Raw genomic sequence first — 57,671 nt, 5'->3', positions numbered from 1 at the left:
GTCGAGGACCTCGCGCTGAACCTGTACCCCGGCGCGGCAGGGCGGCTGCGCATCGACCTCGAGGCCAACCGCCACCGCTACCGCGCCGACGAACTCGACGCCCATCTGCGCCGGTTCCTGCGTTTCCTCACCGCTTTCGCCTCCGCCGACCCGGCGACCCCGGTCAGCGCGCTGCCGCTGCTCACCGATGCCGAGACCGCACAGCTGGTCCCGTGGCGCGGCGCCGAGCCGGTCACGCCGTCGACCCTGGCCGCCCTGATCGAGACCGCGGTCGCCACCAATCCGGACGGTGTCGCGATCGTCCACGGCGACCGGCGCTGGACCTACCGCGAGTTCGACGCCGAGACCACCCGGCTGGCCCGTGCGCTGCTGGCCGCGGGCGCCGGGCCCGAGACCCTGGTCGCGATGGCGGTGGAGCGCTCGGCCGAGTCGGTCGCGGCGGTCTGGGCGATCACCAAGGCCGGTGCCGGGTTCGTCCCGATCGACCCGAACTATCCGCCGGAGCGCATCGCCCACATCCTCGGCGACTGCGGTGCCGCCCTCGGCGTCACCACCGGCGCGCACCGCGCCTCGCTGCCCGACACGATCCAGTGGCTGCCGCTCGACGAACCCGCGACCACCGCGGGCCACCGCGCCGATCCGGTCACCGATGCCGACCGGCCCGCCGCGCTGCGCGTCGACCACCCGGCCTACCTCATCTACACCAGCGGCTCCACCGGACTGCCCAAGGGCGTGCTGGTGACCCACGGCGGTCTCGCCAACCTCGCCGCCGAACGCCGTGACCGCTACGACCTGGGCCCGTACGCGCGCACCCTGCACCACGCCTCCCCCGGTTTCGACATGGCCGTCGGCGAGATCCTGTGCGGGCTGGCCGGGGCGGCGACCCTGGTCGTCGCGTCCCGCTATGTGATGGCGGGGCCCGACCTGTCGGATCTGATGCGCCGCGAGCGTGTCACCAACGCGATCATCACCCCGGCCGTGCTGGCCACCCTCGACCCGGCCGCGCTGCCGGATCTGGCGGTGCTCGGTGTCGGCGGCGAGGCCATCCGCGCCGACCTGGTCGACGCGTGGTCGCCGAACCGGTTGATGCGCAACGGGTACGGACCCACCGAGGCCACCGACATCGCCACCATCGCCGAACTCACCCCGGGCACGCCGGTCACCATCGGCGCCCCGCTGCGCGGTTTCCACGCCGTGGTGCTCGATGCCGCGCTGCGTCCGGTGCCGCCCGGCGCGATCGGCGAGCTCTACGTCGGCGGCCCCGCCCTGGCGCGTGGCTACCACCGCAGGCACGCGCTCACCGCGGCGCGCTTCGTCGCCGACCCGTTCGGTCCTGCGGGTGGGCGCCTGTACCGCACCGGCGATCTGGTGACGCTCACCGCGGGCCCGGACCCCGAGCTGATCTATCACGGCCGCAGCGACTTCCAGATCAAGGTGCGCGGGCACCGCATCGAACCCGGCGAGATCGAGACAACCCTGGCCGGACTGCCCGGGGTCGCCCGCGCCGTGGTCACCGCGCACACCGACCGGCGCGGCGCCCACCTGGTCGGCTACCTCGTGCCCGCGCCCGGCCATTCCGTCGACACCGCCGAGGTGCGCGACCGGATCGCCGAACTGCTGCCCGCCTACCTGAGGCCGAGTGCCTACGTCGTCCTGGACACCCTGCCGCTGACCCCCAACGGCAAGCTCGACACCCGCAAGCTGCCCGCACCCGACTTCGGCCGCACCGTATTCCGGGCACCGGGCACCGCGGCCGAACACGCGGTCGCGGCGGCCTTCGCCGAGGTCCTCGGCGCCGAGCAGGTCGGGGCCGAGGACGACTTCTTCGACCTCGGCGGCACCTCGCTCACCGCCACCCAGGTCGCCGCCCGGCTCGGTGTCTCCGTGCGGGCCGTCTTCGACGCGCCCACGGTGGCCGCACTGGCCGCCGGACTCGCCGAGACCGGCACCACCGCCGCACCCGTGGCGGGCCCACGGCCCCAGCATCTTTCGCTCGCGCCCGCGCAGACCCGGATGTGGCTGCTCAACCAGCTCTACCGCGAGTCGGCCGCCTACCACCTGCCCCTCGCGCTGCGATTGCGCGGCGACCTCGACCACGACGCGCTCGTGGGCGCGGTGCGCGCGGTGGTCCGGCGACACGAGGTGCTGCGCACCATCTACCCCGCGCACGAATCCGGGCCTCGCCCACGCATTCTCGATGTCGACGCGGCGCTGGCCGGTCACGACTTCGCGCCGATCGCGCTCACCGAGGACGACCTGGCCGACGCGCTCGCCGCGCTGGTGGCCGCCCCCTTCGACGTCACCACCGACATCCCGTTCCGGCTGACCCTGTGGCGGCTGGGCGCCGAGGACCACGTGCTGGCGCTGGTCGCCCACCACATCGCCGCCGACGGCTGGTCGCACGGCCCGCTCGTCGCGGACCTGTCGCTGGCCTATGCGGCACTGACGAATCGGCGCACCCCCGACTGGGAGCCGCTGCCGCTGCAATACGCCGACTACACGATGTGGCAGCTCGACCGGCTCGGCGACCGCACCGATCCCACCTCCCTGGCCGCACGCCAGCTCGACCACTGGGTCCGCACCCTCGCCGACGCACCCGACCGGCTGACCCTGCCGGTCGACCGGGTCCGCACCGCAGGCACCGACGGCGCGGGCGCCGCGATCGACTTCACCGTCGACGCCGCCACCGCCACCGCGCTGACCACCCTCGCGCGCGAGCACCAGGCCACCGCCCACATGGCGGGCCACGCGGCCTTCGCCGTTCTCCTGCACCAGCTCTCGGGCAGCCACGACATCACCGTCGGCACCCCGGTCGCGGGACGCGGGCACCCGTCGCTCGACGGCCTGGTCGGCATGTTCGTCAACACCCTGCCCTTGCGCACCACCGTTGACCCGGACGAGTCCTTCACCGCGCTGCTCGCCCGCTCCCGCGCGGTGACCCTCGCCGCGCTCGAGCACGGCGATGTCCCCTTCGACCACATCGTCGAGGCGGTGAACCCGCCGCGCGACGACACCCGCAATCCCTTGTTCCAGGCGGTGTTCTCCTTCGAGAACCTGCCCGCCACCGGGGATCTCGCGCTCGGTGACCTCGCCGTCGACCTGCTCGAGCTCCCGCAGGCCACCACCCACTTCGACCTCGCGCTCACCCTGCGCGAACGCCCCGGCCACGGCTTCACCGCGAGCCTGCGCTACGCCACCGACCTGTTCGACGCGGCGACCGTCGCGGAATTCGCCGAGCAGTACCTGCGGGTCCTGCGCGTGGTCGCCGCCCGTCCCGAGGCGACCGTCGCCGAGCTGCGCGACCCGGCGCTCACACTGCCACGCCACCGCATCACTGAAACGGCGGCGCCCGGCGCGGACACCGCCGACCACCACCCGAGCGTGCGCGAACTGGCCGTCGCCCAGGTGTTCGCCGATGTGCTCGGCCTGGACTCGGTCGCCGTCGACGACAACTTCTTCGACCTCGGTGGCACCTCGCTGCTGGTATTCGGTCTGCGCACCGAACTCGCCCAGCGCCTTGGCCTCGACGTCGAGGCCCGCACGCTCTTCGAGGCCGCCACCCCGCGCGGGATCACCGCGGCCCTGTCCGCCGGGGCCGCCGAGGCGGCCGACGGACGCTGGATCGAGATGCTCGAGACCGACGCCCGCCTCGACCCCGAACTGCTCGTGCCCGCGCACGAACCCGCCGGTTCGGCGACGGCCCTGCTGACCGGGGGGACCGGCTTCGTCGGCATCCACCTGCTGCGCGAACTGCTCGACAGCACCGACGCCCGGATCTGGTGCCTGGTGCGCGCCGACGACATCGAGGCGGGCCACCAGCGCCTGGCCGCGACCATGGACCGCTTCGGCCTGGACACCGCGGACCTGCGCGAGCGGGTGGTCCCCCTGCCCGGTGACCTGGCCGCCCCGCGCCTGGGCCTGTCCGAGGACGACTGGGCCAGCCTTGCCGGGCAGATCGAGGTGATCTACCACAACGGCGCCCGGGTGAACCACCTCGAACCGTACGAGGTGCTGCGCCCGGCCAATATCGGCGGCACCGTGGAGGTGCTGCGGCTCGCGGTGACCACCCGGGTGAAGACGCTGCACTTCGTGTCCACGGTGAACGCCGCGGTCGGCATCGAACACACCGGCATCGTCACCGAGGCCGCCGCCATCACCGCCGCCGAGGTACCCCGCAACGGGTACATGGCGGGCAAGTGGGTCGCCGAACAGCTCGTGCTCGCCGCCGCCCGGCGCGGCCTGCCGGTGGCCGTGCACCGTCCCGGCCTGGTCTCGGGCGCCACCACCAACGGCACTGTGAACAGCGACGACGCCTTCTGGACCCTCATCCGCTCGGCCGCCCACCTGGGCGTGGCCCCCGAGATCGGCGAGGCGAAGGTGACCCTGGCCCCGGTCGACTACGTCGCCCGCGCCATCGTCGCCCTGGCCACCGCCCGCCACCCCGCCGGCGAGGTCTACCACCTGGTCAACCGCGAACCCACCCCCGTCGCGGCTATCCTCGACGTCCTGCGCGACCAGGGCTACCCCGTCGACACCGTCGCCGTCGAGGACGCCGCCCACCGCCTCGCCGACCGCATCGGCGACCACGCCGACCTCATGCGCGCCGCCCTCATCGCCGAGAACTACCTAGGCGCAGGCGGCGGCGACCTCGTCATCGACGACGAAACCACCCGCACCGCCCTGGCGGGCACCGAGGTCACCTGCCCCCGCGTCGACACCCCCCTCCTGCACCGCTACATCACCGGCTTCGTCACCACCGGCCTCCTGCCCCAGCCCGTGTGACGTGGTTATGGTGGAGGAGTGGGCATCATGGGTGAGCTGTTTCCCGGGCAGAAGCTGCAGAACGACGGCAGTGGGGACAGTGACGGGCAGGGGCATCGGCCGCGGGTCGATCTGGATCTCGACGCCGGGGTGATCCGGGTGTCGGGGGCGGTGGCGCCGCGGCCCGCCGAGGACGACGCCCAGGACTGACCTGCGGGGAGTTCGGCTCAGCGGTGGGCGAACCATTGCGGGCCGGGGTGCGCGTCGCGGATAGTTCACGGCACTTCGCCCAGAAGGAGCCGCCCATGACCGCCACCGAAGTTCCCCGTTCCGGGGCCCGCGCCGTCGACCGTGCCGTCCATGTCCTCAACTGCTTCCAGGGCGGCGATCCGGAGCTGTCGCTGAGCGAGCTCGCCCAGCGCGCCGGGCTGCCGGTGAGCACCACCTTCCGGCTGGCGCAGGCGCTGGTGCGCGGCAGGCTGCTCGAACAGGACACCGCCACCGACCGCTACCGGATCGGGCACGGACTGGCCTGCCTGGCCCGGCCCGCGCTCTCACGGCTCGGGCTCGACGCCGCCGCACCGCATCTCTACGCGCTGGCCGCCGGCATCAAGATCACCGTCAGCCTGAGCGTGCCCGACGACGACGAAGCCCTCACCGTCTTCCAGGCGCGTCCGCCGGTCTCGTTCTGCCACAACCAGATTCCCCGCGAACGCAGCCCACTGCACAGCAGCGCGGTCGGGCACGCGCTGCTGGCCCACACCGCCACCGGCGCCGAGCGCCGCGAACTGTTCGACACCGTGCGCAGGCGCGGTTTCGCGGTCGAGGAGATCGACAGCGAGGCACCGATCCGCGCCATCGCCGTGCCCGTGCTCGGCCCGGACAAGCAGGTGTGGGGCGCGCTGGGCGTGCAGGCGCGGGCGGTGCGCCTGGATCACGATCTGGTGCGCGCCGTGGTGCCCGCCATGCATCAGATCGCGGTGCGGATCGGCCCGTATTTCCACGCCGCCGCCGCTACCGAATTCGGCGCACCGTGATTTCCACGATGTGAAAACAATATTGCCGAACCCGTATCACGCACCGCACCATAGGAATTCGAGACGGCGAATCATTCGCCGATCCCCCGGCAGGAAAGTCCCGACATGACCGACACCCTCGCGCTCGTCCGCCGCAGGACGGTGGACCTGATGCGCCTGTCGCCCGGGTGCTGTCGCCGCTGATCTCCCGGCGACCGTCTGCGCGTCGCCCAGCCTGTTCTTCTTCTCTCCCTGTAATTCCGTTCCGTGCGGATCGTCGCGGCGTGCCTTCTTCCGGCACGCGGCGCGATCGCGCACGCCATCGAAAGATTCGCCAACCATGCTGTCCACCTTCTTCCGACGACGTCCGCTGCGTGCGCTCGCCGCCGCGCTCGTCGTTCCCGCCGCCCTCGCGGTGGTCACCGCGTGCGGCGCCTCCGACACGCCGACGACCGCCGACGGCAAGACCGTGTTGCGCTACCAGGGGCAGACCGGCCTGGTCACCCCTTACGAACTGGCCGACGATCTCGGCTATTTCAGCTCGATCGCCCTGCAGTGGGAGAGCGACACCACCAGCGGCCCGGCCAGTATCCAGGCCGCTGCCACCAAGCAGGTCGAGTTCGGCAGCGCGTTCAACGGCGCGGTGGTCAAGCTCGCCGCCGGTGGTGCGCCCGTGCAGGCGGTGCTGAGTTCCTACGGTTCCGACGCCAAGTCCTTCACCGGCTATTTCGTGCGCGAGGACGCGGGCATCAAGACCGCGCGTGACCTGATCGGCAAGAAGGTCGGCATCAACACCCTCGGCGCCCACCACGAGTTCGTCACCCGCGAATGGCTGCACCAGCAGGGCCTGACCGAGGCCGAGATCAAGCAGGTCCAGCTCATCGTGGTGCCGCCGATCAACACCGAGGAGGCGCTGCGCAGCGGACAGATCGATGTCGGCGCGCTCAACAGCGTCTACCGCGAGACCGCGGTGTCGCGAGGTGGACTGCACGCGCTGTTCACCGACACCGACATCTTCGGGCAGTTCGACTACGGCACCTACGTCTTCCGCAAGGACTTCATCGCCCAGAACCCCGAGGCCGTGAAGGACTTCGTCCAGGGCACCGCGCGCGCCACCCGCTGGCTGCAGATCACCCCGCGCGACGAGGTGGTCGCCAAGTTCACCGAGATCATCAGCAAGCGCGGCCGCAACGAGAACCTCAAGCTGCTCGACTACTGGCGCAGCTCCGGCATCCCGGTCCCCGGCGCGGTGATCGCCGAGCGCGAGATCCAGATCTGGATCGACTGGCTCGAACGCAACGGCGAACTCGAGCGCGGCAAGATCACCGCCGCCGACCTCTACACCAACAAGGACAACCCCTACGCCAACGGCACCTACCAGCCCGAGAGCGGCCCGACCGGAGAGGTGGTGGCCGCGAAATGAGCAGCACCGCAGTCAAACTCGCCCTCCAGGGCGTCGGCAAGCAGTTCGCCGTCCGGGGCAGTGCCGAGCGGTTCACCGCCATCGACGACATCTCCATCGAGGTCGGCGCCGGGGAATTCCTGGTCCTGGTCGGCCCGAGTGGGTCGGGCAAGTCCACCCTGCTCGACCTGCTCGGCGGGCTGAGCACCCCGAGTTCGGGCCGCATCCTGCTCGACGGCGCCCCGATCTCCGGACCCGGCCTCGACCGCGGGGTGGTGTTCCAGCAGTACGCGCTGCTGCCGTGGCGCACCGCCCGCGCCAATATCCAGTTCGGGCTCGAGGCCAAAGGCGTGCCGCGCAAGGAACGCAAAGCGATCGCCGATCACTATCTCGAACTGGTCGGCCTCACCGGGTTCGGTGACCGGTATCCGCACGAACTCTCGGGCGGGATGAAGCAGCGGGTCGCGATCGCGCGCAGCCTGGCCTTCGACCCGGAGGTGCTGCTGATGGACGAGCCGTTCGCCGCGCTCGACGCACAGACCAGGGAATCGCTGCAGGACGAACTGCTGCGCATCTGGGAAGCCACCGGCAAGACCATCCTGTTCATCACCCACGGCATCGACGAGGCCGTCTACCTGGGCCAGCGGGTCGCGGTGCTCACCTCGCGACCGGGCCGGATCAAGGCCGTCATCGATATCGACATCGCGCGCGGTGGCGATATCGACGTCCGGTCCAGCGAGCAGTTCCGCGAGTACCGCCACCGGATCTGGACCGAACTGCAGAGCGAGGTGAGCCGGGCCCAGCAGCTCGAGCTCGCCGCCGCCGCCGAGGACAGCACCGCCTCCGAGGCATCCACCGACAGGAGTCCCGCCCATGTCTAGCGCCGTCCCGGTCCTCGACCGCCCCACCGATCTCGTCCCCCCGGCACCCGCACCCGCCGCGGCACCGGCCCGCGCGGTTCCCGGCAGCGTCACCCGGACGGCCGCGACCGCGGGCAGGCTGCTCATCCGCATCGCCAAGCCGCTGCTGGCCTTCGCGCTGCTGCTCGGCGCCTGGGAACTCGCGCCGCGCTTCGGCCTGGTGGACGAGGTGTTCCTGCCGCCGTTCTCGATCGTCGTGCAGGCGTTCTTCGAGCTGGCGGCCAACGGCCAGCTCGGCGACCACATCTCGGCCAGCCTCACCCGCTCGGTCACCGGGTTCTCCATCGCCCTGGTGATCGCGGTGCCCGCCGGTATCGCCATCGCCTGGTACAAGCCGGTCTCGGACTTTCTCAACCCGGTGCTCGAGCTGTTCCGCAACACCGCCGCCCTGGCGCTGCTGCCGGTGTTCGTGCTCATCCTCGGGATCGGCGAGACCTCCAAGATCGCGCTGATCGGCTACGCCACCTTCTTCCCGATCCTGCTCAACACCATCACCGGGGTGCGCACGGTGGACCCGCTGCTGGTGAAATCGGCGGTGTCGCTGGGCTTCTCACCGCTGCGACTGTTCCAGAAGGTGATCCTGCCCGCGGCGGTGCCCTCGATCTTCACCGGCATCCGGATGGCGGCCTCGGGGTCGATCCTGGTCCTCATCGCCGCCGAGATGATCGGGGCCAGGGCCGGGCTCGGTTATCTGATCACCGCCGCCCAGCAGAACTTCCAGATCCCGCAGATGTACGCGGGGATCGTGGCGATCTCGCTGATCGGCCTCGGATTCAATGTCGCCCTCGTCGCCCTGGAGCGCCGTCTCTCCCGCTGGCGCACCGCCGCCGCCACCGTCTGATCAGGAGAATTCCTTGTCTCGCAGGACCTTTCATCTCAATGCCTTCCTGATGGGCGTCGGCCACCACGAGGCGGCCTGGCGGCATCCGCGCACCGAGGAACACCGGGTGCTCGATGTGCGGCACTTCCAGGAGGTCGCCCGGATCGCCGAACGCGGCAAGCTCGACTCGGTGTTCTTCGCCGACACCCTCGCCGTCGGCCCGCGCGTCGAACGCAATGCGCTCACGGTGTTCGAGCCGGTGACGCTGCTGGCCGCCATCGCGGCGGTCACCGAGCGGATCGGGCTGATCGCCACCGCGTCGACCAGCTACAACGAGCCGTTCAACCTGGCCCGCAAGTTCGCCTCGCTCGACCACATCAGCGGCGGGCGGGCCGGCTGGAACATCGTCACCTCCGGCACCGTCGACGAGGCCTACAACTTCGGGCTCGACGCCATCCCCGAGCACGCGCGCCGCTACGAACGGGCCGCGGAGTTCGTCGACGTGGCGCTCGCGCTGTGGGACAGCTGGGAATCCGAGGCGATCGTGCTCGACCCCGAGACCGGTGTCTTCGCCGACCCCACCAAGGTGCACACCCTCGACTACGCCGGGGAACGGTTCCGGGTGCGCGGACCGCTCAATTCGCCGCGGGGCCCGCAGGGCAGGCCACTGCTGGTGCAGGCCGGGTCCTCGGAATCGGGCAAGGAGTTCGCCGCCCAGCACGCCGAGGCCGTGTTCACCGCGCAACGCACCCTCGAGGAGGGCGTGCGTTTCTCCCGCGATCTGAAGTCGCGCCTGGCGAAGTACGGCCGGGCCGAGCACGAACTGAAGGTGCTGCCGGGGTTGGTGCCGTTCATCGCCGACACCGCCGAGGAGGCCAGGGCGCTCGAGCAGGAGTTCACCGACCTCATCTCCCCCGACTACGCGCTGCGCCAGCTCTCCACCATGCTCGGGGTCGACCTCACCGCGCACGCGCTGGACGCCCCGCTGCCGCCGCTGCCCGCCGAGAGCGAGATCGAGGGCGGCAAGAGCCGGTTCACGCTGGTCAAGGAGCTGGCCGAGACCGAGGACCTGACCGTGCGCCAGCTCATCGGCAAACTCGGTGGTGGCCGCGGGCACCGCACCTTCGCGGGCACGCCCGAGCAGGTGGCCGACGAATTGCAGCGCTGGTTCGACGCGGGCGCGGCCGACGGCTTCAACATCATGCCGCCGTATCTGCCCGGAGGGCTGGCGGAGTTCGTCGACCGGGTGGTGCCGATCCTGCAGGAGCGCGGCCTGTTCCGCACCGACTACGAATCCACCACCCTGCGCGGACACTACGGACTGGACCCGGTGGGCAACCGCTTCGCCCAGCGGGATTCGCGGGTCAGCGCCTGATGCGAACCCGGCGGATCGAGATCGACCTCATGCGGGTGATCGCCAGCTCCTGTCCGGACCGGGGTCCACCTCGCTTCCACTCCGGCTCCACCCGAAGGACCATCGACATGACCACCATCGAGAACACCCGCACCGTCACCATCGCGCCCGTCGCGGGCCACATCGGCGCCGAGGTCACCGGCCTCGACCTGCGCGAGGAGCTCACCGAGACCCAGGTCGGCGAGCTCACCGAGGCGCTGCACCGGCACAAGGTGCTGTTCTTCCGCGACCAGCAGATCGGCCACGCCGAGCAGATCGCGTTCTCCCGCCGCTTCGGCGCCGTCACCCCCTCGCACCCGTACGACGACGACGCGCCCACCGAGCACCCCGAGATCCTCGCCGTCGACAGCAGGCTCTACGAGAAGAAGTTCGGCCGCAAGAAGTTCAGCTACACCAACAAGTGGCACACCGATGTCTCCCCGCTGATCAACCCGCCCGCGGCCTCCATCCTGCGCGCCGAGATCGCCCCGGAGATCGGCGGCGACACCCAGTGGACCAACCTCGCGGCGGTCTACGCGGCGCTGCCGGAATCGCTGCGCACCTTCCTCGACGGCCTGCGCGCCGAGCACCGTTTCGGTGGCCGGATCCCGCAGTGGGAGGCCGACAGCGAGTACGCCCGCAAGATCGCCGCCGCACCGCTGGTCACCGAGCACCCGGTGGTCCGCGTGCACCCCGTGACCGGCGAGCGCGCGCTGTTCGTCAATCCCGGCTTCACCACCCGCATCCTGGGCCTGACCCCGCCGCAGAGCGACGCCCTGCTGCAGCTGCTCTTCGACGAGCTCTCCCACCCCGCCTACACCGTGCGGTTCCGCTGGGAGAAGGGCAGCATCGCGTTCTGGGACAACCGCGCCACCGCCCACCTCGCCCCCAGCGACCTCGACCACCTCGACGTCACCCGCGTGCTCTACCGCACCACCCTCGAGGGCGACATCCCGGTCGGCGTGGACGGCCAACCCTCCCGCCCGATCGCGGGAGACAAGTTCACCGGCGCCTGACAAACCACGGTGGTGCCCGACGCAATCGCTCCGGGCACCACCGAACCCCGCACATCCCGACCCCGAGGAGGGATCGCCGACGAAGTCGGCGGTTCGCGCCCGTCCCGTCGTTCAGGCGCCGTTGCGTACGCGACGAAGGAGCAAGCCGCGGTGCCTGACCGGCGGCCCTCCAGGGGCCGCGACCTCGAGCGCGCCAGCGCTCCAAAAACCCAGTACCCTCGCTTGCGTGAGCAGCGACATCACCGCGTCGGCGGCCTGGCAGGCACTGCACGACCATCACCGCAGCGTCGCGCCCGTGCACCTTCGACAGCTGTTCGCCGACGATCCGGCGCGCGGCCGTGCGTTGACCCTGCAGGTGGCGGATCTGCGCATCGACTACAGCAAGCACCGCGTGACCCGCGAAACCTTGCGCCTGCTGGTCGATCTCGCCGAGACCGCGGGCGTGCCGCGGCGCCGCGACGAGATGTACTCCGGCGCGCACATCAACACCTCCGAGGACCGCGCGGTCGGCCACATCGCCCTGCGGCTACCCGACGGCGACCAGTTGTGTATCGACGGCACCGACGCCGACGCCGCGGTGCACGAGGTGCTCGACCGGATGGGCGAGTTCGCCGATTCGGTGCGCTCGGGCAAGTGGGTCGGTGCCACCGGGGAGCGCATCCGCACCGTGGTCAACATCGGGATCGGCGGCTCGGATCTGGGCCCCGACATGGTGTATCGCGCGCTGCGCCACTACGCCGACGCCGAGATCGAGGCCCGGTTCGTCTCCAATGTCGACCCGGCCGACCTGGTCGCCAAGCTCGCCGGACTCGACCCGGCCACCACGCTGTTCATCGTGGCCTCCAAGACCTTCTCGACCCTGGAGACGCTGACCAACGCGACCGCCGCCCGGCGCTGGCTGGTCGCCGCGCTCGGCGAGGACGCGGTGGCCAAGCATTTCGTCGCGGTCTCCACCAATGCCGAACGGGTCGCCGAGTTCGGCATCGACACCGCGCACATGTTCGGTTTCTGGGATTGGGTCGGCGGACGCTACTCCGTCGATTCCGCCATCGGCCTATCGGTGATGGTGACCATCGGCAAGGAACAGTTCGCCGAGTTCCTGAGCGGAATGCACGCCGTGGACCGGCATTTCGCGACGGCACCGCTGGCCGAGAACGGCCCCGTCCTGCTGGCCATGCTCGGTATCTGGTATTCCAATTTCTTCGGCGCGGAATCCCGTGTGGTACTGCCGTATTCGAACGATCTGGCACGATTCCCGGCATATCTGCAGCAATTGACGATGGAGTCCAACGGCAAATCAGTGCGCGCCGACGGCACCCCGGTGACCTCCTCCACCGGCGAGATCTTCTGGGGCGAGCCGGGAACCAACGGCCAGCACGCCTTCTATCAACTCCTGCACCAGGGCACGCGGCTGATTCCCGCCGATTTCCTCGGTTTCGCCCGTTCCACCGACGACCTGCCCACCCGCGACGGCACCGGCAGCATGCAGGACATCCTGATGAGCAACCTGTTCGCCCAGACCAAGGTGCTCGCCTTCGGCAAGACCGCCGAGGAGATCGCCGCGGAGGGCACCGACCCGAAGCTGGTGCCGCACAAGGTGATGCCGGGCAACCGCCCCAGCACCACCATCCTGGCGCCGGAACTCACGCCCTCGACCGTGGGTCAGCTGATCGCGCTCTACGAGCACCAGGTGTTCGTCGAGGGCATCGTCTGGGGGATCGACAGTTTCGATCAGTGGGGTGTCGAGCTGGGCAAGCAGCAGGCGCTGGCGCTGGCCCCGCTGCTCAGCGAACCCGGCGAGCCCGCCTCCACCGGCGATTCCTCCACCGACGAGCTCATCGGCTGGTATCGGGCGCATCGCCGCTGACCGGGTGGTGCGCGCGGGCGGCGGCGGTGGCCTCCTCGATCCGGCCGGTGACGCTGGAGGTGATGATGGTGACGAAGGTGCCCAGCACCACCAGGTCGAACACCACCTGCACCATGGTCGCGATGCGCGCGACCTGCCCGACCGCGTGGACGTCGCCGTAGCCGATGGTGCCGAGGGTGGCCAGCGTGTAGTAGAGCGCGTCGGTGCGGGTCACCAGGCCGGTGAACTGGTCCGGGTCCTGTTCCTGTAGCCGGAAGTAGTACAGCGCGAACACCACACAGACGATGCACACCAGCAGCAGCACCCCGTCGACGCGGCCGCTCGCCTCCGAGGGCGAGCGCAGGAAATGGTCGACCCGGCGCCAGACCAGCCACGCCAGCCCGACCACGCCGACCACGAAGGTGAGCACCCCGCCCACCCGGCCGGGCCAGGAGTCGAGCTCGAAGATCCAGCCCACCGGCACGCTGTAGTACAGCAGCAGCGCGCACAGCGCCGCCGCACCGTTACGCAGAATATGACCGGGCAGAGCGGCCATCCGAGGGCGCGTCATCGTTCCATGATTGCCCCGCACCGGCCGGTTTCCGGGGAGCCCGCGCCGGTCAGCCGAGCAGGTAGCCCGCGCCGGCGGCGGTCAGTACCCGGTCGGCCCGTGTCCGGCCACGGGCCACCAGATCGGCGTTGCGCAGATCGCTGTCGGTCACCTTGCTCCTCGCCGCCCCCGGTGTGCGGCCGCCGAGCACGTGCCGGTCGACCAGCCGGGTGGTGATGACCTCGCGCGGCGCGTCGAGATACCAGCACGCGTCGAGCAGCTCGCGCACCCCCGACCAGCCCGGCGCCTCGTCCTCGGTGAGCAGCAGATAGTTCCCCTCGATCACCACGACCCGCTCGTCGCGCACGACCACCCCGCCCTCGGTGGGCTCGTCGATCGCCCGGTCGAACAGCGGCCACGCCACCGCCGTACCGACCGGCGTCTCCCGCAGCGCCCGCAGATCCGCGACGAACCCCGCCACATCGAACGTATCCGGCTCCCCCTTGCGCTCCAGCGCACCCCGCTCCCGCAACACCGCGTTGCGCAGGTGGTACCCGTCCATCGGCGCCACCACCGCCGACTTCCCCAGCGCCGCGCACAACCGCCGCGCCAACGTCGATTTCCCCGCCCCCGGCGGCCCCGCGATCCCGAGCAACACCCGCCGCCCCGCCACCGCGGCCACCGGAACCCGCTGCGCCAGTTCCCCCACCGTCAGAACCTCACTCGCCGCCACCGCCCGAGCCTAGCCCCGCGAACCCGAGCAGTGACGACCCACAGAGCGCGAAAGGGGGTGTGGCGTCTACAACTCCACGAAGGCGCGTTCGATGATGGGGGTGGTGTTCGTGCCGACAGGGAGGGTGCCGAAGGCGATGCCCCAGTCGGCGCCGAGGCGGGTGGCGCAGAAGGCGTCGGCGACGGCGGGGTGGCCGTGGCGGACGAGTTGGGCGCCCTGCAGGACCAGGGCCATGAGTTCGACGACGCGGCGGGCGCGGTATTCGATGTCGGACAGGTCGGTGAGTTCCTTGCCGACGCGGTCGATGGCGTCGTCGAGGCGCGGGTCGGCGCCACGGGCCAGGCCGACCTCGGCGAAGTACGCCTCGACCGTCTCCGGCTGACGGCCCATGGCGCGCAACGCGTCCAGCGCCGCCACATTGCCCGAGCCCTCCCAGATCGACATCAGCGGCGCCTCGCGGTAGAGCCGCGGCATCCCCGATTCCTCGGCATAGCCGTTGCCGCCCAGGCATTCCAGCGCTTCGGCGGCGTGGGCGGGGGCGCGCTTGCACACCCAGTACTTGGTGATGGCCAGCGCGATCCGGCGCAGCGCGGCCTCGGCCGGATCGCTGCCCGCGCGGTCGGTGGCACCGGCCAGGCGCATCATCACCGTGGTGGCCGCGTCGGATTCGATCACCAGGTCGGCCAGCACATTACGCATGGCGGGCTGGTCGATCAGCTTCGCGCCGAACGCCTTCCGGTGACGCGCGTGGTGCACGGCGGCCACGGCGCCCATTCGCATCCCGGTGGCCGAGCCGATCACACAGTCCAGGCGGGTCATGTTGACCATCTCGATGATGGTCTTCACGCCGGCGCCCTCGGCGCCGACCAGCCAGCCGGTGGCGTTCTCGTACTCGATCTCGGAGGACGCGTTGGACTTGTTGCCCAGCTTGTCCTTGAGGCGCTGGATGCGGATCGGGTTGCGGGTGCCGTCGGGCAGCACGCGCGGCAGCAGGAAACACGACAGGCCGCCGGGCGCCTGGGCCAGGGTGAGGAACATGTCGGACATGGGCGCGGAGGTGAACCATTTGTGCCCGACCACGCGGTACGAGCCGTCGGGCCGCGGGGTGGCGGTGGTGGTGTTGGCCCGCACGTCGGAGCCGCCCTGCTTCTCCGTCATCGACATGCCCGCGATGAGCCCGGCCTTGGTGGACGGTTCGCGCAGCCCGAAATCGTAGGTGCGCGAACCGAGCAGCGGTTCGTAGCGGGCGGCGAGTTCGGGGTTGTGGCGCAGCGCGGGGACCACGGCGTAGGTCATCGAGATAGGGCACATATGGCCTGCCTCGGCGGCGCCCCAGGTGTAGAACTTGGCCGCGCGGGCGGTGTGCGCGCCGGGGCGGTCGTCGAGCCAGGGCGAGCCGTGCAGCCCGTGCCGCACCGCGACATCCATCAGATCGTGCCAGTGCGGGTGGAATTCGACCTCGTCGACGCGATGACCCCACCGGTCGTGGGTGTGCAGCACCGGCGGGTACTCGTTGGCGAGCCTGCCCCACTCCTGCGCGGCGACCGCGCCGGCGAGCACGCCGAGCTCACGCACCTCGGCCTCGGCCCAGCCCGCGCCCTCGCGGTGCAGGCCCTCGATCAGCGCGGGGTTGCGCGCGGCGTCGAAGGGGACGAGCGGGGGCACCTGATTGAACACTTCATGGGTCGACACGGCCGACTCTCCTTCGCCTACAACGATTCCGGCCGCGCGCCCAGTGCGCGCACGGCGAATGCGACCAATTCGGGGATGACGGTTTCCGCGCGCGGCGCCTCGGCCAGCGGGCCGACCAGCACCTCGCCGATCGCACCGACCAGCGCGGCCGCGCTCAGATGCGAATCCTGTGGCGGCAGCTGCCCTTCGGCGACACCGAGGGTGATGGCGTTCTCGAACGCCGCGGTGAAGGCGCGGCGGAACTCCAGGCGCTGGGCGTCGACGGCGGGGTCGACCGGCTCGGCCAGCAGCACATAGGCCAGCTTCGGATTCTTCAGCGCGCGCCCGGCGAAGGTCTCCACCGCCGCGCTCACCCGCGCCAGCACCTCGCCCTGGGCGACCGCGGCGCGCACCGCGTCGACCTCGCGGGCCACCACGGTCTCGAACACCGCGGCCACCAGCTCGGCCTTGTTCTCGAACTGCTTGTAGACGGTGCCGGTGGCGATGCCCGCCTCCGCGGCGACCGCCGCCATCGAGAGCCCGGCGAACCCGTCGCGCGAGAGCACCCGGGTGGCGGCCTGCACGATCAGCGCGCGTTGCGCGTCGAGCCGAGCCTGGACGGCGGGAGTCCTGCGGTACACCATGGAAGAAGTGAACCACTGATTCACCGCTTCACGCAAGGGGTCGGCGGCACCCGGTGTCGTAGGGTCGACCCATGCGCTCCGACCAGGCCCGCCGCTGATGGACCGGCTCACCGTCGTCGACGAGATCTTCCTGCGCACCCACCGCGGCCTGGGCACCCCCATCGCCCTCCAGGGCCTGTGGCGCATACCCGACCCGATGGACCCCGCCCTCCTCCACGCCATCCACGACCAGCTGCGCACCGGTCCACTCGGCCGCCGCGTCGTCCGCCCCCGCGTCCCGGGCGCCCGCCGCGCCTGGCAGCCGAACACCCGCGCCCACCCCCTCGACCTGCACGCCATCCCGGCCGACACCCCGCTCGCCGAGGACGCGATCCTGCCCTGGGCCGACACCCTCGGCACCGACCTGGACCCCGGGTACGGCCCCGGCTGGCGCCTCTCGGCCGCAGCCCTGCGAGACGGCGGCACCGTCGTGGCCCTGACCTGCTCGCACGCCCTCGCCGACGCCCGCGGCCTCATCCACGCCGTCGCCACCGCCCTCGCCCACCTCGCCGCGAACGGCGACTCTTCCCGGACCCACCTCGCCGCGAACGGCGGCTCGCCCCGCGACGCCTCAGCCCAGACCAGCCGCGATCTCGGCCCGAACCCCGCGATCACACCCGAGCCCGCGTCGCCCGGACCGGCAGACCGGCCCGTGGACCCACCGCGCGGTCGGACCCGCTCCGACTGGGCCGACGCCTGGTCGCAGTGGTCGACGATCCTCACCGGCACCGCCCGCGCCCTGCGCCACGGCATCCCCACCCCACCCGCGACCACCACCCCCGACGCCACACCGGGCCGGACGATTCACAGCACCCTGCTCACCTTCGACGCGGCCGCATGGGACACCACCGCCGCCGACACCGACGGCACCCCGAACAGCCTGTTCATCCACCTGGTCGCGAACATCCTGTGGGAGAACGGTTTCCCGCAGCCGGTGATCACCGCCAGCCTCCCGGTCGACACCCGCGACGAGCCCCGCGTCGACAACGACCTCGCCGTCACCGAGATCGATATCGTCCGCGCCGACTCCCCGGCGACCCTCCGGGACAAGGCCCGCACCGCCTACCAGCGCCGGATGACCAGCCCCGCCGGCCTGCCCGAGGAGATCCTCCAGGTGATCCCCGACCGCTGGGCCTACGCCCTGAGCAAGGGCGCGGGCGAACGAGACATCCTGTGCTCCAATATCGGAACCCTGCCCGACATCCTGCGCACCGTGGGCCCTCACCACTGCGACCGCGTCGCCGCCCGCGCCGTCCACCCCGGCCTCCGCGACTTTCCCCGCACCCAGCTCTCCGGCTACCTCTCGCGCCTCGGCGACACCTACACCCTCGCCCTGGTCAGCCTCTCCCCCCACGGCGAAACCCTCGACGCCGCGATCACCCGCGCCTGCCGGTCGACCGGCCTGGTCCCCCGCCCGTGGTGATTCACCGGAACGTCAGCCCGCCGTCATCCCGGTGAGCAAGGCGCGCAACCCCCAGACGAACTGGTCCACCGAGTTCCAGGCCGCGATCTCGTCCAGGTGCGTGGCGGTGCGCGGCCAGCGCTGCGAGTCCAGTCCGGACAGGGTGGCCCGCCGCTGCGCGATCCGCTCGGATTCCGGTGCGAGCGGCGGCTTTCCGTCGGTGGTCGCGACTTCCAGGGCGACCGCGCCGAGCACCTGCACGATCACCGCGTACACCCCGTGCGCCCGCGTCGTCAGCGGCAGCCCGCCCCGGGCGAGGCAACCGAACAGCGCCTCACCGACATCCAGCGCCGCCGGTCCGTCCATCGGCCCCGACATCATCAGCGAGGCCACCGCGGGATGGTCGAGCAGCTGGTCGCGTAGGCCGAGGGCGAACTGGATGACCGCGGCGGTCCACTCGACCCCCGCGTCACCGAGCGGGCCGAGCGGTACCGCCGCGAGCACCCGGTCGATCACCGCCCGTTCGAGCGCGTCGCGGCTGGCGACATAGGTGTAGACCGCGTTGGGGTTGACACCGAGCCGCCCGGCCACCGCGCGGATGGACAGTGCCCGGGGCCCGCCCTCGTCCAGCAGCGCCAGCGCGGTGTCGACGACCTGTTCCTCGGTGAACGAGCGCCGCGTCGGCCGCGCCTGCCTCGCCTCCGTCATGCGACGGACTGTACTGATCCGCGCTCACGGCACACCCGCGTTCGGTGTCCCGCGTGTCGCCGGGCGGTCACGGGGTGATGCCGAGCCGGGTCGCCAGCCACGGGAGCTGGTCGCGCAGGCCCCGCGCCCAGACCCCGAAACTGTGCCCGCCGGGCACGAGTTCGAGGTGCACGTCCATCCCGGCGGCCTTCGCGGCCTCGTACATGCGCTCGACCTGCGGGCGGTAGATGTCGTCGTCGGCGCCGACCACGAACGCACCGGCGGAATCCGGATAGGTGCGCGTGTGCAGCAGATCGAGCGGGTTGACCCGCACGAACGCCTCCGCGTCACCACCGAAGGCCGCGTCGACCGTGCGCTGCCTGGTGCCGAGGGTCGGCTCGTCCTGGCCGGAGAAATCGAGGAACGTCGGGTACACCTGCGGGAAGTTGGTCGCCAGTTGCAGGGCACAGGTGCCGCCGTAGGACAGCCCGCCGACCGCCCAGGCGCGCGGATCGGGATCGACCTGGAGCGTGTCGCGCGTCCAGGCGGGTACGTCGACGGCCAGGTACGTGGCGGCGTTGCCGAGCCGGGAGTCCAGGCACAGCGGATCGTCGAGCTGCCCGCCGGTACCGTCGGCGACCACCACCACCGGCGCGAGCCCGCCGTGCGCGCGGGCGAACGCGTCCATGGTGCGCACCAGCTGCCCGCCGACGATCCAGTCCTCGGGCGCGCCCGGCTCACCGGCGAGCAGCACCAGCACCGGCAGCAGCGGGCGCGGGTCGGCGAAATAGGCCGGCGGAAGGTAGATCTCGGCCTCGCGGGCAGCGAAGCCGGACGCGGTCGGCGGGATGGCCGCGGTGAAGACCCGGCCGCTGTCGGGCAGCCCGGCGGGCGCCGTCCACACCGAGGTCAGCGGTCGGCCGGAGACCATCTGCGCGGCCCTGGTCAACTCGCTCGCGTCGATCCGCGTCACCTCGTCGTCCCCGAACACCGAGCCCACCGTCGGATACGACTCGTACTCCAGGTTGACCCGCACCCCGACCGCCACCAGCACCAGCACGGCGGCGAGCACCGTCACCAGCGCGGTGACGACCGTGCGGCGCACCATGATCCGGGGCACCACGAACAGCACCGCGGCGATCGCGATCCCGATCAGCACATACACCGACACCGCGATCGGGTCCGGGAACGGCCGCCACAGCTCCTCGACGATCAGATACAGCGCGGCCGTGAGCACCGCCGCGGCGAGCAGCACGATCGGCACCGCGACGGTCACATACCGGCGCGACCGGGGGAACAGCAGCCACAACCCGGCAAACACGCCGAGAACGGTCGACGTCACCGGAAGCCACCCGGTGAGCAATGACAGATCGGTGAATTTCGCCATCGCTGACCTCCACTGATGCCCGATCGCTCTCGATGGACGTACCGTACACAGACGACTTCACCGCGCCCGTGCGGCGCACTCGCAGCAAAGGGTGGATCGATGGACGAGAACGCGACCGCCGCCGACCAGCCCTCGCCACGCCCGCTCGCCACCGTCGGCGTGGTGCTGCGCCGGGCGCCGTTCACCACCGGCTTCCTGGCGCTGGTCGCGGTGCTCGGCCTGGTGAGCGGCGGCCTCTGGCACCGCCTCGACGCGCGCTCCTGGTACGCCGACATCGCCTACGGCTGGCTCCCGCTGGAGGAGGGCAAGTGGTGGACGCCGGTCTCGGGCTGGTTCTTCGGCCTGACACCGCTGCAGTACGTGATGATGGCGGTGTTCTTCGCGGCGGCGGTCGGCTGGACCGAAACGCGGCTGGGGACCGCGCGCACCGCGCTGGTCTGCCTGACCGGTCAGCTGATCGGTGTCCTCGGCGCCGCGGTGACCGTCGGGCTGCTCGCCCACACCCATCTGGCCTGGGCCGACCGGCTGGCCGAGGTGCGCGATGTCGGCTTCACCACGGCGGCGATCGCGGCGCTGGCCGCGGTCTCGGCGAGCCTGCGCTCGCCGTGGCGGTTGCGGCTGCGGGCCGCGCTGGTGGCCTATGTGGCAATCACCTTCCTGTTCGAGTCGACCTTCGCCGATCTGATGCACCTGATCGCGATGCTGGCCTGGCTGCCGCTGGGTGAGAAGTTCTTCAGCCGCACCGAGCACGGTTTCTGGCCGCGGACCCGCCGCGAGGTGCGGATGCTCGCCTTCGTCGGGCTGCTGGTGATCGCCGCGGTCTCGGTGACGGTGTACTTCTTCCCCAGCGAGACCCTGCTCGGCCCCACCGACGACGAACGCGGCTCGGGTTGGAGCACGCTGCTCACGGTCGCGGTGATCGCGATCGTGGCCGATCAGCTACGCAAGGGCCACCGCTGGGCCTGGTGGGTCACCGTCGGCTACGGCACCCTGCACGTGGTGCTCACGCTGGTCCTGCTCGGCGTGGCCATGGGCGTGGACTACGCCACCACCGGCGCGGTCACCGTCGGCACCGCGCTGCTGTGGGCGGGCGAACTGGCCCTGCTCTACGGCGGTCGCGGGGCGTTCCGGGTGCCCGCCCGGCGCAAGATCACCGAGGGCGCCTTCTCCGGCACCGACCCCGGCACCGCGGTGCGCGAACTGCTCACCCGCTACGGCGGCGGCACCATGTCGTGGATGACCACCTGGCCGGAGAACAAGTACTGGTTCGCCGACGACGGCGAACGCTGCGTCGCCTACCAGCGCCACGCGGGCACCGTCATCGCGCTCACCGACCCGATCGGCCCGCCGGAACTGCTGCCCGACACCCTGGCCCGCTTCACCGACCGGTGCGAGTCCGACGGCCTGGTGCCGTGCCTGTTCTCCACCACCGGCGCCGTGGCCGAACTGGCGGGCGAACTCGGCTGGCGCAGTACGCAGATCGCCGAGGACACCCTCGTGGACCTGCCGCGGCTCGAGTTCAAAGGCAAAGCGTGGCAGGACATCCGCTCGGCCATCAACAAGGCGACCAAGGAGGGCATCACCTTCCGCCTGGTCCATCTCGCCGAGGAACCCTTCGCCGTCCTCGCCCAGGTGCGCGCGATCTCCGAGGAGTGGGTCGGCGAAAAGGGGCTGCCGGAAATGGGTTTCACGCTCGGCGGCGTCGAGGAAGCACTCGATCCGGCCGTCCGGGTGGGCCTGGCCATCGATGCCGAGGGCAGCGTGCACGGGGTGACCTCGTGGCTGCCCGTCCACGCGGCGGGTGGTGAGATCCGCGGCTGGACCCTGGACGTGATGCGCAGGCGGCCCGGCGGCTTCCGCCCGGTGATCGAGTTCCTGATCGCCTCGGCCGCCCAGACCTTCAAAGAGGAAGGCGCCGAGATCATCTCGCTCTCGGGCGCACCGCTGGCACGCAGCGCCACGAACGGCGACGCCGAACCCATCGACCGTCTGCTCGAAGGGCTCGGCGCCGCCATGGAGCCGTACTACGGTTTCCGGTCGCTGCACGCGTTCAAGGCCAAGTTCCAGCCGCGCCACGAACCGGTCTACCTGTGCTATCGCGACGAGGCCGACCTGCCGCGCATCGGGATCGCGCTCACCCGGGCGTACCTGCCGGAGGCGTCGGCCAAGGACCTGATGGCGCTCGGCTCGCGCTGAGCGCCAAGCGCTCTCACCGAACCGACACAGCGTGCGCGGCCGCGCCGAGCGGCGCTCGACCGTCGACTCGCGCCGCGACCTCGGCGGGCACCGCGACACCCGGTTCCAGATTCGCCGCGGGCACGGCTTCGCCCCAGACCTGGTGCAGTGGAACGACTCCCGCCCACACCCCACCCGCGGCGATGTCCTCCGCGTCGTCGTTGGGCCCGCCGGTGCGCACCTTCACCGACGCCTCGGTGAGGTCGAGCGCGAGCACCATCGTCGCCGCCATCTCCTTACGATTCGGCGGCCGCACCCGATCCCACGACCCCGGCGCCGCGTGTTCCACGATCGCCCGCAGCGCCCGGACCCGCGCGTCCTCGTCGGTGACCAGCACCGCCCGACCACGGATCACCGCCGACCGATAGTTCATCGAGAAGTGCATGGCCGAGCGCGAGTACACCACCCCGTCGACATGGGTCACCGCCACCGAGATCTCGGTGCCGATCGCCGCGCGCAGATTGCCCGCGCCGGTGGACCCGTGCAGGTACAGCGTGTCGCCGACCCGGCCGTAAGCGGTCGGCAGCACCACCGGCGAGCCACCGAGCAGCACCCCGAGATGGCAGACCAGTCCCGCGTCGAGCACCGCGTCCAGGGCGGCCCGGTCCGCGACGCCGCGTTCCTTCGAGCGGGTCAGGGTGCTGCGCGGGGTCGGCGAGAGGGCGGGGCGAAGATCGTCGTGCGTGGTCATAGGATGAGCTTCGCCGACGAAGTGGACCGCGTGTAGATCCAATTCGCGAGAATTCCGACAGGCCAATTCGAGGTGGACGATGCTCGACGAACTCCCCATCCCGCTGGACCGCACCGCGGCCGAACCCCTGTCGGTGCAGGTCGCCGACGCCCTGCGCGCCGCCGCGACCGGCGGCATGCTGCGCGTGCACGACCGGCTGCCGTCCTCGCGGGCACTGGCCGCGCAGCTCGGCGTCAGCCGGGCCGTGGTCGCCGCCGCCTACGACCAGCTGCACGCCGAGGGCTGGCTCACCGGCCGACGCGGCTCGGGCACCTACCTCAGCACCGCGCCCGCCGCCGCGCCGCCCGGCACCGACCCGGCCGAACACGCCGCTCCCGAGTCCGGCCTGCTCGATCTCGGCCCCGGCGCGCCCTGTCTCGAGGCCCTGGACCCGGCGGCCTGGCGCCGGGCCTGGCGCGCCGCCGGGGACGCTCCCGACGAACCCCGCAAGGACCGCGCGGGCGAACCGGCGTTCCGCACCGCCGTCGCCGAACACCTGCTGCGGCATCGCGGCCTGGCCGCGGGCACCGCGTCGGTGGTGCTGGCCACCGCCGGGACCAGCGCGGCGGTGGGCGAACTCGCCACCGCCCTGCTGCGACCGGGTGACCGGGTGGCTATGGAGGACCCCGGCTACCAGCGCGCGGTCGGGGCGCTGCGGGCCGCGGGGATCGAGGTCGTCGCGGTGCCCGTCGACGGCGACGGCCTGCGCGTCGACTTGATTCCCGACGGCGTCCGCGCCGTGTATTGCACACCGGCACACCAGTTCCCGCTCGGCGCCAGGATGCCCGCCGCACGCCGGGTCGAGCTCATCGAATTCGCCAGGGCGGCGGGCGTCTTCGTCATCGAGGACGACTACGACGGCGAATTGCGGTACGACACCGCCCCGCTCCCGCTGCTGGCGGCGATGGCCCCGGATGTGGTGGTGCATCTCGGCACCACCAGCAAGATCATCGCCACCACGCTCGGTGTGGGCTGGCTGGTCGCCCGCCCCGAGATCACCGAGGCGGTACTGGCCCACCGCACGCGCACCGGTACCGCACCGAGCCCGGCGGGCCAGCGGGTGCTCAGCGCCTTCGCCCGGCACGGCGACCTCGCCCGGCACCTGCGCAGGCTGCGCCGCGTGGTCCCGCCACGACGGGTTCTCGTCGTCGACGCGCTCACCCGCCACGCGCTGCCGGTGGTCGGCGACGACGCGGGCTCGCACCTGGTGGTCGAGCTGGCCGACGCCGCCGCCGAACGACGCGCCGTCGAATACGCCCGCGCGCGCGGCGTGCTGCTCGACGGCCTCGCCCGCCACCATCTCGCCGCCGAGCACCGCTTCGGTGTCGCCCTCGGCTACACCGCGCTGCGCGCCGACGACCTGGCACAGGCCGTGCCGATCGCCGCCGACTGCCTCGCCGCGGCGCAGCGCGCCGACCCGGCGCGGTCGTAGCATGGACGCCAGACCCCGCGCGGGTCACTGTTCGCCCGTACTACCCCTCCGAGCATCGAAGTGGTGAGCACATGACCGAACAAGACATCCTGGCGCGCATCAAGCAGCTGGTCGACGACGAGCACGACCTGCGGTCCAAGGTCGCCGCGGGCGCGATCGACCCGGTCGCCGAACGTCAGCAGCTCGCCCAGCTCGAGGTGATGCTGGACCAGGCCTGGGACCTGCTGCGTCAGCGGCGCGCCCGGGTCGACGCCGCCGAATCCCCCGACGACACCGCGGTGCGTCCGGCCGGTGAGGTCGAGGGCTATCTGCAGTGACCGACGCCGACTACGACGTCATCGTCCTGGGTGCCGGACCGGCCGGTGAGAACGCCGCCGCCTACGCCATCGCGGGCAGCGACCGCACCGCCGCGCTGATCGAGCACCAGCTCTTCGGCGGCGAATGCAGCTATTGGGCGTGTATGCCCAGCAAGGCCCTGCTGCGGCCGGGCGCGGTGCTGCGGCTGGCCCAGGAGATGCCCGGGGTCACCGCGAGCGGCCCGCAGGTCGCCGACGTGCTGGCCCGCCGCGATTCCTTCGTCCACGACTACGACGACGAATCCCAGGTCGACTGGGCGAAATCGGCCCGGATCGAGCCGATCCGCGGCACCGGCAGGCTGGCCGGTGAGCGCACGGTCGAAGTCGTCACCACCGAGGGCACGCGCGTGCTGCGTGCCCGCCACGCTGTGGTGGTGGCCACCGGAACCACCGCGCTGATCCCGGACACCGCCGGCCTGCGCGAGGCCCTGCCGTGGACCTCCCGCGACGCCACCGCGATGGCCGTCGTCCCGCGCCGGGTCGCCGTCATCGGCGGCGGCGTCGTGGCCTGCGAGGCCGCCACCTGGATGGCCGAACTGGGTGCCCAGGAGGTGACCCTGCTGGTGCGCGGTGACCGGCTGCTGCCGCGCGCCGAACCGTTCGCCTCGGAGCTGATCCTGCGCGGGCTGCGCGACACGGGTGTGGTGACCGTGCGTCTGCACACCGAACCGCATCTGGTCTCGCGCCGCGACCCGGTCGACACCGGGGTGGGCCGAATCCACGGCGGCCCGGTCACCGTGGTCCTCGACGACGGCGAACTCGAGGTCGACGAACTCGTCGTCGCCACCGGCCGCGCCCCCGCCACCGACGGTCTCGGGCTCGACACCGTCGGCCTGCGGCCCGGCTACGTCGAGGTCGACGACCACCTGACCGCGCGCGGTGTCCCCGGCGACTGGCTCTACGCCGTCGGCGACGTGAATCATCGTGCGGCCCTGACCCATATGGGCAAATACCAGGCCAGGGTGTGCGGTGACGTGATCGCCGCCCGCGCCGAGGGCAAGCCCCTGGACAGCCCCCGCTACACCGCGAGCGCCGACCATCAGCAGGTCCCGCAGGTCGTCTACACCGCGCCCGAACTCGCCTCGGTCGGCCTGACCGAACACGAGGCACGCACCGGCGGCCACACCGTGGACACCGTCGAACTGGATATCGAGGTGGCGGGCACCGCCCTGGCCCGCGACGACTTCCGGGGCCGGGCCAAACTCGTCGTCGACACCGCCGAGGACCGGCTGCTCGGCGCCACTTTCGTCGGCCCGGAGATGGGCGAGCAGCTGCACGCGGCCACCATCGCGATCCTGGGCCGGGTCCCGATGGAAACGCTGTGGCACGCGGTGCCCGCCTATCCGACGGTCAGCGAGTTCTGGCTGCGGCTGCTGGAGGCGTGGCGGCAGCGCTGAGCGCTATTTGAGCAGCCGTGACATCCGCCGGTCGGCGAGTATCTTGCCGCCGGTCTGGCAGGTGGGGCAGTACTGGAAGGACCGCTCCGCGTAGGACACCTCGCGCACGATGTCCCCGCACACCGGGCACTTCTCGCCGGTGCGCGCGTGCACCCGCATCCCGGAGCGTTTCTCGCCCTTCAATCGGGCCGCGTCCTGCCCGGTCGAGCGCCGCACCGCGTCCAGCAGCACCTCGCGCATGGCGGTGTAGAGCTGCGAAACCTTCTCCGACGTAAGGGTTTTGGTATTGACGAACGGGGAGAGCTTGGCGGTGTGGAGGATCTCGTCGGAGTAGGCGTTGCCGATACCGGCGAGCAGGGTCTGGTCGACCAGCGCCGTCTTGAGCCGCTGCGAGGTGCTCGCCAGCAGGGCGGCGAACTCGTCCTCGGTGACGGCCAGCGCGTCCGGCCCCAGCCGCGCGATCCCGGGCACCAGCAGCGGGTCCTCGACGACGTACACCGCCAGCCGCTTCTTGGTCCCGGCTTCGGTCAGGTCGATGGCGGGCGTCGCGCCTTCGGGCGTGAAGAAGTGCACCCGCAGCGCCAGCGGCGATTTCCCGCCCGGCTTGGGTGGCAGCGGATTCGGCTCGTCCACCCACCGCAGCCAGCCCCCGCGCGACAGGTGCGTGATCAGCCACAGCCCACCGCAGTCCATCCCGAGGAACTTGCCCCACCGCCCGGCCCCGGTCACATCACGCCCCGACAGCGCGGTCACCGGCGGATCGAAGGTCTTCACCGCGCTCAACGCGGCCACGTCCACCCGGCCGACCACCGCGCCCACGGCATGGTCGCGCAGGAACTGCGCTAACGCCTCTACTTCGGGGAGCTCGGGCACGGACGCCAGTTTAGCGAGCTACGACTCCGTGTGACGGACCTCGGCGGCGCGCAGCAGGTAGATGTCCATGATCCAGCCCTTGGCTGCCCGTAGCTCCGCGCGCCGGGTGACGATCTCCTTCTCGACCTCGCGCAGCGGCCCCTCGATCAGGGTCTCGTCCGGCATGCCCAGGTAGGCGCCCCACCAGATGCGCACGTCGTCGCCGGGAACCTCGGTGAACGAGCAGTCACCGTCGAGCATCACCACCGTCGACCCCTCGCCCAGGCCCTCCTCACGCAGCCGTCGCCCGGTGGTGACGTGCACCGGCTCACCGATGCGGTGCAGCACCATCCGGTGCCTGGCGGCCAGCGCGGCCACACTGGTCACACCAGGGATCACCTCGTAGTCGAAGGCGCTGTGCCCGCGCGCCAGCACGTGCTCGACCATCCGCAGGGTGCTGTCGTAGAGCGCCGGGTCACCCCACACCAGGATCGCGCCGGTGCCCTCGACCTGGTCGAACGCCGCTTCGAGCAGTTCGGCGCGCCGCTCGTGCCAGTCGCGTACCACCTCGGTGTAGTCCGCGGGCGCGCGGTCACGCGGCGGATCGGCGATCTCGATGACGCGCGCGGGCCCGTCGACGTGCTCGGCCAGGATCGCGGTCCGCACCTCGACCAGCTCCCGCTTCCGCTCCCCCTTACCGATCACGAAGAATGCCTCGGCCCGCCGCATGGCCTTGACCGCCTGCATCGTCACCTGGTCGGGGTCCCCCGCACCGATGCCGATCACGTAGAGCTTGCGCATACGCGGAGAGCTTGCCAGGTGCCCGGGCACGTAGACTCGGCAGCCGTGGCCACCCCTGATACGCAGTACGAGGATCTGCTCCGGCACGTGCTCGCGGACGGCACCCCCAAAGCCGATCGCACCGGCACCGGTACCCGCAGCATCTTCGGGCATCAGCTGCGCTACGACCTGTCCACGAGCTTCCCGCTGATCACCACCAAGCGGGTGCACATGAAGTCCATCGCCTACGAACTGCTGTGGTTCCTGCGCGGCGACTCCAACGTCACCTGGCTGCGGGAACACGGGGTGAGCATCTGGGACGAGTGGGCCGACGCCGACGGCGAGCTCGGCCCCGTCTACGGCGTGCAGTGGCGCTCCTGGCCCACCCCCGACGGCACCCACATCGACCAGATCTCCCAGGTCCTGCACACCCTGCGCACCGATCCCGATTCGCGCCGGATGATCGTCTCGGCCTGGAACGTCGCCGATCTGGACAAGATGGCGCTGGCCCCCTGCCACGCGTTCTTCCAGTTCTACGTGGCCGACGGCAAACTGTCGTGCCAGCTCTACCAGCGCAGCGCCGACCTCTTCCTGGGCGTGCCGTTCAATATCGCCAGCTACGCGCTGCTCACCCTGATGGTGGCCCAGCAGACCGAGCTCGAGCCCGGCGAGTTCATCTGGTCCGGCGGCGACGTACACATCTACGACAACCACGTCGACCAGGTGCGCGAACAGCTCACCCGCGAGCCGTACCCGTTCCCCCAGCTGCACCTGCGCCCGGCGACCAGCCTGTTCGACTACACCTACGACGACATCGAACTCTCCGACTACCGCCACCACCCGCCGATCAAGGCCCCGGTGGCGGTGTGAGCCGTTTCATCGGGCTCATCTGGGCCCAGGCGAACAACGGCGTGATCGGCGTCGACAACACCATCCCGTGGCGCGTCCCCGAGGACATGGCCGCCTTCAAGAACACCACCCTGGGCCACCCCGTGATCATGGGCCGCCGCACCTGGGACTCGCTACCCCCCGCGTTCCGCCCGCTGACCGGCCGCCGCAACATCGTGGTGACCCGCCAGGACGACTGGTCCGCCGAGGGCGCCGAACGCGCGTCCTCCGTCGAAGATGCCCTGACCCTGACCGCCGACACCGACACCTGGGTGGCGGGCGGCGGCGAGATCTACCGCGCCGCACTCCCGTTCGCGACCCGCCTCCAGGTCACCGAGATCGACACCACCGTCCCCGGCGACGCCTTCGCCCCCGAGATCGGCCCGGAATGGCACGCCGACGACACCCCCTGGCAGGTCTCGAAAACCGGTCTGCGGTATCGCATTCGTCACTACACCCGCGGCTGACAACTTCGAGCTAACGGTCCGGGCAAAACGCTCGAGTGGGTGCGGGGTGTCGGGCATACTCCTCGATACCAGCCCGCGAGAAGCCTGCGAAAGGCGCTTTGCCATGGACAAGAAATCGCTGACCGCGGTGGCCCGCCAGCAGTTGAAGCTGGCCGCCACCTCGACGAGTGGCCGGAGCTCACAGACCGTCATCGGCGGCCACACCCACGCCCTGCGCCAGACCGTCGTCGCCCTCACCGAGGGCCAGAGTCTGGCCGAGCACGACAATGCGGGCGATGTCACGATCCAGGTTCTCTCCGGCACCCTGGTGCTCATCGCGGGCACCGACGAATGGAAGGGCTCGGCGGGCGATCTGCTGGTCGTGCCGCGTGCCCGCCACAGCGTCAAGGCCATCGACAACGTGGCGTTCCTGCTGACCGTCGCCAAGTAGCGGGCCCGGAATCGGCTGACACACCCGGGCACTGACCGGAGGTGTCGGTAGCGGCCCGTACGCTGGACGCCATGGGTGAGCCACAACCGGTACTCGATCCGCTCTCGCCTGCCGCGATCTTCCTCGTCGTCACCATCGACGAGGGCGGTGAGGCCACCGTTCGCGAACTGCTGTCGGATATTTCCGGTTTGCGCCGTTCGGTCGGTTTCCGCGTGCCCGGCGAGGGACTGTCCTGCATCACCTCGATCGGCTCGGCCGCCTGGGACCGCCTGTTCACCGGGCCCAAACCCGTTGAGCTGCACGAGTTCCCCGGCTACAACGGCCCGATCCACAGCGCCCCCGCCACCCCCGGCGACCTGCTGTTCCACATCAAGGCCGAAACCCAGGGCGCCTGTTTCGAACTCGCCATGGTGATCGGCGCGCGCCTGCAGGGTGCGGCCACCGTCGTCGACGAGACCGTCGGCTTCCGCTACTTCGAGCAGCGCGACCTGCTCGGCTTCGTCGACGGCACCGAGAACCCCGAGGGCGGCGCGGCGTTCTCCGCCGCGCTCATCGGCTCCGAGGACCCGGCCTTCACCGGCGGCAGCTACGTGATCGTGCAGAAGTACACCCACCCCCTCGACCAGTGGAACGCGCTGAGCATCGAGGAGCAGGAGCGGGTGATCGGGCGCACCAAGCTCGGCGACTACGAACTGCCCGACGACGTCAAACCCCCGAACTCGCACGTCGCGGTGAACACCCTGGTCGACCCCGACGGCACCGAACGCCAGATCCTGCGCGCCAACATGCCCTTCGGCACCATCGGCAGCGGCGAGTTCGGCACCTACTACATCGCCTACGCGGCCACCCCGAGCGTCACCGAGCGCATGCTCGAGCGGATGTTCCTGGGCACCGAGGACGCGGCCTACGACCGCATCCTCGACTTCTCCTTCGCCGTCACCGGCACCCTGTTCTTCACCCCCACCGTCGACTTCCTCGACGACCTGCCCGACGCACCCGAGTCCGTCTCCACCGAACCGGCCGACGACGCCCTGGCCGAATTCGTCCCGGTGGAACAGGCGAACGCCGCCGCCGCGGCGGCACCGAACGGTTCACTCGGCATCGGCTCGATGAAAAGGAGTATCTGAATGAACAACCTGCACCGCGAACTCGCGCCGATCAGCAGTGAGGCGTGGGAGGCCATCGAGGAGGAGGCCACCCGCACCTTCAAGCGGCACATCGCGGGCCGCCGCGTGGTCGACGTGTCCGGCCCGCACGGCACCGCGTACTCCTCGGTCGGGCTCGGCCGCACCGCGCCCATCGAGGCCCCGGGCGACGGCGTGCAGGCCCGGCAGCGCCTGGTGGCGCCGCTGGTCGAGCTGCGGGTGCCGTTCACGCTGTCGCGCCTGGAACTCGACGACATCGAGCGCGGCGCCCAGGACGCCGACCTGGACCCGGTGAAGGACGCGGCCAAGAAGATCGCCTTCGCCGAGGACCGCGCCATCTTCGAGGGCTACGCGGCCGCCCAGATCACCGGCATCAGGGCCGCGGCCTCGAATGCCTCGATCGCGGTGCCCAGCGATGTGCTGGCCACCCCCGAGGCCATCGCGCAGGCGCTCACCGAGCTGCGCCTGGCCGGTGTCGACGGCCCGTACTCGGTGCTGCTCAGCGCCGACCTGTACACCGAGGTCAGCGAGACCTCCGACCACGGCCACCCGGTCCGCACGCACATCGAGCGGCTGCTGCCCTCCGGCGAGATCATCTGGGCACCGGCCATCGACGGTGCCTTCGTGCTCACCACCCGCGGCGGCGACTTCGATCTGCGGATCGGCCAGGACCTGTCCATCGGCTACCTGTCCCACGATGCCGAGACGGTGCAGCTGTACTTCCAGGAGAGCCTCACCTTCCTGGTCAACACCGCGGAGGCGGCGGTCGCTCTCGACGCCTGAGCATCGCCCCGTGACCACGCGGCACGGTTCTGCCACAATCGGGTCGGCCCGGTCGTAGGCGGAACCGGGCCACGAGGGAGGTCGCATGTCCGCGGTACGTGCCGGTGTCGTTCCGGCGAGCCGGAGCCTGCTCTACTGCCTGGTCGGCGCGCTGGTCGCCACCGGCGTCGTCGGGCTGTTTCTGGCGATGTTCGGGGTGAACCGGCTGTTCGCGTGGATTCTGCTGGGTGTCGCGGCGGGTATCGGCGTCGGCGCGGCGCTGTTCACGCGCGATGTGGTGGAGCTCAGCGAGCACGCCATCTCGGTCCGCGCCCCGTTCCGCGCGGCGACCGTGCCGTGGGAGCGCGTCGTCGGCGGCCGCTTCACCCTCGACGAACACGCCCGCTGGGCATTGGCGCTCGACCTCAACGGCGGCTCGTCCGACGAACTCGTCCTGCTGTCGATCCCGCCGGTCCACGGACCGGTCTCGGGCGCCTACGACATGCGCAAACGGGAACAGGTCACCGAGATCCGGGAACTGTTGCGCGCCAAGCGCATTCCCATCACCGTGCTGCCCGAGATCGCGGAAGCGCTGAGCGAGCACTGGCAGATCGCCCCGCCGACCGCCCGCTGATCCCTACCCACCGCGGCGGCACCACCGGCGCTCAGTCGGGCTGCCCGCCGATCTCGCCCATCCGGGCGAGCAGAGCCTCGGCGGCCGCACGCACCGGCGCCGGATCACCGTCGTACCCGACGATGCGCACGATCGCGTCCGGGATGACGTACTCCGTCTCGACCCCGGCCACCCCCTCGTCGGACCGGATGCCGATCACCGTCTCCACCAGCCGGAACGGCAGAATCCGCGCGTCGTCGGCGATCCGCGCCGCCGACGCGGCCGCCGACGCCAGCCGCTCGTAGTGCGCGCGCAACTCGTCGCGCCGCTGCCGGAACTCCCCGAATCGCTCGGTGCGCAGTTCGGGCAGCAGGTACAGCGCGCCGAGATTCCAGCGCGCGGTGCGTAACTGCCGCACGTCGAACAGCGCCAGCGCGTAGAGCTTGGTCGCGGCGTCCTCGGGTTCGTCGCGCATCCGCCGCACCAGGTCGGCCGGGCCCGCGATGGTGTCGGCCAGCAGCGCGTCGAGGATGTCGTCCTTGGCGGCGAAGTGGTGATACAGCGAGGCCTGCCGGATACCGACCGCGTCGGCCACCGCCCTGGTCGAGGTGTTGGCGTAGCCGTGGGTGGTGAACAGTTCTGCCGCCGCGTCGAGGATCTCCGCGCGCGGCGTGGTCCCCTGCCTGCGCCGCTGTTCCAGCCGGGGACGCCCGGGACCGAGGTTTGCCACCGATCGATTCTGTCATCGGCTGTCACAGCCGCCGCGGCGGGCACCTCACCAGCGTCGATGTCGCGCGGTCGAATTCCTGTCATTCGACAGAAACCTGGGCAACGCAGAAGTAACCGGGAGCCCCACAGTCGATACACGCACGACACCGTTCGAGCGATCGCGCGCGCAAAACTATCGACTGATAGATATTTGGCCGCACCGCCGAAGGACACCGATATGGCCACGACTCTCGACTCCCCCGCCGTCCCGCCCGGAACCGGCCGCGACAGTGCCGATCTCGCCCGGTTCGGCTACGAGCCCGTACTGCATCGCAAGCTGGGCCGCTACGCCTCCTTCGCGGCGGGCTTCTCGTTCGTCTCGATTCTCACCACGATCTTCCAGTTCTTCGGCTTCGGCTACGGCTTCGGTGGCGCCGCGTTCTTCTGGACCTGGCCGCTGGTCTTCGCCGGCCAGTTCCTGGTGGCGCTGAACTTCGCCGAACTCGCGGCCCGGTATCCGATCTCGGGCTGTATCTACCAGTGGTCGCGGCGCCTGGCCGGTGGCCTGATCGGCTGGTTCGCGGGCTGGATGATGGTGATCGCGCAGGTCGTCACCGCCGCGGCGGCCGCCATCGCGCTCCAGGTGGTGCTGCCCTCGATCTGGAGCGGTTTCCAGATCATTGGCACCGACACCGCGCTCACCTCCCGCGACGGCGCGATGAACGCCGTGCTGCTGGGCAGCGTGCTGCTGGTGCTCACCACCACGATCAATGTGATCGGCATCGATCTCATGGCCCGGATCAATTCCATCGGTGTCACCATCGAGATCGTCGGCGTGCTGGCGATCATCGCGCTGTTCTTCACCGGTGCCGAGCGCGGACCCGATGTGGTGCTGCACACCGATCAGGCCGCGCCGGGTCCGTACTGGGCGGCGTTCCTGGTCTCGGGCCTGATGGCCGCCTATGTGATGGTCGGATTCGATTCCGCCGGTGAGCTTTCCGAGGAGACCAAGAACCCGCGCCGGGTGGCGCCGCGCACCATTCTGCTGGCGCTGTCGATGTCGGCGCTCGGTGGTGGGCTCATGCTGATCGGCGCGCTGATGGCGGCACCGAGCCTGTCCGACGGCGAATTGGCTTCGGGTGGCCTGGCTTACGTCATCACGGCGAAGCTGAACAGTCCCGCCGGTTCGGTGCTGCTCGGCTGTGTCGCGGTCGCGGTGATCGTGTGCACGCTGGCCATCCAGACGGCCGGTTCACGCCTGATGTTCTCGATGGCCCGCGACGGCAAACTGCCGTTCTCCCAGGCACTCTCGACCGTGCACCCGCGTTTCGGCACGCCGGTCTGGCCCGCCGTGGTGATCGGCGCGCTCGGCATCGGCCTGCTGGTGCTGAACCTGGGCAATCCGGCCATCTTCGCCACGCTGGCCAGCGTGTGCATCGTCAGCCTGTATGTGGCGTATCTGCTGGTCACGGTGCCGCTGCTGCTGCGCCGGATCAAGGGCCTGCCCGCCGTGGGCGACCCGTCACTGTTCACCCTGGGCCGCTGGGGTGTCCCGGTCAACGCGCTCGCGGTGGTCTGGGGCATCGCCATGGTGGTCAACCTGGCCTGGCCGCGCCCGGAGGTCTACACCCCGGAGGGCGGCAGCTGGTGGCAGCTGTGGGCCGGTCCGCTCTCGGTGCTGGTCATCCTCGCGACGGGCGCGATCGTCTACCGCTTCGTCGTGGCGGGCACCAACGAGGCCCCGGGCGTCGAGCCCGCGGCCGTCGCCGCGTAGCCGCCGAACACGTACTCACCGAGGAGATCGCTATGACAAGCACCCAGTCCACCGACGGCGCCCGCGCCCACGCGCGCGCCCAGGCCGCCGCGGCGACCCTCGCGCGGCCCGATACCCCCGCCGGGGTCGATCCCGCCGCAGTCGTTCTCGCCCAGCGCATTCCGTCCGGCGGCTACGCGAACATCGTGCTCGGCCGGGGCACGCGGGTCCGGCTGGCCGACCCGTCCGGCACCACCTGCGCGCACCTGTTCCTGCTCCGTGCCGAGGCGCCGTGGGAGCGGCTCAATGTCGCCGACACCGTGAAGGTGCCGTGGCAGGCGTATCTGGGCGCGGGCCATCCCCTGCTCTCCGATCAGGGCCGGGTGCTCGCCACCGTGCTCACCGATTCGTCCGGCCACCACGACACGCTCTGCGGCCCCGGCACCGGCGGCCGCCACCAGCTCCACCTGGCCGGGGCCAAACACGGCCTGGAACCCCGCGATATCGGCCCGTCGATCTCGCTGTTCCGTGGTGTCCGCGTCGAGGCCGACGGTGGTCTCGTCGCGACCGGCAACGCCGAGCCGGGCGCCGCGATCGACCTGCTGATCCACCTGCCGGTGACGCTGCTCGTCGCCACCGCCCCGCATCCCCTCGACGACCGCCCGACCGGCGATCTCGACCTGCTGGCCTGGTCCTCCCCCGCCGACCTGGCCGCCCTGCCCAACGACGACCCGGAGTACCGCCGGGCCGTGGACAACACCGAAGCCGCCTGGGCGGCCGCGCTGAACCAGGAGGTGCCGGCATGACCGCCGCGACCCGCACCGTCGTCCTCGACGAGACCGTTCCCGCCCAGGCCCCGTGGTCGGCGATCGTCCGCGCGGGCGACCAGCTCGAGATCATCGACCTGCACGGCAACCAGGCCGTGGACTGCCTGCTCTACTCCGCCGCCGACCGCACCGACCGCTACAGCGCCCAGGCCACCATCGCCGCCCAGCGCAATATCTTCCTCACCACCGGCAGCGTGCTGCGCACCGAGGCGGGCACCCCGCTCATGACGGTGCTCGCCGACGAGGTCGGCAATCACGACACCATCGCGGGCGCCTGCTCCCAGGAATCCAACACCTTGCGCTACGGCCACCACACCGGTCACCAGCACGCCTGTGTCGAGAACTTCCTCACCGCCGCGCTCGAGTGGGGCCTGGGCAAGCGCGATCTGGTGTCGAACATCAACTGGTTCATGAACGTCCCGGTCGAAGCCGACGGCACCCTGGGCATCGTCGACGGCCTCTCCGCCCCCGGCAAGAAGGTCACCCTGCGCGCCGAGATCGACACCCTGGTCCTGGTCTCCAACTGCCCCCAGATCAACAACCCCTGCAACGGTTTCGACCCCACGCCGGTCCGCATGGTGGTGACGCGATGAGCCTCGTCACCGAGGCGGCGATCCGCACGCCCGACACCGATACCGCGCTCTCCACGCAGACAGCCGCCGCCCGCCGCGTCGAGGTCGTGCGCCCCGGGATGCAGACCACCGTGCAGGACTGGCCCGGCCGAATCGGCTACTGGCACATCGGTGTTCCGCCATCCGGCCCCATGGACGACCTCTCGTTCCGCCTCGGCAACCGCGTCCTGGGCAACCCCGAGGGCGCCGCGGGGCTGGAATGCACGCTCGGCGGCCCCGCCCTGCGGTTCACCGAAGCGACCTGGGTGTGCGTGACCGGCGCCGTCGCCGACGTGCGCGTCGACGGACGTCCGGTCGAGCAGTGGCGCACCGTCGAGATCCCCGCCGGTGGCCTGCTCGACGTGGGTGCCATCCGCGGCCCCGGCATGCGCACCTACATCCTGATCTCCGGCGGTATCGACGTCGACCAATTCCTCGGCAGCGCGGCCACTTTCACGCTCGGTAAGTTCGGCGGCGGAACGGGGTCGGCACTGCGGGCCGACGACACCCTGCCGCTCGGCGAGGCGACCGCCCGCCTGGCACCGGCCGTCCCCATGGCCGACATCCCGGCCTTCGGCCGCCGCTGGGAGCTGGCCGTCACCGAGGGCCCACACGGCGCCCCGGAGTTCTTCACCCGCAACGACTTCGACACCATCCTCGGCACCGACTACGAGGTGCATTTCAACTCCGACCGGACCGGCGTACGCCTGATCGGCCCGAAGCCGGAATGGGCCCGCACCGACGGCGGCGAAGCGGGACTGCACCCGTCGAACATCCACGACAACGCCTACACGATCGGCGCCCTCGACTTCACCGGTGACACCCCGATCCTGCTCGGCCCCGACGGCCCGAGCCTCGGCGGTTTCGTCTGCCCGGTCACGGTCGTCGCCGCCGAGCGCTGGAAGCTCGGCCAGCTCGCCCCGGGCGACACCGTGCGCTTCGTCGTCGTGCGCGCCGAACAGGCCGCTCCCGCAGCCGAACTCGGCCCTGCTCGCCGGGCCTCGCTGGGCACCGTCCTCTCGGCGGGCCGCGACGGTGACGACGGCGTCCTGCGCCGCACCGAGGCCGACGACGAGACCCGCGTGACCTACCGCCGCCAGGGCGATGACGGCGTCCTCGTCGAATACGGCACCCTCACCCTCGATCTCGGCCTGCGAGCCCGCGTCCACGCCCTGCACCAGCACCTCATCGCGGCCCGGCCACGCGGCATCGTCGAGCTCACCCCGGGCATCCGCTCCCTGCAGATCCGCGTCGACCCCGCCGTCCTGCCCGTCCCCCAGCTGCTCGACCTGCTCGCCGAAGCCGAGACGCTGCTCCCCGATTCCGATCAGCTGGTGGTGCCCAGCCGCACCGTCCACCTGCCGCTGTCCTGGGACGACCCGTCCACCCGCGAGGCCATCACCCGCTACATGCACGGCGTGCGCGCCGATGCCCCCTGGTGCCCGTGGAACATCGAGTTCATCCGCCGGATGAACGGCCTGGCCTCGGTCGATGACGTGCACCGCACCGTCTTCGACGCCGAATACCTCGTCCTGGGCCTGGGCGATGTGTACCTGGGCGCCCCGGTGGCCACGCCCACCGACCCCCGGCACCGCCTGGTCACCACCAAGTACAACCCCGCCCGCACCTGGACACCCGAGAACGCCGTCGGTATCGGCGGCGCCTACCTGTGCATCTACGGCATGGAGGGCCCCGGCGGCTACCAGTTCGTCGGCCGCACCACCCAGGTCTGGAACCATCGCGCCCGCCCCACCGGCACCGCGGGCCCCGGCGTCGACCACTTCGCCACCGAAACACCGTGGCTGCTGCGCTATTTCGACCGCATCCGCTGGTACCCGGTCGAGTCCGACGAGTTGCTCGACCTCCGTGCGGATTTCGCGGCGGGCAAGGTGGACGTCACCGCGGAAGACGGCGAGTTCCGTCTGGCCGACTATCGCCGCTTCCTCACCGACAACGCCGCCGACATCGCGGATTTCCGCGCCGTGCAGGCCCAAGCCTTCGCCACCGAACGCCAATCCTGGCGCACAGCAGGCGAACTCACCGACTGAAGCCGGGACGAGCGGCGTCAGCCGTCTTCGGCGGCACGCGCGTCGGCGAGCGCCGTCGCCGCCGGATTCGTGGCATCGCGAATGACGCGCAACCCGGTGACCAGCCCCGCGAGCTGCTCCGGCGTCAGCAATCCGGTCAGCCAGCGGTCCAGCGCGACCAGATAGTCCGGCAACACCTGCTCGAGGCGACGGACCCCATCCTCGGTGAGTGCCGCGTGGGCACTGCGCCGATCGGCGGGGTCGAGCTGCCGCTCCACCAGCCCGGCCCTGGCCAGCCGGTCGACGAGCCTGGTCACCCCACTGGTGGACAGCTCGGTCTGCGTCGCCAGATCCGACATCCGCAGCCGACGGCCCGCCGACCTGCTCAGCCGCATGAGCGCGTTGAGATCGAGGCCGGACAGGCCGTGCGCGTTCCAGGTGGGTTCGAGTTTCGCGAGGAGGCCACTGTTCGCCTCGAAGAGCAGACCGGCGCTGGTCAGCCGGGGATCGTCGAAGAGTTCTTGCGCGGACATGTCACCCACCCTAGCGGATACTTGCCGTGCGGATAGTTGACGCGAGGAATATCTACGGGTAGATCTATGTCTACGCAATATTCCTCTCGGCAACTATTGGAGTGATCATGCAGCACCACACCTGGGTCGCCGGTTTCCGCACCGGCGTGATCAGCCCGTACGAGCAGATCAAGCTCGCCGAATCACGGGAGCTCGCCGACGAGACCGTCCGCCAGATCCTGCACCTGGCCGGTGGTGGCGACGCGGTGCGCGTGCGGCTGACCAACCGCTACGGCACCGCCCCGCTGACGATCGGCACCGCGCGGGTCGCCCTCCGCGAGACCGGGTCGGCGATCGTCGCCGACACGGCGCGACAGGTGCTCTTCGACGGCGCGGGCAGTGCGGTGATCGCCCCTGGCGCCGACCTGGTGAGCGATCCGATCGATCTTCCGGTCGACGCGGGTACGGACCTGATGCTGAGCCTGTACCTGCCCGAACCCACCGGCCCGGCGACCTTCTCGCATCAGCCGGGCGAGGTCGCCTCCGTGACCACCGGAGACCGCACCGCCGACACAGAACTCACTGCGGCACAGGAGGTTCCGGCGCGATTCTTCATCACCGGCATCGACGTCCTCGCACCCACCGACACCCCGGTGGCCGTTGCCCTCGGCGACTCGTGGTTCGAGGGTTTCGGTACCACGCCGAGCACCAATCGCCGATCGATCGACGCGCTCAATGCCCGCCTCGACCACGGCTGGGTGGTCAACAACGGCATCTCCGGCAACCGTCTCACCGCCGAGGAGATCGGCGAATCCGGCTTCGCCCGAGCGGATTCCGACGCGTTCACCGTCCCCGGCGTCACCGATGTACTGCTGAACTTCGGCATCAACGATCTGATTCTTGGCGCCCAGGCCGGTCAGCCCCCGGCGACCGCCGAGGACCTGATCACCGCCTTCACCGACCTGGCGACCCGCGCGCACGCCGCCGGTCTGCGCGTCCACGCCGCTACGATCGGCCCCTACGCGGGCTGCGTCTACCCCGGCATGCCGCTGCTGGAAACCCAGCCGACCCGGGCCGCCGTCAACGAATGGTTGCGTGCCACCGATGTTTTCGACTCGATCTTCGATGTCGATCGCGCGGTGGCCGATCCGGCCCGCCCCGACCATCTGCGCGCCGAGTTCGACAGCGGCGACGGCATGCATCTCAACGATGCCGGTGCCGCCGCGATGGCGGCGACGGTCGGCACCCTGTTCGGGCGCACGCTCACCCCGTGACGGCGGCGACCGCCTCGATCTCGATGAGCGCGCCCTCGACCGCCAGGCCGGAGACGAAGGCGAAGGTGATGGCGGGCGGATGGGGGGTGCGCTCCCAGGCGGCGCCGAAGGCGGCGAAGCCGTCCTGCAGGCTCTCGCCCTCCTTGATGAGCAGGTTCCACTTGACCACGTCGGCGGGCTCGGCCCCGGCGGCGGCGAGGCAGGCCCGCAGGTTGACCAGGGTCTGGCGGACCTGCGAGGCGAGGTCGGGGCCGACCACCCGGCCGGTGGCGTCCACACCGTTCTGTCCACCGATGTAGATCAGGTCGGCCCCGGCGGGCACCCGCACCACCTGGGAGAACGCGGGGTTGCTGTGCAGAGTGTCGGGATTGATGTACGTCGCGATTGCCATGCGCCTACCGTAACCAGTTAAACTGGTGTCATGCAAGAGCGAAAATCTCTCCCACCCGCCGTGCGCCGTCGTTTCCAGACCGGTCGCCCCTGCCTGGACCTGGTGCACACCGGTGGCGAGGGCGAACTGGCGGTGTGGGAAATCGTGCACGATGCCGAGGACCTGGGCCGCTGGCTGAGCGTCATCCTCGCGATCCCCGACATCACCGCCGAGGACGCCGACCTCGCCGCATTCCGCGTGCTCCGCGCAGCTCTCTCCCGCAGCGCCTTCGGACAGGCAGCGGGAAAACCCTTGTCCCCCGACGATATCGAGACGATCAACAACGCCGCGAGCGAGCCGCCCCTGACGCCCCACCTCACCCCGAACCTGACGACGAGCTACCCCGCGCCCACCGCCGGGGCAGCACTGTCGACTCTCGCCCGCGACGCGATCGACCTGTTCACCGGCCCCCTGGCCCACCGCATCCGCGTGTGCGCCTCCGAGACCTGCGGACTGCTCTTCGTCGACGCCTCACGCCCCGGCCGCCGCAAATGGTGCTCGATGGATCGCTGCGGCAACCTCAGCAAGGTCGCGCGATACCGGGAGTCACACGACGCCTAGCGCCCTGGACTCAGAGTCCGTACTTGCGGACGAATTCCTCGGTGAGGTCGATAGCGGGCAGGCCGTGCTCGGTCGCGCTGGTGTCGACCGCGGTCTCCTCGATCAGCCGCTCGGGCTGCGGCGGCAACTGCCGCCACTGCGCCCGCGGGTCCGCCTCCGCACCGTGCTGATCGCTCATGACCCTCCCCTTCGTCCACTAGCCAGAATACAGGACCGTCTTCCCCGAAGCATGCCCGCGCGCATAGACTTCCACGGCCCGTGCGGCCTCTGCCAGCGGAAACCGTCGCTCGATCACCGGAAGCACCTGCCCGCCCGCGGCCAGCGTCGCCAGGTGTTCGAGGTCGGTGACGGACGGCCGCATCAGCAGCGCCTTGATGGATTGGCGGACGAACAGGTCGGTGAGTGCCACCTGCGCGATCCAGACGACCGGGCGGAACCAGTCGTCACCGAGGGCGGCCGACGAGGAGATGAAGATGCCGTCCGGGGTCAGCACCCGTCGCCACTCACGGAGTGTGCGATTGCCCGCCAGGTCGAAGACGACATCATAGGTCTCGCCCGCGCGGATGAGATCCGTTGTGGTGTAGTCGATCACGGCGTCGGCGCCGATGCCGCGCACCATCTCCAGGTGGCGCGTGCTGCACACAGCGGTCACGTGCGCACCCAGTGTTCTGGCGATCTGTACCGCGAAGCTGCCGACACCGCCGGAGGCGCCGTTGACGAGGACGCGAGTACCCGGGCCGACTTTTCCGATATCGCGTAGCCCCTGGAGGGCGGTCATCCCCGAATCCGGTATCGCGGCAGCGTCTTCCATGCTCACGCCCGCCGGGACACGGACGAAGCAGTCGACCGCCGCGCCCACGTACTCGGCGAACGCCCCGCCGGGTACCTCACCGAAAACCCGGTCACCGACACTGAATTCGGTGACGCGTGGTCCGATCGCGGTCACCTCACCCGCCAGGCTCTGACCGATCACCCGATGCTTGGGCCTGCGCAACCCGAACCCGAGCCGCACCAGATAGGGCGTGCCGGTGAGCAGATGCAGGTCACCGCGACACAGCGAGGCCGCCCGCACCCGCACCACGATCTCGCCATCACCCGGCGTGGGCCGGGGAACGACCTCCGTGCGCAACACCTCGCTGCCGCCGTAGCGCGGTGCCACGCACGCGGTCATCGTCGCCGTCTCGACCTCGGTCATGAGTGCCCCATCTCCACTTACGGTGTAAGTCTCTACGCCCAGACGGTACGCTTACGCCGTAAGTTGGTCAAGGACGACAGTCAGGAGCCACGGTGGCCCCGCGTACGCCGCTCACCAGGGAACGAGTCCTGCGCGCAGCGCTCGGGCTCGCCGATCAGGAGGGCCTCGACGCGCTGACGATGCGCAAGCTGGCCAAGGTCGTCGGCGTGGAGGCCATGTCGCTGTACAACCACGTCGCCAACAAGGACGACCTGCTCGACGGGCTGTGCGATCTGGTCGTCGCCGAGATGTACGTCCCCCGCGCCGACGGCGACTGGCGCGGCGAACTACGCCGCCGCGCCGTCTCGGCCCACGAGGTCCTGCTGCGCCACCGCTGGGCCACCGGGCTGATCGGCTCCCGCATCAATCTCGGCCCGGCCATGCTCCGCTACGTCGACGCCACCCTCGGCTGCCTGATCGCCGCGGGCTTCACCTACGAACAGGCCGACCACGCCTGGAACGCCCTGGACAGCCACATCTACGGCTTCACCCTCCAGGCCGTCAACTTCCCCCTCGACCCCGCCGACTACGCCGCGGCCGCCACCGAATTCCTCCCCCTCATCCCCCCTGAAACCCACCCCCACATGCACGCCCTGGCCACCCTCGTCAGCACCGGATCCCACTCCGGCACCGCCGATTTCACCTTCGGACTGGACCTGCTGCTCGACGGTTTGAGCCGGCTGCTCACACCCGGGTAGCTCGATCGCCGACCGAATCAGGGCAGCAGAGAACCCGGATCGACCTTGAATTCGAACGGTGCGGGAACCATCTCCTCCCGACCGGCGGAAAGCCGCAGGGTTTGCACGTACGCACCGTCGGTGCCGAGCGAGTAGGCGAACAGGACCGGAAGCGTCTCACCCGGCAGCTGGCCTTTGAAGGCGTTGATCTCGAAGCGCCAGTAATGCGAGATCCCGGCTGCCGCGTAGATCAACGGCTTCACCATACGGTCCGGATAAGTCGTCGACTTGGACACGACCTCGACCGCTACCGAAACCTGCGTGGCGGGCACACCTCGACTGTCCATGTCGATCGGCGTCCGGGCGATCAGCAGGTCAGGGATCGGCTCATCGGAACCGATCAGCACGCCCGTCCCGAGCAGTGCGACCATGTCCGAAGGCACAGCGGTCTGTAGCGCCAGGAACAGCGACTGGACCAGCCATTGATGCTTCGGCTTCGGGGCGGCGTTCACAACGAGCTGGCCATTCAGCACCTCATAACGCAGTCCATCATCGGGCATCCGATCCAGATCCGCGGCGGTCCATTCCTCCGAGTGCGGCACCGGCATCACCACTCCGAACACACCTCCCACCTGACCGACCGGGTGTGCGAACACACCATTGACAGCTGATTCCGAGTCTAACCCGAGGCACGGCGCCGGCGCCGAGAAGAAGCTTCCCGGCGCCCGCTCAGCTCTCATTCCGCGACGATCACCGTGACCTCGCCGTCGGCGGCGTCGGTGACGTCACCGGCGGCCACGAACCAGTGCGTGACCTCCCCGTCGGCCAGGTCGTCGGCGACCTCGCCGTCGGGCAGCACCGACAGGGCGCCCGCGGTGGCGGCGGCCAGGAATTCCTGGACGGCGGCCGGGCCGGAGGCGTGGGTGGTGTAGGTGGTGCACTCGTAGTCGATGCCGTGTTCCTCGCGCAGGCGTTCGGCCAGCGCCAGCGCGGCGCTCTGGGTGAGCGTCGTGGTGGACTCGGCGGTGGCCAGGACGAAGGCGGGGTGGTCCTCGGACAGCGGACGGACGCGGTCGGCGTAGGAGACGGGATGCGCTGCGGCGGCGGCGATCTCGTCCTCGATGTCGGCCAGGACCAGCCATTCGCCCGCCACCCCGGCGACCGCTTCGGCACTGACGCCGAAGGTGGCGCCCGCCGCGGCGATCTCCACGCCGGCGAGTTCACCGGCGAAGAGCACTGCGGCCCCGGCCTTCTGGACCGCCCAGGCGGCCAGCACCGAATCCACCCCGCGCGGCAGCGAGACGGCCACCACGTCACCGGGTCCGGCACCGCGGGCGATGAGCACGCGGGCCAGCTGCGAGGACTTGCGATCCAGTGCGCTGTAGGCGATCTCGCTGTCGCCGCGCAGCAGGGCGGGTGCCTGCGGATCGGCCTCGACGACCTCGGCGAGCACCTTGGCCACCGTCTGCGCACCCACGCCCGCCGTGGCGACCGGTGCCGGTGCGGCGGCGGTCACGCCGGACTCGGCGAGCAGCTGGGCGCGTTCACCGGCATCGAGGATGTCGATGTCGCCGACGAGCCCGTTCGGGTTGTCGAGCAGCTCGTCGAGCACCCGCAGCAGGCGCGCGGACAGGGTGCGGACCTCGTCCTCGGTGTAGGTGCTGCGCAGGTAGCGCAGGGTGATCTCGATGGTCGACTCGGCCATCACCACCAGCGTGAGCGGGTAGTGGGTGGCGTCGTCGAGGCCCACACCGGTGACCTGCATGCCGTCGATCGAGCTCGCCGCGGTGACCGCGTCCTTGTCCATCGGGTAGGACTCGAACACCAGCAGCGTGTCGAACGCCGCGCCGGCACCGGCGACCCGCTGGATATCGGACAGGCCCACGTAGTGGTGGCTGAGCAGGTCTGCCTGTTCGGCCTGCACCCGCTTGGTCAGCTCCTCGGCGCTGATCCGGTCGTCGATCTGGATACGCACCGGCAGGGTGTTGATGAACAGGCCGACCATCGACTCCACGCCGGGCAGCTCGGCCGGGCGGCCGGACACGGTCGCGCCGAACACCACGTCGTCGCGGCCGGTCAGGCGGCCGACGACGATGCCCCACGCGGTCTGCAACAGCGTGTTCACGGTGACGCCGAGTTCACCGGCGTGCTTGCTCAGCGCCCTGGTGCGGTCGTTGTCGATCTCGACGACGACCTTGCCGATCTCGTAGCGCTCCTCGGTGCGCGGCGCGGGCGCCAGCTGGGTGGGGCCTTCGACCCCGGCCAGCGCCTCGGCCCAGACCCCCAGTGACACTTCGCGATCCCAGCCGGAGAGGAAGGACAGGAAGTTGCGGTAGGAGGCCACGCGCGGCAGCGCGGTGAGGTCACCGTGCACCGCGTAGAGCACCAGCAGGTCGCGCATGAGCAGCGGCATGGACCAGCCGTCGATCAGGATGTGGTGCACCGTGATCGCCAGGTGCGACTGGCCCTCGTCGGTCTTGTAGAGACCGAAGCGGATCAGCGGCGCGGTGGCCATGTCGAACTGGTTCGCCCGGTCGGCGACCAGCAGTTCCTGCATGCGCGGCAGGCGCTCGCCGGCGGGCAGATCGGTCAGGTCGACCTCACGCCAGGGCACCTCGAGCTCCGACATCACCACCTGCACCGGCTGACCGGCCGAGTCGGTGACGAACGCGGTCCGCAGGTTCGGGTACCGGTCCAGCACGGCCTGGGCCGCGCGGCGCAGGCGTTCGGTGTCGAGCGTGCCGGTCAGGTCGAGCACGGCCTGCACGGTGTAGACGTCGACGGTGGCCGAGCTGAGCATGGCGTGGAACATCAGGCCCGCCTGCAGCGGCGAGAGCGGCCACACCTCCGACAGCGCCGGGTAGTCGCCTTCCCACAGCTCGAGGTCGGTCTGTTCCACCCGCACCAGCGGCATGTCCGACGGGGTGAAACCGCCCGCGTCGGCGCGCTGCGCGTGGGTGGCCAGCGCGGTGAGCGCGGCGACGAACAGGTCGGCGAACTCCTGGGCCTGGTCGATGCTCAGCAGGCCGGTCGGGAACGCGATGTTCGCGCCGAGCTGCGGGCCCTCGTCGCCGTCGTTGACGATGGCGTTGATGTCCAGCGTCGCGTTGGCGGGCATGTCCAGGTCCATCTCGGCGTCGAGCTGACCCAGATCTGCCACCGGCACCCAGCCCAGTTCGGCGAGCTCGGCCGGGATCTCACCGGCGGTGGCGCGACCGAGGTAGTTGAAGCTGATCTGGCCGACGCTCGGCAGTTCGGCGCCCTCGGCGGTCAGGTACTTGACCATGCCGTAGCCGATGCCCTTGTCCGGCACGGCCAGCATCTGCTCCTTAACCGACTTGATCACGCTGCCGAGCACGGCGCCACCGGCGAAGGCGTCGTCGAGATCGGCACCGGCCAGATCGAGCCGGACCGGGAACGCGGTGGTGAACCAGCCGACGGTGCGCGACAGGTCGGCACCGGCGACGATCTCCTCCTGGCGGCCGTGACCCTCCAGCTTGATCAGTGCCGCCGTGCCGGATTCGTCACCGCGCCACCGGGATACGGCCAGCGCGAGCGCGGTCAGCAGACCGTCGTTGACACCACCGTGGTACAGGCCGGGGATGGCCGTGAGGACCGCGTCGGTGACCTCCGGCGACAGGGTGACCTGCACCCGGTCGACGGTGGCGAAGGTGTCGACCTTCGGATCGAAGGCCCGCGATCCCAGCTGCGGGTCGGCGGTGGCCGAGACCTCGCGCCAGAACGGCAGCTCCGCGCGCCGCTGGTCCGCCTGCTCGACCAGGCTGTGCGCCCAGCGCCGCATGGACGTGCCGTTGGCGGGCAGCGCCACCGGCTGACCGGCCGCGATCTGACCCCAGGCCATGCCGAGGTCCGGGATCAGGATGCGCCAGGACACACCGTCGATGACGAAGTGGTGACCCACGATGAGCAGCGCGTCACGACGGCGCGGACCGTCGGCGTTCTCGCCGAAGGCGAACCACACGAACTGCACCATGGCGGCGTTCGCCGGATCGAGCCTGCCCATGGCCTCGTCGTATTCGACACTGGCCAGCTTGGACAGCTGCTCGTCGGAGACCTCGCCGGGCACCTCGACGCGCCGCACCAGCGCGGCCACGTCGACCTCGCCCGGCGCCAGCGCCTCGAACACCCACTCACCGGAGACCCGGGCGACCCGCGACCGCAGCACATCGTGGTGGTCGAAGACCGCGCCGATGGTCGCGTGCAGGACCTCGTCGGTGAGGTTCTCCGGCAGGCGCAGCACCATCGACTGGGAGAACCGGTCGTAGGTGGAGCCGCTCGCCAGGATCTGGCGCATGATCGGCAGCATCGGGATGTCGCCGACACCGCCGCCGGGCAGTTCCTCCAGCACGATCTGATCCGCGTCGCCCGCGAGCACGGCGACCTCCGCCAGACCCGCGACGCTGCGCTTCTCGAACACATCGCGCGGCTTGAACAGCACGCCGCGGTCCTTGGCCCGCGAGACCAGCTGGATGGACAGGATCGAGTCACCGCCGAGGGCGAAGAACGAATCGTCCAGGCCGACCGCGTCCACACCGAGCACCTCGGCGAAGACGGTGGCGATGATCGCCTCGACTTCGCTTGTCGGGGTGCGGAACTCGCGCGGGGCGAGCACCGGCTCGGGCAGGGCGCGACGATCGAGCTTGCCCGCGGGGGTCAGCGGGATCTCGTCGAGCACCATGACCGCGGCGGGCACCATGTGCGCGGGCAGCTGCTGGGCCGCGTACTCGACCAGCTCGGCCGGGTCGGCGGCCGCACCCGGGGTGGCGCGGACATACGACACCAGGATGGTGGCGCCCGCGTCGGTGGTGCGGCCGATGGTGGCCGCGAACTCGACGTCGTCGTGCGCGGTGAGCACCGCGTCGATCTCGCCCAGTTCGATCCGGAAGCCGCGGACCTTCACCTGGAAGTCGTTGCGGCCCACGTACTCCACGACGGACTTGCCGTTGACGGTGCGCCAGGCGACCACGTCACCGGTGCGGTAGAGCCGCTCGCCGTCGCCGTACGGGCTGGCCACGAAACGCTCGGCGGTGAGGCCGTGGCGCGCGTGGTAGCCGCGGGCCAGCGCCACGCCGCCCAGGTACAGCTCACCGGCCACGCCCTCGGGGACCGGGCGCAGGCGGTTGTCGAGCACGTACACGGTCGCGCCCGCGATCGGCCCACCGATGTTCATGGTGTCGCCGGGCAGCAGCGGGTCGGACAGGTTGGTGGCGATGGTCGCCTCGGTGGGGCCGTAGGCGTTGTAGAACCGGTGGTGCGCCGGGTCGGTGCCCGCGCTGTGCCAGTTCGCCACCAGGTCGACCGGGGCCTTGTCGCCACCGACGATCAGGGCCTCCAGGCCCGCCAGCGCGGCCGGTTCCATCGACGCCGCGACCAGCGGGGTGAGGAACACGTGGGTCAGCCGCTCGCCGACGATGATCTCGGCCAGTTCCTCGCCGCCGACCACGCCGACCGGCGTGATCACCAGCGTGCCCGCCGAGCCGACGGCCAGCAGGAACTCGAGGATCGACGCGTCGAACGACGGCGAGGCGAAGGCCAGTGTGCGCGCGTCCTTGCCGAGCCCGAACTGCGCCACCTCGGCGGCGGCGAAGTTGGCCACACCCGTGTGGCTCACGACGACGCCCTTGGGCAGGCCCGTCGAGCCGGAGGTGTAGATCATGTAGGCCGGGTTGCCCGCGTGGACGGCGCCGACGCGGTCGGCGTCGGTGACCGGCGCGGCGGACTGCGCCGCGGCCTCGCCGTGCAGGGACTTGTCGTCGAGCACCAGCCACTCACCCGACGCGGGCGCGGGCAGGTGACCGGCCTCGTCGGACACCGTGATACCCAGTGCCGCACCCGAATCCGACATCATGTGCGCGATGCGCTCGGCCGGGTACTTCGGGTCGACCGGCAGGAACGCCGCGCCCGACTTGATCACGGCCCAGATGGCCAGGGTGGTCTCCAGCGACCGCTGCATGGCGATGGCGACGACCGTCTCCGGCGCGGCACCGCGCGCGATGAGCACCCGCGCCAGGCGCGAGGACGCCACGTCCAGATCGGCATAGGTCAGCGAGCGGCCCACGCCCGGCGCGACGATCGCCTGACCGTCCGGGTTGGCCGCCACGGCCTGGGCCAGCAGCTCGGGCAGCGTGCTGGTCGACGCGGCGGGACCACCGGTGCGGGTGAGCAGCTCGGTGCGCTCGACGGTGTCGAGGAGCTCGAGATCGCCGACCGGAGTGGTGGTGTCGGCGACGACCTCGGCGAGCAGACGCTGGAAGCGCTGCGCGAACTTCTCGACCGTGGACTGATCGAACAGGTCACTGGCGTAGGAGAACTCGGCGTAGGCGCCGGCCTCGTCGCCCGCGCCCGCCTCACGCACGGTGAGCAGCAGGTCGAACTTGGCGGTGTCGACGTCGAAGTCGACAGCCGAGACCGACAGACCCGGCAGCTCGAAGCTCGCGTCCGGCAGGTTCTCGAACGACAGCGCCACCTGGAACAGCGGGTGCCGCGCGGTGGAGCGCTCGGGGTTGAGCAGTTCCACCAGGCGCTCGAACGGGATGTCGGCGTGCGCGAAGGCGGCCAGGTCGGCGTCCTTGGCGCGGGTGAGCAGCTCGGCGAAGCTGTCCTGCCCGTGCACCTGGGTGCGCAGGGCCAGGGTGTTGACGAACATGCCGATCACGTCGTCGAGTTCGGCCTCACCACGACCGGCGATCGGGGTGCCGACGACGATGTCCTCGGTGCCCGACAGCCTGGCCAGGAACACCGCGAGCGCGGTGTGCACGACCATGAACAGCGTCGCGTTCTGCTCGCGGGCGATGGCCGAGAGTCCGGCGTGGATCTCGGTGGAGATCGGGAACAGCACCCGGCCACCGGCGAAGGTCTGCGTGCTCGGACGCGGCCGGTCCAGCGGCAGGTTCAGCTCGTCCGGCACACCCGCCAGCGCGCGCTTCCAGTAGTCGGCCTGCTGGGAGACCAGGCTGGTCTCGTCGGCCTCGGACCCGAGCACCTCGCGCTGCCAGACGCTGAAATCGGCGTACTGCACCGGCAGCGGCGCCCAGCCGGGCGCTTCCCCGGCGGCGCGGGCGGCGTAGGCCACCATCACGTCGCGGGTCAGCGGGGCCATGGACCAGCCGTCGGCGCTGATGTGGTGGGCGACGAACACGAGCACGTACTCCTGCTCCGCGACGCGCATCAGCTTGGCGCGCAACGGAACTTCGTCGAGCACGTCGAAGCCGGTGCTGATCAGCGCCGCGATCTCGTCGCGAACCCGTTCGGGGGCAACAGTTTCCGGCGTCAGATCGGGGACATTGCCCTCGACCGGCAGGATCACCTGGTGCGGGGTGCCGTCGGTCGACGGGTACACCGTGCGCAGGGTCTCGTGCCGCGCGAGCACATCGGCGACCGCGAGTTGCAGCGCCTCGACGTCCAGCGCGCCCGTCAGGCGGACGGCGACCGGGATGTTGTTCACCGCGGAGCTGGTGTCGAACTGGTTGAGGAACCACATGCGCTGCTGCGCGAGCGACAGCGGCACCTGGGCCGGACGCGGTCCGGCGACCAGCGCGCGCCGCCCACCGGCACCCGCGCCCTGCTCGACCTTCACCGCGAGCCCGGCAACCGTCGACGCCTCGAACAGCAGGCGCACCGGCACCCGGCTGTCCAGGGCGGCGCCGAGACGGGCCGCGACCTGGGTGGCCAGCAGCGAGTTGCCGCCGAGGGCGAAGAAGTCGTCGTCGGCACCGACGCGCTCGGCACCGAGCACGTCCGCGAACACGCCAGCCACGATCTCCTCGATCGGGGTCGACGGCGCACGGAACGCCTGGGCCTCGAACTCCGGTTCCGGCAGCGCCTTGCGGTCGAGCTTGCCGTTGACATTGAGCGGCAGCGCGTCCATCACCACGAAGGCGGCGGGCACCATGTACGAGGGCAGACCCTCGGCCAGCGTCGACTTCACCTGTGCCACATCGATTTCCGCGATGCGACCGGCGGGCGCGGAGGCGGCAGCGGAGCGTGACCACGCAGCGCCCTCGGGAGCATCGCCATTCGACACAGCGCCAACGAGGTAGGCCACCAGGCGGTCACCGGTGCGCGGGTCGGACTTGGCGATGACGGCGGCCTGCGCGATCTGCGGCAGCGCCAGCAGCGCGGCCTCGATCTCGCCGAGCTCGATCCGGAAGCCGCGGATCTTCACCTGGAAGTCGGTGCGGCCCCGGTAGTCGAGTTCGCCGTTGTGCCAGGCCACCAGGTCACCGGTGCGGTACATGCGGGTACCGGGGGTGAACGGGTTGGCCACGAAACGGTCGGCGGTCAGGTCGGGACGGCCGAAGTAGCCGCGCGCGAGCTGGGCGCCGGCCAGGTACAGCTCACCGGCGACACCGTCGGGCACCGGGCGCAGGCGCGCGTCGAGGACGTACACCTGGCTGTTCCACTCGGGCACACCGATGGAGACCGAGCCCTGGTCGGCGGCGCTCACCCGATGCGAGGTGATCGAGACCGCGGCCTCGGTGGGGCCGTACAGGTTGAACAGTTCCGTGCGCGGGAACGCGGTGCGCACGCGCTGGGCCAGCGAGCCGGGCAGCGCCTCACCGATGGCGAGAATCCGCCACAGCGAATCGGGCAGCCCCGCCGCCAGCAGCGCGTCGAGCATCGACGGCACCACATGCAGCGTGGTGACCCACTCGTTCGAGATCAGCTCGTTCAGGTACGCCGGATCGCGATGGCCCTCGGCCGAGGCGATCACCAGGCGGCCACCGCAGACGGCGGCCGACCAGAACTCCCAGACCGAGAGGTCGAAGGTGGCGGCGGTCTTGAGCAGCACCGCGTCGGCGGCGTCCATGCCGAATTCGACCAGCTTCCACTGCAACTGGTTCGCGATGGCGCCGTGCGGCACGGCGACACCCTTCGGGCGACCCGTCGAACCGGACGTGAAGATCACGTACGCGGTGTGCGCGGGCACCAGCGGCTCGGTGCGCTCGGCATCGGAAACCGGTGCGGCGCTGAGAGCTTCGAGGTCGAGTTCGTCGATGCGCACCAGCGGCGCGACCGCGGTGTCGAATTCGGCCTCGGCATTGGTCAGCACGCAGACCGGTGCCGCGGTCTCGAGGATGTAGTTCGTGCGCTCGGCCGCCTGATCGGGGTCGACCGGCACGTACGCGCCACCGGACTTGGTGACGGCGTACATGGCGACGATCAGATCCACCGAGCGGCGCAGGGCCAGCGCGACCCGGGCCTCCGGGCCCACACCCAGCGAGATCAGGTGCCGCGCCAAGCGGTTGACCTTCGCGTCGAGTTCGGCGTAGGTGAGCTGGCTGCCGTCGTCGGTGACCAGGGCGGTCGCCTTCGGGTCGGCGGCCACGGTCGCGTCGAGCAGTGAAGCCAGGGTGGCCTCGGTGTCGACGCGCTGTGCGGTGGCATTGCGGCCGTCGAGCAGCTGGGCGCGCTCGGCCGGGGCGAGCAGTTCGATATCGCCGACCGCGGTGCGCGGGGTGTCCACGATCGCGGCGAGCAGACGGACGAACCGCTGCACGAAACCCTCGACCGTGGCGTGGTCGAACAGGTCGGTGGCGTAGGTGAAGATGCCCGAGATGCCTTCGGGCTCACCGGCGTCGCCGTAGCGGTCCGAGGCGATGAGGTGCAGGTCGAACTGCGAGAGCTGCGAGTCGATGTCCAGGCCGGAGACCGTGAGACCCGGCAGTTCCAGGGTGGCGCGGCTGAGGTTCTGGAACGACAGACCCACCTGGAACAGCGGGTGGCGCGCGGTGGAGCGGACCGGGTTCATGACCTCGACCAGGCGCTCGAACGGCACGTCGGCATTGGCGAAGGCGGCGATGTCGTCCTCGCGCTGGCGGGCCAGCAGTTCGGTGAACGCCTCACCACCGTCGACCTTGGTGCGGAACACCAGGGTGTTGACGAACATGCCGATCATGTCGTCGAGGGCGGCCTCGCCACGACCGGCCATCGGGGTGCCGATGGCGATGTCGTCGGTGCCCGACAGGCGGGCCAGCAGCACCGCGAGCGCGGTGTGCACGACCATGAACAGCGTGGCGCCCTCGGCGCGGGCCAGTTCGACCAGCGCGCGGTGGGTGTCGGCGTCGATCTGGACGTCGACCTTGCTGCCGGCGAAGGTCTGCACGGCCGGACGCGGGCGGTCGGCGGGCAGGTCGAGCTGGTCGGGCAGGTCGGCGAGGGCCTGCTTCCAGTGCGCGACCTGCTTGGCGGCCATCGAGTCCGGATCGTCCTCGCTGCCGAGCAGTTCGCGCTGCCAGATGCTGTAGTCCGCGTACTGCACGGCCAGCGGCGCCCAGCCGGGCTCCTGGCCGGTGGAGCGGGCGGCGTAGGCGGTCATCAGGTCGCGGGTCAGCGGGGCGACCGAGGAGCCGTCACCGGAGATGTGGTGCACGACCATGGCGAGCACGAAGTCACCGGAGACGGTGCGCGAGGGCCCGAAGGCCGACGACGGCGCCTCGGCCCCGGAACCCTCGACCCGGAACAGCGCGACCTTCAGCGGCACCTCGACGGTGACGTCGAAGATGGTCGACATCAGTTCCGCGACAGCCGTTTCCAGCTCGTCGGCGGCGACGGTGCGTTCCAGCAGTTCCGGTGCGGCCTGCGCGGGCGACAGGATCACCTGTGCCGCACCGGCTTCGGTCTGCGGGTAGACGGTGCGCAGGATCTCGTGACGCGACACCAGGTCGGTGATCGCGGCACGCAGCGCGGCCACGTCGAGGTCGCCGGTGAGGCGGACCGCGACGGGCACGTTGTAGGCCGCCGACTGGGTGTCGAAGCGGTTGAGGAACCACATGCGCTGCTGGGCCAGCGAGAGCGGGATGTGCTCCGGACGCGGGCCCGCGGTGAGCGCCAAGCGGGCGCCGGTCTCGGCGTGCTGCTCGATCCGCTGGGCCAGCGCCGCGACCGTGGACGCCTCGAACAGCAGGCGCACGGGGATGCGGGTGTCGAGCGCCTCGCCCAGGCGCGCGGCGACCTGCGTGGCCAGCAGCGAGTTACCGCCCCAGGCGAAGAAGTCGTCGTCGAGACCGAACCGCTTGTCGGCATCCAGTCGCAGAACTTCCGCGAAGGTGGCGGCCACGAGCTGTTCGCTCGGGCTCACCGGCGCGCGGAACACGGCCTTCTCGACCTCGGGCTCCGGCAGGGCCTTGCGGTCGAGCTTGCCGTTGGCGTTCAGCGGCAGGGCGTCGAGCTGCAGGAACACGGTCGGAACCATGTAGGACGGCAGCTCGGCGGCCAGCGCGGCCCGCAGGGCCAGCTTGTCGATCTCGGCCCCGGCCACGACGTAGGCGACCAGGCGGTCACCGACGACGGGATCGGTGTGCGCGAGGACCGCGGCCGACGTGATGTCCGGCTGCCGCAGCAGCGCGGCCTCGATCTCGCCGAGCTCGATCCGGAAACCGCGGATCTTCACCTGGAAGTCGGTGCGGCCCCGGTAGTCCAGTTCGCCCTCGGCGTTCCAGGCCACCAGGTCACCGGTGCGGTACATGCGCTCGCCGGTCGCCGAGAACGGGTCGGCGACGAAGCGGTCGGCGGTGAGGTCGGCGCGGCCGTAGTAGCCGCGGGCCAGCTGGGCACCGGCGAGGTAGAGCTCACCGGAGACGCCAACCGGCACCGGCCGCAGCCGCGAATCCAGCACGTAGACACGGCTGTTCCACTCCGGCGCGCCGATCGAGACCGACACCGTGTCGGCATCGGTGACGGCGTGGCTGGTGATCGAGACCGCGGCCTCGGTCGGGCCGTACAGGTTGAACAGCGCGGCGGTGTTGCCGGTGCGGAAACGCTGCGCGGTGGACGCGGGCAGCGCCTCACCGATGGCCAGCACCCGGCGCAGCGTGCGCGGCAGCGCGGCACCGGACTCGGTGAGCAGCGCGTCGAGCATGGACGGCACCACGTGCAGCGTGGTGACGCCGGTGGAGCGCATCAGGTCGTTGAGGTAGGCCGGGTCGCGGTGACCGTCGGCGGTGGCGACCACCAGGCGGGCACCGGCGACGGCGGCGGTCCAGAACTCCCAGACCGAGAGGTCGAAGGTGGCCGCGGTCTTGAGCAGCACCGCGTCGTCGGCACCGATACCGAATTCGGCCGTCTCCCACAGCAACTGGTTGACGATCGCGCCGTGCGAGACCGCCACGCCCTTGGGCTTGCCGGTGGAGCCGGACGTGAAGATCACGTACGCGGTGTTGTCGGGCACCAGCGCACGGCGCTCGGTGATCGCGGCCGGGCTGACGGCGCTCAGGTCGAGCTCGTCGAGAACGACCACTTCGGCCGCCGCCGTGGCGAATTCGGCGTTCGCGGTGGTGAGCACGACCGCGGGCGCGGCCGTCTCCAGGATGTAGTCGGTGCGCTCGGCGGGCTGATCGGGGTCGATCGGCACGTAGGCCGCGCCGGTGCGGGCCACCGCGTACATGGCGATGATCAGCTCGGCGGAGCGGCGGATGGCCAGGGCCACCCGGTCCTCGGTGCCGATGCCACGCTCGATCAGGTGCCGCGCGAGGCGGTTGACCTCGGCGTCGAGCTCGGCATAGGTGAGCTCGCGGCGGCTGGACTCACCCGCCGCAAGCTCGGAACCGTCATGGGCGACCACCTCGTCGACCACCAGCGCCACCGCGTCCGGCGTGGCCGCCACCGTCGCGTCGAGCAGCGAGACCAGGGTGGCCTCGGTGTCGACGGCGTGCGCGGTGCCGTTCCACGCGGTGACGATCCGCTCGGATTCCGGCGCGGTGAGCAGGTCGATGTCACCGACCGGGATGCTCGCGTCGGCGGCGACCGCGTCGAGGACCAGCACGAACCGGTCGGCGAAGCTCTGGACCGTCGACTCGTCGAACAGGTCGATGGCGTAACCGAATTCGGTGACCAGCTGGGCGGGCGCGCCGTCGTCGGTGTAGCGGTCGTAGAGGGTGACGTGCAGGTCGGTCTTGGCCAGCTGCGAGTCGTAGTCCACGGCGCTGACGGTGAGGCCGGGCAGTTCGAAGGTGGTGTCGGCCAGGTTCTGGAACGACAGGCCCACCTGGAACAGCGGGTTGCGCGCGGTGGAGCGCACCGGGTTGAGCACCTCGACCAGGCGCTCGAAGGGCACGTCGGCGTTGGCGAAGGCTTCCAGGTCGCGTTCGCGCACGTCGGCGAGCAGTTCGGCGAAGCCGGCGCCGGTGTCGACGGCGGTGCGGAACACCAGGGTGTTGACGAACATGCCGATCAGGTCGTCGAGTTCGCGTTCGCCACGGCCCGCGATGGGGGTGCCGACGGCGATGTCGTCGGTGCCCGACAGGCGCGCGAGCAGCACCGCGAGCGCGGCGTGCACGACCATGAACAGCGAGGCGTTGTTGGCGCGGGCCAGCTCGTGCAGGGCGGCGTGGCGCTGCGGGTCGATCTCGAAGCGGATCGCCTTGCCCTGGAACGACTGCGCGGGCGGGCGCGGCCGGTCGGCGGGCAGTTCGAGCTGGTCGGGCAGCCCCGCGAGGGCCTTGCTCCAGTACGAGACCTGCTTGGCGGCAAGCGATTCCGGGTCGGTCTCGTCACCGAGGACCTCGCGCTGCCACAGCGCGTAGTCGGCGTACTGCACCGGCAGCGGCGCCCACTGCGGCGCCTCGCCCTGCACGCGGGCCACGTAGGCGGCCATGATGTCGCGCGCCAGCGGTCCCATGGAGGAGCCGTCGGCGGAGACGTGGTGCACGGTGAACGCGAGCACGTGGTCGGTCTCGCTGAGCTCGAACAGCGCGACCTTGAGCGGCACCTCTTCGGTGACGTCGAAGGTGGTCATCGCGAATTCGATGACCGTGCCGAGCAGGTTCGCCTCGTCGACCTGGATGTGGTGCACCACGGCGCGGCTCTGCGAGATGGGCAGGATCACCTGGTGCGGGCCGTCGGCCGAGCGCGGGTAGGTGGTGCGCAGCATCTCGTGCCGGGCGAACACGTCGCCGATGGCCTGTTCGAGCGCGGGCACGTCGAGCTCGCCGGTGAGGCGCACGGCCAGCGGGATGTTGTCCACCGCGGAGGTGGAGGTGTCGAACTGGTTGAGGAACCAGTAGCGCTGCTGGGCCGGCGAGAGCGGAATGATCGCGGGCCGCTCCCCCGCCGTCAGGCGTGGGCGGGTGCGCGAACCCGCGTTGTGCTCGGCGCGGGCGGCCAGCGCGGCGACGGTGGACGCCTCGAACAGGTCGCGCACCGAGAGCTGGGTGTCCAGGGCCGCGCCGATGCGGGCGGTGACCTGGGTGGCCAGCAGCGAGTTGCCGCCGAGTTCGAAGAAGTCGTCGTCGGCGCCGACGCGGGTCACGCCGAGCACGTCACCGAAGGTGCCCGCCACGATCTCCTCGATCGGGGTGGACGGGGCGCGGAACACCTTGGCCTCGAACACCGGCGCGGGCAGCGCCTTGCGGTCGAGCTTGCCGGAGGCGTTGAGCGGGAAGGCGTCCAGCACCACAAAGGCGGTGGGCACCATGTAGGTCGGCAGCGCGCCACCCAGTTCGGTGCGCACGGCATCGAGGTCGATGCTCACGCCCGCCGCGGGGATCAGGTAACCCACGAGCTGGTCGCCGAGACGCTCATCAGAACGGACCACGACCACCGACTGGGCGATGGACGGCAGCGCGGTGAGCGCCGCCTCGATCTCGCCCAGCTCGATGCGCAGACCACGCAGCTTCACCTGGAAGTCGGTGCGGCCCAGGTATTCCAGCTCACCGTGCTCGGT

44 protein-coding genes (1 of these 44 running past the window's edge) are annotated in these 57,671 nt (G+C 70.8%); 27 read left to right on the top strand and 17 right to left on the bottom strand.

The genetic code is table 11. From position 1 onward, the window contains the following. From ACWEMY_RS10610 to ACWEMY_RS10600, 3 genes are all read left to right on the top strand, one after another. On the top strand, positions 1-4,782 hold the 3' portion of the coding sequence (locus ACWEMY_RS10610; protein WP_452389782.1) for an amino acid adenylation domain-containing protein. 1,137 nt of this gene lie to the left of the window's left edge; only the last 4,782 of its 5,919 coding nucleotides appear in the window; its start codon lies beyond the left edge, outside the window; it ends in the stop codon at positions 4,780-4,782. A 27-nt stretch (positions 4,783-4,809) separates the two neighbouring features. Continuing rightward, complete coding sequence (locus ACWEMY_RS10605) at positions 4,810-4,971, top strand: hypothetical protein (RefSeq protein WP_452389781.1); 162 nt, start codon at positions 4,810-4,812, stop codon at positions 4,969-4,971. Positions 4,972-5,066: 95 nt separating this feature from the next. Next, positions 5,067-5,798: an IclR family transcriptional regulator gene (locus ACWEMY_RS10600; protein ID WP_452389780.1), complete on the top strand. Its 732-nt coding sequence runs from the start codon at positions 5,067-5,069 to the stop codon at positions 5,796-5,798. Between the two features lie 36 nt (positions 5,799-5,834). Here the strand turns inward: ACWEMY_RS10600 and ACWEMY_RS10595 are convergent, their stop codons facing one another. Then, positions 5,835-6,119, bottom strand: a complete 285-nt coding sequence (locus ACWEMY_RS10595) for a hypothetical protein (protein ID WP_452389779.1) — start codon at positions 6,117-6,119, stop codon at positions 5,835-5,837. On the opposite strand from ACWEMY_RS10595, the gene ACWEMY_RS10590 reads away from it, so the two are divergent. From ACWEMY_RS10590 to pgi, 6 genes are all read left to right on the top strand, one after another. Next, positions 6,118-7,200 carry an ABC transporter substrate-binding protein gene (locus ACWEMY_RS10590; RefSeq protein ID WP_452389778.1) on the top strand — a complete coding sequence of 361 codons (1,083 nt, stop codon included), beginning with the start codon at positions 6,118-6,120 and terminating at the stop codon, positions 7,198-7,200. The genes ACWEMY_RS10595 and ACWEMY_RS10590 overlap by 2 nt on opposite strands. Then, positions 7,197-8,060, top strand: a complete 864-nt coding sequence (locus tag ACWEMY_RS10585; RefSeq protein ID WP_452389777.1) for an ABC transporter ATP-binding protein — start codon at positions 7,197-7,199, stop codon at positions 8,058-8,060. The genes ACWEMY_RS10590 and ACWEMY_RS10585 overlap by 4 nt, the downstream gene beginning before the upstream one ends. Continuing rightward, positions 8,053-8,940, top strand: a complete 888-nt coding sequence (locus ACWEMY_RS10580; protein ID WP_452389776.1) for an ABC transporter permease — start codon at positions 8,053-8,055, stop codon at positions 8,938-8,940. The genes ACWEMY_RS10585 and ACWEMY_RS10580 overlap by 8 nt, the downstream gene beginning before the upstream one ends. Positions 8,941-8,953: 13 nt before the next feature. Further along, positions 8,954-10,294, top strand: a complete 1,341-nt coding sequence (locus ACWEMY_RS10575; RefSeq protein ID WP_452389775.1) for an LLM class flavin-dependent oxidoreductase — start codon at positions 8,954-8,956, stop codon at positions 10,292-10,294. A 107-nt stretch (positions 10,295-10,401) separates the two neighbouring features. Beyond that, positions 10,402-11,328: a TauD/TfdA dioxygenase family protein gene (locus tag ACWEMY_RS10570; RefSeq protein ID WP_452389774.1), complete on the top strand. Its 927-nt coding sequence runs from the start codon at positions 10,402-10,404 to the stop codon at positions 11,326-11,328. A 226-nt stretch (positions 11,329-11,554) separates the two neighbouring features. After that, positions 11,555-13,195, top strand: coding sequence for a glucose-6-phosphate isomerase (pgi, locus tag ACWEMY_RS10565; protein WP_452389773.1), 1,641 nt, complete (start codon positions 11,555-11,557; stop codon positions 13,193-13,195). Here pgi and ACWEMY_RS10560 read toward each other — a convergent pair. The 4 genes from ACWEMY_RS10560 to ACWEMY_RS10545 all read right to left on the bottom strand — a co-directional run bounded on the left by ACWEMY_RS10560 (position 13,164) and on the right by ACWEMY_RS10545 (position 16,772). After that, on the bottom strand, positions 13,164-13,745 hold the full coding sequence (locus ACWEMY_RS10560; RefSeq protein ID WP_375930073.1) for a potassium channel family protein: 582 nt from the start codon (positions 13,743-13,745) through the stop codon (positions 13,164-13,166). The two genes, pgi and ACWEMY_RS10560, sit on opposite strands and share 32 nt — an antisense overlap. Positions 13,746-13,794: 49 nt before the next feature. Then, positions 13,795-14,457 (bottom strand): nucleoside/nucleotide kinase family protein, encoded by a 663-nt coding sequence (locus ACWEMY_RS10555; protein ID WP_452389772.1) that lies wholly within the window; start codon positions 14,455-14,457, stop codon positions 13,795-13,797. A 66-nt stretch (positions 14,458-14,523) separates the two neighbouring features. Beyond that, complete coding sequence (locus ACWEMY_RS10550) at positions 14,524-16,149, bottom strand: acyl-CoA dehydrogenase family protein (protein ID WP_375930075.1); 1,626 nt, start codon at positions 16,147-16,149, stop codon at positions 14,524-14,526. A gap of 17 nt (positions 16,150-16,166) precedes the next feature. Next, the gene (locus ACWEMY_RS10545; RefSeq protein ID WP_375930076.1) at positions 16,167-16,772 is read right to left on the bottom strand and encodes a TetR/AcrR family transcriptional regulator; all 606 of its coding nucleotides are present in this window, start codon (positions 16,770-16,772) and stop codon (positions 16,167-16,169) included. A gap of 97 nt (positions 16,773-16,869) precedes the next feature. Here ACWEMY_RS10545 and ACWEMY_RS10540 point away from each other — a divergent pair, with 97 nt between their 5' ends. Then, positions 16,870-18,234 carry a hypothetical protein gene (locus ACWEMY_RS10540; protein ID WP_452389771.1) on the top strand — a complete coding sequence of 455 codons (1,365 nt, stop codon included), beginning with the start codon at positions 16,870-16,872 and terminating at the stop codon, positions 18,232-18,234. A 12-nt stretch (positions 18,235-18,246) separates the two neighbouring features. Here ACWEMY_RS10540 and ACWEMY_RS10535 read toward each other — a convergent pair whose 3' ends face one another. Together ACWEMY_RS10535 and ACWEMY_RS10530 are read right to left on the bottom strand one after the other, a co-directional pair. Continuing rightward, entirely contained in the window at positions 18,247-18,921 is a 675-nt protein-coding gene (locus tag ACWEMY_RS10535) for a TetR/AcrR family transcriptional regulator (protein ID WP_452389770.1), read from the bottom strand. A 67-nt stretch (positions 18,922-18,988) separates the two neighbouring features. Beyond that, complete coding sequence (locus ACWEMY_RS10530) at positions 18,989-20,287, bottom strand: alpha/beta hydrolase (RefSeq protein WP_452389769.1); 1,299 nt, start codon at positions 20,285-20,287, stop codon at positions 18,989-18,991. Between the two features lie 99 nt (positions 20,288-20,386). Between ACWEMY_RS10530 and ACWEMY_RS10525 the strand changes: the two genes are divergently transcribed. Then, entirely contained in the window at positions 20,387-22,483 is a 2,097-nt protein-coding gene (locus ACWEMY_RS10525; protein ID WP_452389768.1) for a bifunctional lysylphosphatidylglycerol flippase/synthetase MprF, read from the top strand. Between the two features lie 13 nt (positions 22,484-22,496). Here the strand turns inward: ACWEMY_RS10525 and ACWEMY_RS10520 are convergent, their stop codons facing one another. Beyond that, positions 22,497-23,213, bottom strand: coding sequence for a pyridoxamine 5'-phosphate oxidase family protein (locus tag ACWEMY_RS10520; RefSeq protein ID WP_452389767.1), 717 nt, complete (start codon positions 23,211-23,213; stop codon positions 22,497-22,499). A gap of 79 nt (positions 23,214-23,292) precedes the next feature. Between ACWEMY_RS10520 and pdxR the strand changes: the two genes are divergently transcribed. The 3 genes from pdxR (at position 23,293) to ACWEMY_RS10505 (ending at position 26,437) form a co-directional block, all read left to right on the top strand. Further along, entirely contained in the window at positions 23,293-24,684 is a 1,392-nt protein-coding gene (pdxR, locus tag ACWEMY_RS10515) for a MocR-like pyridoxine biosynthesis transcription factor PdxR (protein ID WP_452389766.1), read from the top strand. A 71-nt stretch (positions 24,685-24,755) separates the two neighbouring features. Further along, positions 24,756-25,001, top strand: a complete 246-nt coding sequence (locus tag ACWEMY_RS10510; RefSeq protein ID WP_375930083.1) for a DUF2630 family protein — start codon at positions 24,756-24,758, stop codon at positions 24,999-25,001. Beyond that, positions 24,998-26,437 carry a dihydrolipoyl dehydrogenase family protein gene (locus ACWEMY_RS10505; RefSeq protein ID WP_452389765.1) on the top strand — a complete coding sequence of 480 codons (1,440 nt, stop codon included), beginning with the start codon at positions 24,998-25,000 and terminating at the stop codon, positions 26,435-26,437. The genes ACWEMY_RS10510 and ACWEMY_RS10505 overlap by 4 nt, the downstream gene beginning before the upstream one ends. A gap of 3 nt (positions 26,438-26,440) precedes the next feature. Here ACWEMY_RS10505 and ACWEMY_RS10500 read toward each other — a convergent pair whose 3' ends face one another. Next, entirely contained in the window at positions 26,441-27,310 is an 870-nt protein-coding gene (locus ACWEMY_RS10500; RefSeq protein ID WP_452389764.1) for an Fpg/Nei family DNA glycosylase, read from the bottom strand. A gap of 18 nt (positions 27,311-27,328) precedes the next feature. Further along, a complete protein-coding gene (cobF, locus tag ACWEMY_RS10495; protein ID WP_452389763.1) occupies positions 27,329-28,090 on the bottom strand; it encodes a precorrin-6A synthase (deacetylating) in 762 nt (253 codons plus the stop codon). Positions 28,091-28,135: 45 nt separating this feature from the next. Between cobF and ACWEMY_RS10490 the strand changes: the two genes are divergently transcribed. The 6 genes from ACWEMY_RS10490 to ACWEMY_RS10465 all read left to right on the top strand — a co-directional run bounded on the left by ACWEMY_RS10490 (position 28,136) and on the right by ACWEMY_RS10465 (position 32,395). Further along, positions 28,136-28,939, top strand: coding sequence for a thymidylate synthase (locus tag ACWEMY_RS10490; protein ID WP_452389762.1), 804 nt, complete (start codon positions 28,136-28,138; stop codon positions 28,937-28,939). Next, a complete protein-coding gene (locus tag ACWEMY_RS10485) occupies positions 28,936-29,424 on the top strand; it encodes a dihydrofolate reductase (RefSeq protein ID WP_452389761.1) in 489 nt (162 codons plus the stop codon). Before ACWEMY_RS10490 ends, ACWEMY_RS10485 begins: the two co-directional genes overlap by 4 nt. Before the next feature lie 103 nt (positions 29,425-29,527). Then, positions 29,528-29,854, top strand: a complete 327-nt coding sequence (locus ACWEMY_RS10480; RefSeq protein ID WP_278261402.1) for a cupin domain-containing protein — start codon at positions 29,528-29,530, stop codon at positions 29,852-29,854. A gap of 71 nt (positions 29,855-29,925) precedes the next feature. Next, a complete protein-coding gene (locus tag ACWEMY_RS10475; protein WP_452389760.1) occupies positions 29,926-30,981 on the top strand; it encodes a Dyp-type peroxidase in 1,056 nt (351 codons plus the stop codon). Next, positions 30,982-31,782: a family 1 encapsulin nanocompartment shell protein gene (locus ACWEMY_RS10470; protein ID WP_452389759.1), complete on the top strand. Its 801-nt coding sequence runs from the start codon at positions 30,982-30,984 to the stop codon at positions 31,780-31,782. It begins immediately after the preceding gene. An 85-nt stretch (positions 31,783-31,867) separates the two neighbouring features. After that, the gene (locus ACWEMY_RS10465; protein ID WP_452389758.1) at positions 31,868-32,395 is read left to right on the top strand and encodes a hypothetical protein; all 528 of its coding nucleotides are present in this window, start codon (positions 31,868-31,870) and stop codon (positions 32,393-32,395) included. Positions 32,396-32,426: 31 nt separating this feature from the next. On the opposite strand, the gene ACWEMY_RS10460 is transcribed toward ACWEMY_RS10465, so the two are convergent. Further along, on the bottom strand, positions 32,427-33,104 hold the full coding sequence (locus ACWEMY_RS10460; RefSeq protein ID WP_452389757.1) for a TetR/AcrR family transcriptional regulator: 678 nt from the start codon (positions 33,102-33,104) through the stop codon (positions 32,427-32,429). 216 nt (positions 33,105-33,320) lie between these two features. On the opposite strand from ACWEMY_RS10460, the gene ACWEMY_RS10455 reads away from it, so the two are divergent. The 4 genes from ACWEMY_RS10455 to ACWEMY_RS10440 are packed head-to-tail and all read left to right on the top strand — an operon-like array spanning position 33,321 to position 38,321. Further along, entirely contained in the window at positions 33,321-34,856 is a 1,536-nt protein-coding gene (locus tag ACWEMY_RS10455) for an amino acid permease (protein WP_452389756.1), read from the top strand. Positions 34,857-34,888: 32 nt separating this feature from the next. Further along, the gene (locus tag ACWEMY_RS10450) at positions 34,889-35,641 is read left to right on the top strand and encodes a DUF1989 domain-containing protein (protein WP_452389755.1); all 753 of its coding nucleotides are present in this window, start codon (positions 34,889-34,891) and stop codon (positions 35,639-35,641) included. Then, positions 35,638-36,255, top strand: a complete 618-nt coding sequence (locus tag ACWEMY_RS10445) for an urea amidolyase associated protein UAAP2 (RefSeq protein WP_452389754.1) — start codon at positions 35,638-35,640, stop codon at positions 36,253-36,255. The genes ACWEMY_RS10450 and ACWEMY_RS10445 overlap by 4 nt, the downstream gene beginning before the upstream one ends. Then, positions 36,252-38,321 carry a 5-oxoprolinase/urea amidolyase family protein gene (locus ACWEMY_RS10440; protein WP_452389753.1) on the top strand — a complete coding sequence of 690 codons (2,070 nt, stop codon included), beginning with the start codon at positions 36,252-36,254 and terminating at the stop codon, positions 38,319-38,321. The genes ACWEMY_RS10445 and ACWEMY_RS10440 overlap by 4 nt, the downstream gene beginning before the upstream one ends. A gap of 17 nt (positions 38,322-38,338) precedes the next feature. On the opposite strand, the gene ACWEMY_RS10435 is transcribed toward ACWEMY_RS10440, so the two are convergent. Further along, positions 38,339-38,833 carry a MarR family winged helix-turn-helix transcriptional regulator gene (locus ACWEMY_RS10435; protein ID WP_452389752.1) on the bottom strand — a complete coding sequence of 165 codons (495 nt, stop codon included), beginning with the start codon at positions 38,831-38,833 and terminating at the stop codon, positions 38,339-38,341. 107 nt (positions 38,834-38,940) lie between these two features. Here ACWEMY_RS10435 and ACWEMY_RS10430 point away from each other — a divergent pair, with 107 nt between their 5' ends. Then, entirely contained in the window at positions 38,941-40,086 is a 1,146-nt protein-coding gene (locus ACWEMY_RS10430) for a GDSL-type esterase/lipase family protein (RefSeq protein WP_452389751.1), read from the top strand. Here ACWEMY_RS10430 and ACWEMY_RS10425 read toward each other — a convergent pair. After that, on the bottom strand, positions 40,076-40,477 hold the full coding sequence (locus tag ACWEMY_RS10425) for a RidA family protein (RefSeq protein ID WP_452389750.1): 402 nt from the start codon (positions 40,475-40,477) through the stop codon (positions 40,076-40,078). The two genes, ACWEMY_RS10430 and ACWEMY_RS10425, sit on opposite strands and share 11 nt — an antisense overlap. Before the next feature lie 30 nt (positions 40,478-40,507). Here ACWEMY_RS10425 and ACWEMY_RS10420 point away from each other — a divergent pair, with 30 nt between their 5' ends. Next, positions 40,508-41,077, top strand: coding sequence for a CGNR zinc finger domain-containing protein (locus ACWEMY_RS10420; protein WP_452389749.1), 570 nt, complete (start codon positions 40,508-40,510; stop codon positions 41,075-41,077). Between the two features lie 10 nt (positions 41,078-41,087). Here ACWEMY_RS10420 and ACWEMY_RS10415 read toward each other — a convergent pair whose 3' ends face one another. Both ACWEMY_RS10415 and ACWEMY_RS10410 read right to left on the bottom strand, forming a co-directional pair. Next, on the bottom strand, positions 41,088-41,255 hold the full coding sequence (locus ACWEMY_RS10415; RefSeq protein WP_375930100.1) for a hypothetical protein: 168 nt from the start codon (positions 41,253-41,255) through the stop codon (positions 41,088-41,090). A gap of 18 nt (positions 41,256-41,273) precedes the next feature. Beyond that, a complete protein-coding gene (locus ACWEMY_RS10410; protein ID WP_452389748.1) occupies positions 41,274-42,272 on the bottom strand; it encodes an NAD(P)-dependent alcohol dehydrogenase in 999 nt (332 codons plus the stop codon). A 92-nt stretch (positions 42,273-42,364) separates the two neighbouring features. Between ACWEMY_RS10410 and ACWEMY_RS10405 the strand changes: the two genes are divergently transcribed. Next, the gene (locus tag ACWEMY_RS10405; protein ID WP_452389747.1) at positions 42,365-43,009 is read left to right on the top strand and encodes a TetR/AcrR family transcriptional regulator C-terminal domain-containing protein; all 645 of its coding nucleotides are present in this window, start codon (positions 42,365-42,367) and stop codon (positions 43,007-43,009) included. Between the two features lie 17 nt (positions 43,010-43,026). Here ACWEMY_RS10405 and ACWEMY_RS10400 read toward each other — a convergent pair whose 3' ends face one another. After that, positions 43,027-43,611: a Uma2 family endonuclease gene (locus ACWEMY_RS10400; RefSeq protein WP_452389746.1), complete on the bottom strand. Its 585-nt coding sequence runs from the start codon at positions 43,609-43,611 to the stop codon at positions 43,027-43,029. Positions 43,612-43,724: 113 nt separating this feature from the next. After that, a partial coding sequence (locus ACWEMY_RS10395; RefSeq protein WP_452389745.1) for an amino acid adenylation domain-containing protein occupies positions 43,725-57,671 on the bottom strand: 13,947 nt, incomplete at its 5' end.

It is taken from the genome of Nocardia sp. NPDC004415, from assembly GCF_053602435.1.
This window is presented reverse-complemented; position numbering and strand designations above follow the sequence as displayed.

What these genes read in the sequence shown, in the direction of transcription:
- ACWEMY_RS10605 (WP_452389781.1), top strand. Translation starts at nt 4,810, where the DNA reads ATGGGTGAGCTGTTTCCCGGGCAGAAGCTGCAGAACGACGGCAGTGGG.
- ACWEMY_RS10600 (WP_452389780.1), top strand. Translation starts at nt 5,067, where the DNA reads ATGACCGCCACCGAAGTTCCCCGTTCCGGGGCCCGCGCCGTCGACCGT.
- ACWEMY_RS10590 (WP_452389778.1), top strand. Translation starts at nt 6,118, where the DNA reads ATGCTGTCCACCTTCTTCCGACGACGTCCGCTGCGTGCGCTCGCCGCC.
- ACWEMY_RS10595 (WP_452389779.1), bottom strand. Translation starts at nt 6,119, where the DNA reads ATGGTTGGCGAATCTTTCGATGGCGTGCGCGATCGCGCCGCGTGCCGG.
- ACWEMY_RS10585 (WP_452389777.1), top strand. Translation starts at nt 7,197, where the DNA reads ATGAGCAGCACCGCAGTCAAACTCGCCCTCCAGGGCGTCGGCAAGCAG.
- ACWEMY_RS10580 (WP_452389776.1), top strand. Translation starts at nt 8,053, where the DNA reads ATGTCTAGCGCCGTCCCGGTCCTCGACCGCCCCACCGATCTCGTCCCC.
- ACWEMY_RS10570 (WP_452389774.1), top strand. Translation starts at nt 10,402, where the DNA reads ATGACCACCATCGAGAACACCCGCACCGTCACCATCGCGCCCGTCGCG.
- ACWEMY_RS10560 (WP_375930073.1), bottom strand. Translation starts at nt 13,745, where the DNA reads ATGACGCGCCCTCGGATGGCCGCTCTGCCCGGTCATATTCTGCGTAAC.
- ACWEMY_RS10545 (WP_375930076.1), bottom strand. Translation starts at nt 16,772, where the DNA reads ATGGTGTACCGCAGGACTCCCGCCGTCCAGGCTCGGCTCGACGCGCAA.
- ACWEMY_RS10540 (WP_452389771.1), top strand. Translation starts at nt 16,870, where the DNA reads ATGGACCGGCTCACCGTCGTCGACGAGATCTTCCTGCGCACCCACCGC.
- ACWEMY_RS10535 (WP_452389770.1), bottom strand. Translation starts at nt 18,921, where the DNA reads ATGACGGAGGCGAGGCAGGCGCGGCCGACGCGGCGCTCGTTCACCGAG.
- ACWEMY_RS10530 (WP_452389769.1), bottom strand. Translation starts at nt 20,287, where the DNA reads ATGGCGAAATTCACCGATCTGTCATTGCTCACCGGGTGGCTTCCGGTG.
- ACWEMY_RS10525 (WP_452389768.1), top strand. Translation starts at nt 20,387, where the DNA reads ATGGACGAGAACGCGACCGCCGCCGACCAGCCCTCGCCACGCCCGCTC.
- ACWEMY_RS10520 (WP_452389767.1), bottom strand. Translation starts at nt 23,213, where the DNA reads ATGACCACGCACGACGATCTTCGCCCCGCCCTCTCGCCGACCCCGCGC.
- pdxR (WP_452389766.1), top strand. Translation starts at nt 23,293, where the DNA reads ATGCTCGACGAACTCCCCATCCCGCTGGACCGCACCGCGGCCGAACCC.
- ACWEMY_RS10510 (WP_375930083.1), top strand. Translation starts at nt 24,756, where the DNA reads ATGACCGAACAAGACATCCTGGCGCGCATCAAGCAGCTGGTCGACGAC.
- cobF (WP_452389763.1), bottom strand. Translation starts at nt 28,090, where the DNA reads ATGCGCAAGCTCTACGTGATCGGCATCGGTGCGGGGGACCCCGACCAG.
- ACWEMY_RS10480 (WP_278261402.1), top strand. Translation starts at nt 29,528, where the DNA reads ATGGACAAGAAATCGCTGACCGCGGTGGCCCGCCAGCAGTTGAAGCTG.
- ACWEMY_RS10475 (WP_452389760.1), top strand. Translation starts at nt 29,926, where the DNA reads ATGGGTGAGCCACAACCGGTACTCGATCCGCTCTCGCCTGCCGCGATC.
- ACWEMY_RS10470 (WP_452389759.1), top strand. Translation starts at nt 30,982, where the DNA reads ATGAACAACCTGCACCGCGAACTCGCGCCGATCAGCAGTGAGGCGTGG.
- ACWEMY_RS10465 (WP_452389758.1), top strand. Translation starts at nt 31,868, where the DNA reads ATGTCCGCGGTACGTGCCGGTGTCGTTCCGGCGAGCCGGAGCCTGCTC.
- ACWEMY_RS10455 (WP_452389756.1), top strand. Translation starts at nt 33,321, where the DNA reads ATGGCCACGACTCTCGACTCCCCCGCCGTCCCGCCCGGAACCGGCCGC.
- ACWEMY_RS10450 (WP_452389755.1), top strand. Translation starts at nt 34,889, where the DNA reads ATGACAAGCACCCAGTCCACCGACGGCGCCCGCGCCCACGCGCGCGCC.
- ACWEMY_RS10445 (WP_452389754.1), top strand. Translation starts at nt 35,638, where the DNA reads ATGACCGCCGCGACCCGCACCGTCGTCCTCGACGAGACCGTTCCCGCC.
- ACWEMY_RS10440 (WP_452389753.1), top strand. Translation starts at nt 36,252, where the DNA reads ATGAGCCTCGTCACCGAGGCGGCGATCCGCACGCCCGACACCGATACC.
- ACWEMY_RS10435 (WP_452389752.1), bottom strand. Translation starts at nt 38,833, where the DNA reads ATGTCCGCGCAAGAACTCTTCGACGATCCCCGGCTGACCAGCGCCGGT.
- ACWEMY_RS10430 (WP_452389751.1), top strand. Translation starts at nt 38,941, where the DNA reads ATGCAGCACCACACCTGGGTCGCCGGTTTCCGCACCGGCGTGATCAGC.
- ACWEMY_RS10425 (WP_452389750.1), bottom strand. Translation starts at nt 40,477, where the DNA reads ATGGCAATCGCGACGTACATCAATCCCGACACTCTGCACAGCAACCCC.
- ACWEMY_RS10420 (WP_452389749.1), top strand. Translation starts at nt 40,508, where the DNA reads ATGCAAGAGCGAAAATCTCTCCCACCCGCCGTGCGCCGTCGTTTCCAG.
- ACWEMY_RS10415 (WP_375930100.1), bottom strand. Translation starts at nt 41,255, where the DNA reads ATGAGCGATCAGCACGGTGCGGAGGCGGACCCGCGGGCGCAGTGGCGG.
- ACWEMY_RS10410 (WP_452389748.1), bottom strand. Translation starts at nt 42,272, where the DNA reads ATGACCGAGGTCGAGACGGCGACGATGACCGCGTGCGTGGCACCGCGC.